A 57671-nucleotide genomic window follows, 5' to 3' on the forward strand; every position below is an offset into this window, starting at 1 on the left:
TCAGATAGCACTCAGTTTTTTCGCTTCTGTGCTTTATTGCGTAAGCATCCCTATTTAAAAACTGTCCGGAGTATTGACATAAATAAACCTCTGCTGTCTTTTAGTTTTATGCTAACAATAGGTAGTCTAGTATTAAATTACCGAGTGATTGTCTAAGTGCAAACACTTAGACAATCGCGAAAGTGCGCTCTTTCAAATTATCGGTATTTATGAAGACTTCTCAAAGCTCGATCGCCTTTGCCATCCCGAATCCCAAAGGGCGATCGGCATTCCTTTAGTGAAAATATAACTTGTCAGATTAGATAATATAAGTTATTAGATTCAGAAAGAACAAGTTATGCCTATTTTTTGAGTGTTTATCTATACGCAACACTTTTGTCTAAAAACTCATCACTTCAAACCCAATAATAAGGCGATTCCGCCGATCGCACCAACTACCCCCAAAACAGCCCGAATGCTCACTTTTTCACGCGCCAGCACCGCTAAAGGCAGTATAAATAGGGGACTGGTAGAACTGAGTGTTTGAGCGATTGCTGCGGGTGCATATTTCAGTGAAGTCTGTTGCAGGGAAATCCCGAGATAGGTTCCTAAAAAAGCGGCCAGAATTATTGCACCTAACATTTTTGAGGATTTTAATTGTTTGAAACTGTCAAGGTTTGTGGGCTTCAAAAAGCACAGCATGACTGCCATGCCGCCGCTCAAACGCAAGGCGGCTGTCCACAGGGGATCGATATCTATTTGAGTGAAGGCGGCGCGGGATAAAATTGCTCCAGCGGCGTGGCTTGTTTGTCCTAATAAACTAATACCTAATCCCTGCCAAAGATGTTTTGATGATAAGGTTGTTTCGGCTGTTCGTTCGGCAATTACCCACGCTACGCCACAGATTGTTAAAAGGATGCCAGTACAAGCAATGGGCGATAACTTTTCTTGCAAAAATATTAAGCCCAATAAAGCTGTTAAAGGGGGAGATAGGGTTTCTAAAAGCAGCGTTCGCCTCGCGCCTAAATATTTTAATACAATAAAGAAAGCGGTGTCTCCGATGCCAATTCCTAGGCCGCCACTAATCAGCAGCATTGCTAAAATATTAGGGTTGATTGCGGCTAAGGGTTTGCCTAAAATTAGTACAGTGGCAAGGAGCATGAAAAGGGCGATCGCGCCTTTGAGCAAGTTGAGCACCACTGCGGGGATTTGCTGTCCTACTCGCTGCCATATTATGGAAGATAAGGCCCAGACAAATGCAGCGCCTAAAGCGGCGATTTCACCCATAAAATCTGTTGACTGTTGACTGTTGACTGTTGACTGTTGTTACCAATTACCCATGCCCGATTCCCCATGCCATATAAATTAGGGTTCCCGGTGGCATACCTGGAACCCTAGATTTATTAAGCTTTTTTAGCAGTGGGCGGTAAACATAAATCAATACCATCATGTCCGAATAGAGGAACGAAGCAATTCGCTTGTGCTTTGGGATTGCTTCGTTCCTTTCTTCGGACACCCAATATATGTCTACCTACTGATTAACGTTGTGGTAATTGCGGAGGTTGAGTAGGTTGAAATTGTGACCGCATATCTGTTCTTACCCAAGAAGAAAAACGATCGGGACGAACGCATTCAGCATTCTCTAATTCGTCTTTGAGTTTAGTGGCGAAAGATTCAAACATATCGACTAACGCCTGACGATCTGTTAAGCAACCTTGGAGAGCAATAAGTTGTTCCAGCGTCCAATTATACAGTTGAGTGTCCCCTTGTTCAATGCGTAAATAGAACTGACTCTCAAACTGTGCAAGATTAGAGTAGAAGTTCTCAACTTCGGACTTTATCAAGTTCATATCCAGGTAGAATTGTTGCTGTTTCAATTCTGCAAAAATCGTATTCTTGAGGTTCTGCGTGAAGTTTTGGTTCAGCTCCTGATTGACGATCGTAGAGACATCATTACGGAAGTTGAGAATCTTGTTATCCAAGCTAGTATTAATGCGATTGTCAAGATCGTTGACAATATTATTAGTCACTAACTGCACGTTGTGATTGCTAGATTGATTAACAACCGTATTGATGCGTTGATCCATGTTAGATTCAATCTGCTGAATGACCAGATTTTTAATGTTTTGGCTTTGGTCAGCAATTTTGAGATTAACTACCGCATTAATCCGCTGATCCATGTCGTGTTGAATTTGCTGAACAATTTGAGTGTTAATATCTTGAGATAGATTAGACACTTTCAGGTTCACGACATTATCGATGCGTTGATCGATGTAAGTTTGCATCTGCTGAATCACCAGATTCTTCACATTCTGGGTTTGATCGGAAATCTTGATGCTCACCACATTCTCAACACGCTGATCAATAGTATGTTGGAGTTGCTGAATTACCTGATTAGTGATTTCTTGAGATTGATTGGCGATTTGGACATTAACGGAGTTACTAATGCGCTCATCAATATCAGCCGACATTTGATTAATTACCTGAGTATTAATCTCTGTAGATTGATTGGCAATTTTGATGTTAACTACATTCTCAATCCGTTGCTCAAGTTCAGTTTGCATTTGCTGAACTACGAGGTTCTTAACTTCTTGAGTCTGATTAGACACTTTGAGATTAACGACGGACTCAACACGCTCATTGAGTTCGGTTTGCATTTGTTGCAGCACTAAGTTTTTAATCTCTTGGGTTTGTTCAGAGATTCTTAAATTCACCTGCTCACTAACAATGCGGGGGATTCGGGAAATAAATAAGTCGTTGAGATTTTTGTTGAAGTACCCCGACCAATTGTGGAAATTCTGATTAAAACTAACTTCCATTTGTTGGGTAAGAGTCTTAAGCATAAACTCCAGCCGTGCTACCTTCATCCCTAAGTCTTTAGCTTGAGTTTGATAGCCTTTAAGCAGCCATTTTTCCAAATTGTCCCAATAAGCTTCTTTTTTATCGTTCGGGTCATCTGTTACTGTGATGGAAGTATTGATTTGGGCTGCCATTTGCTGCCACATTTGTTCCATCTGAGCTTGGTCAAAACTGAAGTTAAATCCACTGCTAATATCGATATTTTCAGTCCCCGAGCTAGTTGTACCACCAGTGGTAACTGGTATACCACCAGAGCTAGTTGTACCACCACCAGACGTAACTGCTGTACTACTAGAGCTAGTTGGGCTACCACTACTCACTACACTAACAGTGCTGCCGCTGCTGCCCATACTAACAGTGCTGCCGCTGCTGCCCGTACTAACAGTGCTGCCGCTGCTGCCCGTACTAACAGTGCTGCCACTGCTGCCCGTACCAGGTTTTTGTTTTGCCTTTTCTTGGTCTACTTCTACATCACTGATGTTGTTGATTTCTAAAACAACTTGCCCTTGGTTATCTTCTATGTAGGTATCAAAAAAGAAGCCGGAGATGGTTGTTTTTTCTTTGACTTCAAAAATAACGTCATCTTTGAAGCCATTTAAGGAACACCAACTTTCGCTAAGTTCAATTCCTGTCAACTTGGAGATAAATTTTCCCCCTTGAATCAAGAGTAACGCCCAAGGTTCTAATTGGAAATTTTTTGCTTCGGCTCCATAAGTGGCATTGCTTTCCCGAATCTTGACGCGATAGTTCCCAGGGGCTAACTCGATTGAATTAGCATTGGCTTTTTTAAGATTTGAGAGAGAATTGCTATCAAGCGGATAGCAGTTTGTCTTGCTATCAACGGTTAAAGTTTGGGGATTCTGTTGATTGCCAGTGATTGAAACAGTGACTTGTCCTTGATTATCAGCACTATAAATATCAAAGAATAAAGCACAGACTACAGCTTTTTCTTTGATATCAAACTGCAATTTGTCGTTATAGCCGTTTAAAGTTGCCCAAGTTCCACCTGTCTCAACACCTGTTTTTGTGTTGATAAAGGTACTGCCATCAAGTCCATAAATCCAGAGAAAAACAAAAGGCTCACCGACGGTATCGGCACTATAACTGTAGCTACCACTGGTAATTTGGATGTCAAAAGTTCCTTTGTCTAATGTCAGAGACTTAGCAACATTTTGTTGCAAGTTATTCATCTGATCGGTATTGATAAGGTAACAGTTTTCTTTTGTATCAATCGTTAACAGTTTCATAGTTGCCTCCCTAGTTGTAGTAGTTGTTTTTGCCGCTTGTGTAGCTTCCGTGTTAACTTTTGGAGTGATGGTTGCGATCGCTTCTGCTGCTGGTTGATAAACCGCTATTCCTGCCCAACGACCGCTAGGCTTGGTTTGAGCCACTAATGTGCCTTTACCTGTCTGGGTATTAATGCGGATTAATTGACCGTCTTTTCCCAAATTAAAAAATCTGCCGGTAACGCCATAAAGGACATTGCCAACAAATTCCATACTGCCAATACCAGGAAATCCGGTATCACCAATAGTTTTAACTTCGCTAGTATCGAGATTGCATCTAGCAAGTAATTTCTTCTTTTCGTAACCAATTAATGTGATATATGCTATGCCATTGCTATCAAAGGCAATTTCGCCACAGTTGTAGTCTTTATTAGCTACTGTAGCTACTGGTGTACCTTTTCCTGTTTTGATATCCAGGGCAATCAGTTGTTTAGCTGTGCTGGCATAAAGGGTTTGACGTTGGGGATTATAAGCCAAGCCGGCTGTAGCAAAGCCCGTATCCCCAATGACAATCGTATCGCCCGTTTTGATGTCAATTTTTACGAGCTGCGTTGTGCCGCCTTCTCGATCGATGCCATAGAGTTGTGAATCAACAAAGGCAATCTCATACAGTTCTGTAACGATCTCACCGATGAATGTTGCTTTACCTGTGGCTAAATCAAGAGTATACAGTTTACTTAACTGATTTGAGACACAATCTTGGATATACACTGTCCCTGGAACCATAGCTAAATCCAAAGAAGATATATTGCTTGCCTGATTACTCATCTTTTTCTGTTTTTATTACATAAAAAAGCAGATGAAAGTAATAGTGCGGTTGGTCATCAGTTATTTCAACTGATTTGGGGAAAATACTCGGCTAGCAACGAGAGCCACCAGCGAGTGCGAGATAAAGTGATTAGAGATGCAGTGGGAACTGCTTGGCTATTTAGCACAGAGTCCTTTATTAAGACATCACTAGCTTTCCTCGCAGTGGGCGGGGAGAGAATCGAACTCTCATACCTTTCGGTGTCAGATTTTGAGTCTGATGCGTCTACCAATTTCGCCACCCGCCCTTTTTGGTTTCATCATAATAACAGACCGATCGATTGGCTCCTAGCAAAGATTCATAATCTTTTAAACTTGCCCAGCGATCGATCTCTCTGGCGCGCAATACTGGTACAGGATGGGACAACTGAGCCGTCTGAGCTTGTTTGAGCATATCTCCGAGTTGAGTGCTGCTGAGGTCGTCGTAGGATCGCGCCTGCGCCAAAAACGCATCTACATTCAGTTTTTGGTAATCACTTAATGTGATATATGCTATTAGACTTGTTTGGCAAAACTGTTAAGAACTCATAATCTAGGTTGCTGGTGACGGTATTTCCGTTAGTGCTGATAAACTCAGCATCTGCTAGAATTGGTGGTCAGTTTGACTGATCCGGAGATGACTATTAATCTATCTAGAAGGGTAGATAATTTTTTTTTTCGTAATCAAACGTAACATCTTTCTCTTCTTTCAGTGGTGCGAAGTCAGTAGTAACGAGCATTGTATCGAACTCGTTCTCGCTCCATACCATAGAGTTGTGAATCAACAAAGGCAATATCATAAACTTCTGTAACGATCTCACCGATGAAGGTTGCTTTACCTGTGGCTAAATCCAGAGTATACATTTTACTTAACTGGTTCCAGACACAATCTTGGATATAAACTGTGCCTGGAACCATAGCTAAATCCACAGAAGGTATATTGCTTGCCTCCTTACTCATCTTTTTCTGTTTTTATTACATAAAAAAGCAGACGAAAGTAATAGTGCGGTTGGTCATGAGTTATTTCAACTGAAGTTCGGAAAATACTCGGCTACCAACCACAGCCACCAGCAAGCGATATCAAGTGATGAGAGATGCACTTGGAGATACTTGGCTACCTAGCACACAGTTCTTTATTAAAAGATCACTAGCTTTTCTAGTAGTGGGCGGGGAGAGAATCGAACTCTCATACCTTTCGGTGTCAGATTTTGAGTCTGATGCGTCTACCAATTTCGCCACCCGCCCTTTTGGGTTTCACCATCATAACACACCGATCGATTTTGCACAAGAGATTCACAATCTTTTGAACTTGCCCAGCGATCGATCTCTCTGGCGCGCAATACTGTTACAGGATGGGACAACTGAGCCGTCTGAGCTTGTTTGAGCATTTCTCCCAGTTGAGGGCTGCTCACAGACTTCTTTATTAATACATCACCATCTTTTCTAGTAATGGGCGGGGAGAGAATCGAACTCTCATACCTTTCGGTGTCAGATTTTGAGTCTGATGCGTCTACCAATTTCGCCACCCGCCCTTTTTGTGGGTTTCAGCATCATAATACACCGATCGATTTTGCACAAGAGATTCATAATCTTTTGAACTTGCCCAGCGATCGATCTCTCTGGCGCGCAATACTGGTACAGGATGAGACAACTGAGCCGTCTGAGCTTGTTTGAGCATTTCTCCCAGTTGAGTGGTGCTGAGGTCGTCGTAGGCCCGCGCCTGCGCCAAAAACGCATCGACATTCAGTTTCGGAGCTAAAGTCGGCGAACCTCCGGCCAGTTTCATCAACAGTGATGCTACCACTCTTGGGTCTTGAGTCGCGAGCAAGGCGGCGCGATCGCACGTAAATTCCGCACACCGCAACCATTCCAACATTTGCGCCTGCAAACCCTGCGCGAGCACGGCTCCCACAGGCGAAATTTGCCCTGCGGCCAACACAATTAAATTAGCCAGAGTCAGGTAAACTCCGTGCTCGCACTTCAAATGCCCCAACTCGTGAGCAATTACTGCCTTAACTTCCTCATCTGTGAGCAAATCAATCAGAGAAGTGTGCATCACCACAAAAGGCTGTTTTCCCCGCATCGCAAAGGTGTAAGCATTCGGCATCGGATGCTGGCGGACATAAAGCTGCGGCGGCTCCAAATCCAGAGTTTGGCAGGCATCCAACAGCAATTGATGCAGGTGGGGCAATTGATTTTCGCCGACTTGGACGCTGGAAGCCAGATTTTCCAGCATAAAAAACTGTTCGCCAAGTTGTCCCAGCAACTGCCGCACGATCAAATCCAGGCCGGGCAGTTGTTTGAGAGTGCTGGTAGCTTCCAAGTCTAGCGGGTGGCGAAACTGGTCTGCTTTTAAACCGATGAGGGGTATGTTCGACATTTTAGTCAGTTGGGAATGGGGAATGGGGAATGGGGAATGGGGAATGGGGAATGGGGAATTGGCCAAACAGGGAAGTCTTTTGCTTCTTCCTTTTTTCCTCTTCCTTCTTCCTTCTTCCTTCTTCCTTCTTCCTTCTGACTACTTTAAACCCGATCGCACGGGATTGACAGGAGCCTCAGCAGTCGCCGGGTCTGTTCCCTCTTTGACGCGCCGCAACTTAGCTCCCAATTTTTGCAGTTTCACTTCTAACTGCTCATAGCCGCGGTCTAAGTGCTGCAAGCTGCTGATGGTTGTGACACCATCGGCTGCAAGTCCCGCTAACACTAACGCCGCCGAAGCCCGCAAATCTGTTGCCACTACCGGCGCACCCGACAGCCGCGACACTCCGCGCACAATCGCTACATTGCCTTTCAGGCGAATGTCGGCGCCCATGCGGTTGAGTTCTGCTACGTGGCGCAAGCGATTCTCAAACACGGTTTCTTTGATCAAGCTGTCGCCTTCGCTCAGCGTCAGCAAAGCCATAAACTGAGCTTGCATATCTGTGGGGAAACCGGGGTAAGGCAGAGTTTCTATGTCTGTGGCCGAGTGAGTTTTGCCGGGAACTATCCGCAAAATGTCGGGGGATTCTGCAATAATTTTCGCCCCAATAGTCTTCAATTTGGCAATGACTGCCGTCAGGTGGTCGGGAATTACCGGCGACAAACTGATTTCGGAGTGAGTGATGGCTCCTGCTACTAAAAATGTTCCGGCTTCAATGCGATCGGGAATAATTGAATAGTCTACCGCGTGCAGCTTGGGAACTCCCGAAATGACGATCGTATTCGTGCCAGCGCCTTGAATTTTAGCTCCCATTGCGCGGCAGAAATTCGCCAAATCAGCGACTTCCGGCTCTTGAGCCGCATTTTCAATCACGGTTTCTCCTTCAGCCAGAGTCGCCGCCATCATCAAAGTTTCAGTTGCGCCGACGCTGGGGTAGTCCAAATAAATTTTGGCTCCTTTCAGGCGGCGGTTGGGCCCCTTGACGTAAGCGTGAACCGTGCCGTGGTCGATGTGGACTTCGGCACCTAGGGCTTGCAGACCGCGAACGTGAAGTTCAACGGGTCGGGCACCGATGGCGCACCCACCGGGCAAGGGCACTTTGGCAAATCCCAAACGCGCTAGCAGTGGGCCGATGATGAAGAAGCTCGCCCGCAGTTGGCTGACTAATTCGTAGGGGGCTTGAGCGTCTATGAGGTTGCTGGCGTTGATGTCTAAAACGTCGCCGTGCTGTTGTAATTTGACTCCTACAGCCGAGAGAATTTGTCCCATGCGGGCGACATCGACTAGACCAGGAACGTTGCGGAGACGGCAATCCTCTGGGCATAGCAGGGCTCCTGCCATGACGACTAAGGCCGAGTTTTTGGCGCCGCTGATTTTGACGTGTCCTTTAAGGGGCTGGCGACCCCAAATTTGCAATACTTGTTGGTCGCTTTCAGGTGAAGCTGGCACGTTAGATGAGTTCTGAGCTGGTGTAATGGGTTTGCCCTCCATAATGCGCTTCGTTACTTTATACATTATTAATTTTGGTTCGATTTTACCGGAAAGTTTTTATATGTCTAGGGGTAACATTAGGAATTGCGGGAATTATATTTGCTGAAATCCTCTCTGGGTATGGCTTTCATCTTTAATCCCACAAATAATGTCGATCGAGTTTCATGGAGTTATCTGTATCAAAATTTACGTTAATTTGTAGCGCTCGCTCGGGTCGGAGGTATTGTACTTTTGTCAACGAGCTTTTGAAGTAAAATGCAACTCGGTTGTTGACAAAGGTGTAAGATATCGGTTCGATCGACAATGGGTGAAAGTTTATAGATTGTCGATCGCCCCATTGCCTGTGCTACCCTGTGACAACAACCTAGAGCCAAAGCTACTCCTAGCATATGGTTCACATTAAACGGATCGAACTGACGAACTTTAAATCTTTTGGCGGCACGACGGCCATTCCCGTGCTGCCCGGTTTTACTGTGGTTTCCGGGCCCAACGGTTCTGGGAAGTCCAACATCCTCGACGCTTTGCTGTTTTGTCTCGGACTTTCGAGTTCCAAGGGAATGCGGGCTGAACGTTTGCCGGATTTGGTGAACAGCGCCCAAAACAAACGCGGTACGATCGAAGCTAGCGTGACTGCGACTTTTGCGCTGGAAGATGTGGGGGAGGAATGGTTCGCCCGGGATGAAGATGAGGAGGAAAATGCAGCAGATGAGTTATCTGTTGAAGCAGAGGAAGTCGAAGGGATAGAAATTGTCGAAACTCAAGACAACAACGGCCCATCACCTGCCAATCGAAAATCGCCTCTATCTGTTGAAGAAGTCGAAGGGATAGAAACTGCCGAAACTCTAGACAACAACGGACAATCATCTGCCAATCGAAAATCCAAAATCCAAAATCCAAAATCCGAAGAGTTATCTGTTGAAGACGTAGAAGAGATTGAAATCGCAGCAACTCAAGACAACAACGGGCAACTACTCGCTACCAATCGAAAATCCAAAATCGAAAATCCAAAATCGGATGAGTGGAGTGTGACGCGCAAACTTCGGGTAACTCGCCAAGGTACTTACACTTCAACTTATTACATTAACGGCCAACCTTGCACGCTGACACAACTTCACGAACAACTCAACCGCTTGCGAATTTATCCCGAAGGCTATAACGTCGTGCTGCAAGGAGACGTTACGAGCATTATTTCGATGAATTCTAAGGAACGCAGAGAAATCATTGACGAATTAGCGGGCGTGGCTCAGTTCGATCGCAAAATCTCTTTAGCTAGGCAGAAGTTGGATGAAGTTAAGGAGGTGGAAGAACGCAGCCGGATTGTAGAAAAAGAGCTGATTTCTCAGCGCGATAGACTTGCTTCCGATCGCACAAAAGCGGAAAAATATCAAAAATTGCGGGCGGAATTTCAAGAAAAGTCGCAATGGGAAATTGTGCTGAAATTCCGGCAATTGCAGCAGCAAGAATGGAAACTGCGAGAACAAATCGAAACGGGCGATCGCACTTCGGCATCTCTCACCGAACAACTGCAAGCAATTAGCACCCAAATTCAAGCAGCAAACGCCGAACTTGATGCGCTGAATGCCCGCGTTAAAGCTTTGGGAGAGTCGGAATTGTTGGCTTTGCAAGCGACGATTGCAACTCAGGAAGCGGAACGGCGGCAACTGCAAAACCGCAAACAGGATTTGGAAAAAACTGCTGGGCAAATGGCTGCTAACATAGCACAAACCGAGGAAGAAGTTCGGCAATTCCGCCAAAGTTTGGAGCAAATTGAGATTGAAATATCTTATGTTAAGTCTCAAATAGGAATTTTGCAGGAACAGCGGGATGCCGCCCAGCAAAGTTTAGATGAAAGTCGGGAAGTTGCAAATGCGATCGCTTCGACGGCAGAAGTTTGGGTACAGCAGCAGACGGAACTGCACCGCCAAATCGAAACAATTCAACAAACTTTGGAACCGCAGCGTACAGAACAAGCTACCATTGGCGAAAGAGCCGATCGCCTGCAAAGTCAAATTCAAGAACAAAACCAATCGCTGCAAGTATTGGAACAGGAAATTGCAGCGAAAAAAGAGCAGCAATCTCGCCTGGTGGAAACCAAAGGCGTGGCATCTTTGCAAGTAGAATCGCTGAATCAGATTTTAGTCGAAGCCGAACAAGAATTGCAACTGCAACAGGAAACTCAAACTCGTTTGTTGGAAGAACAGCGGGAAAGACAGCGCAAATTAGACAAACTAGAAGTGCAGTTTCAAGCACTGCAAGAAGCGACGGGAACGTTTACGGCAAAAATTGTCGCGCAAAGCGGAATTGGCGGAGTTTGCGGCTTGGTGGCTCAACTCGGCAGGGTGGAACCGCGCTATCAGTTGGCGCTGGAAATTGCGGCGGGCGCGCGCATGGGAAATATGGTGGTGGAAGATGACAGCGTTGCTGCTGCTGCGATCGAATTGTTGAAACAAAAACGGGCGGGAAGGATGACGTTTTTGCCTTTGAATAAGATTAGGGGCGGCAGGTATTCGGTGAATGAAAATTTGCGGCGCGCGGCTGGATTTGTGGATGCGGCTGTTAATTTGATTGATTGCGATTCGCGGTATCAAGAAATTTTTGCTTACGTTTTTGGCAGTACGGTTGTGTTTAGCAACCTCAGCGACGCCCGCCGCTATTTGGGACAGTACCGAATTGTCACTTTGGACGGGGAAATTTTGGAAACTAGCGGGGCGATGACTGGGGGAAGTTCAACTAACAGATCTACCTTGCATTTTGGCACGGTTGAGGCTAGTGAGGCTGCTAGTGAAGCGCGGACGATCGCATCTCTGCAAGAAAGGTTGGAGGAAATTGAGCGGATTTTGGAACGGTGCAAAATTGCGATCGATCGCGCTTCTGTTGCAGTCAAAACTCGCAGCCAAGAATTGATGGAAGCGAAACAAAATTTGCGCGAACATCAGTTGCGCTTGGAACAGTTGGATTCTGAAATTAAGAATTTGCAAGCGCAACAGGAACAAGTGCGATCGCAAATTGCGAAAAATACACAGGAATTAACTAATTCGCGATCGAGATTGCAGTTGCTGGAACGAGAATTGCCCGCACAGGAAACTCAATTGCAGCAGTACCGCCAAACTTTGGCGCAGTTGGAAGAGTCGAACAGTCACAGCGAATGGCAGCAAATGCAATCGAGTTTGCGCGCTCTTGAAGCGCAACTGCAAGAGCGAGAATTGGCTCTGAGAAACGTCCAGCAGCGCCTTGTAGACTTGGAAAATCAATTCGGGCGTTTGGAAGACAAAATTAAGGAAGGCAGCGAGAAATTGCAGGAATGGCAAGTGCAGCAAAACGCGGGGGCGGAGGCGATCGATCGCATTGTTTCGCAGCAGTTAGAACTCGATGGACAAATTGCAGCAGCTAAGGCGGCTTTGGGGGAAATTGAGGAAAAATTGGGCGTGCAGAAAGGAGAGCGCGATCGGGCGGAATCTCAATTGCGAGAGAAGCATTTAGCCAAACAGCAGTTACAATGGCAGTTGCAAAAACTGCACGAAACCCAGCAAGAACGCCGGGAACAATTAGCCTCCGTCCGCACTCTATTGGAAGCGCAGCGGGCGGAAATGCCCGACCCCGTGCCGTCGATTCCTGAAAATGTCGAGAAAGCCAATTTGACGGAATTGCAGCAAGAAGTAAAGGCGATCGCCAAACGCATTCAAGCTTTAGAACCAGTCAATATGCTAGCCTTGGAAGAGTACAACCGCACTCAAGAACGCCTTCAAGAATTGAGTCAAAAATTGACGACATTGGAAGGAGAACGCACTGAACTGCTGTTGAGAATCGAAAACTTTACAACCCTCAGGCGGCGCGCTTTTAAGGAAGCTTTCGACGCGGTTAACGAGAACTTTCAGACTATCTTTGCGGAACTTTCCGAAGGCGATGGCTATCTCCAGCTAGATGACCAAGAAGACCCCTTCAGCAGTGGCTTGAATTTGGTGGCTCACCCGAAGGGCAAACCCGTACAGCGGCTGGCTTCCATGTCTGGAGGCGAAAAGTCCTTGACGGCGCTGAGTTTTATTTTTGCGCTGCAACGCTACCGCCCGTCTACGTTTTACGCTTTTGATGAAGTGGATATGTTTCTGGATGGGGCAAATGTGGAGCGATTGGCTAGAATGATAAAACGACAGTCGGAACAAGCCCAGTTTATTGTTGTGAGTTTGCGGCGACCTATGATTCAATCGGCTGAGCGTACAATTGGTGTTACTCAAGCACGGGGAGCTTATACTCAAGTCATAGGACTGAAGTTGTAGTCCCGGAGTTTATGTTAACGCTCGTGTTGAGTGATATATGTACTTAATAAATCAGGATTAAAGTTAGAATGACATCCGAACAAATCTGCCAACGCTCCGACATTCTAGGCACTCAGGTCATCACCCGCGACAGAGGTAAACGCTTGGGGGTGGTTAGTCAATTGTGGGTGGACATCGATCGGCGGGAAGTTGTGGCGATCGGTCTGCGTGATAATATATTTGCGGTCGCTGGAATGCCGAAGTTTATGTTCCTCAGCAATGTCAGCGAAATCGGCGACGTGCTGTTGGTGGAAGATGAGAGCGCGATCGAAGACGATGTTGATGTTGAAGTCTACAGCATTTTGATTAACAGCGAAGTTATTACCGAAACTGGCGAACTTTTAGGTAGGGTGCGGGGCTTTAGGTTCGACCCCGAAGACGGTAAATTAGTTTCTATAATTATCGCTTCTCTGGGAATCCCCCAAATCCCCGACCAAGTTCTCAGCACTTACGAGTTGGGGATTGAAGAAATTGTCAGCAGCGGCCCGAATCGCTTGATTGTGTTTGAAGGTTCCGAGGAAAGGCTCAGGCAGCTTAGTGTGGGTTTGCTGGAGCGCGTTGGTTTGGGCCAAGCACCTTGGGAACGAGAAGAGGACGAGGCAGGTTATTATCCGAAACCCGTGGCTACGGGAAATCAATTGGGCCCGGGCGTGCGGATACCTGCACCGGAAATGCGGAGCCGGGTAGCTGCGCCTGCGGTGGAGGAAGTTCCTTGGGATGAGGATTTAGAGTGGAATCGGCCTGCGGTGCGCCAGCCGATGCGCGCTGTACAGGCACAGCAGCCTGAGCCAATAATCGACGATTACGAGGATTACGAAGAGGATAATTGGGGCGGCGAGGAGGACGATTATGAGGAGGAGTACGAGGAGAAGCCGCAGTACACTCGCTCTGAGAGTTCTCGCCCCAAGCAGCCGGTGGTGCAGTACGAGTACGACGATGATGTGGAGGCTGATGCTTGGGCTGACGATGAGGCGCCGAAGCCTTACCAGGCTCCTCGGGTGAATATCCCTGAGAAGACTAAGACTCCTGAGTACGAGGAGGAGCCTGGTTATTAGAAATTAATCGCTCGGTTGGGCGGGTTTACGAGATTGTTTGTTTTAGACATAGATAGTTGTGAAATCCGCCCCTACAATGGCCTGTAGGGGCGGGTTTCACCAACCATATCGGCGTAAAACCAACTATATAATAAACCCGCCCCCGCCCAACGAATAATCGGAATCTACATTTTTTTGGAGTATCTCGAACATCAGGTTAATCTAGATTATCGGCTGTGTGGGGGCGGGTTTATCTAAATTGTTGGTGAACCTCAAATATTGTTTGTAAAACCCGCCCCTACGCTAAATTATGAAAAAAACTTTTATTAAAACCTTTATTTTCAGATTAATAACATATCTAATTTTTCCAATCTTTTTATCCACAACCACCGCTGAAATTGTCTTGCGAGTTGCGGGATACAAACCCTGGCAAATAGAAAATGTTGATGTCGCCGTCGAACCAAAAGGTAACTTTTTCACTAAAGACTCGGAACTCGGCTACAAACATTTGCCGGGGAAATTCAAGGTGACACTTAACGGCAATTACTCATTTAATGCAACCCACCTCGATAATAGTCTCAGAATAACACATCCCCTCAATACTTACAATTCCTCCTCAAAAAAGCCAGAAATTTGGATATTTGGCTGTTCTTTTACCTACGGTTGGTCATTGAATGATAGCGAAACTTATGCTTGGTTGCTGCAAGAGAAATTACCCAAATATGAAATAGTTAATTTTGGCGTTAACGGCTACGGCACGCTGCACTCGTTGATTCAATTCAAAGAAGCACTCAAACAAGGAAATAAACCCAAAATTGCGGTGATTGCTTATGCGGGTTTTCACGACCGCCGCAATACTTTGTTAAGGGCGAGAAGAAAGCAAATGGCTGCTTGGAATAAACTCGGTATTCTGTTGCAGCCTGATGCTAGGCTGAATGGAAAAAATAATTTTACCTACAAGATGGCAAAACTTGAATATCACGAGTTCCCGCTGATGCGGGTTTCTGCATTAAGCCATTTTTTGGAGGTTAATTACAATCAATTTGAAGAGGGATTGTACAAAAGTCACGAGGTTTCTAAGGCAATTATTGAAGAGTTTAACCGTGTGGCTGAGGCTAATGGTGTTAAGTTAGTTGTGGTGGGAATTAATAGCGGTTCTGCTAAGATGTTGCAGGAGTTAAGTCAGGAGGGAATTGCTACGGCGGATATTTCGGTTGATTTGAAAATACCTGCCAATAATAATTTACCTCATGACCTTCATCCAAGTGCGATCGCCAATCGGCAATATGCAGAAAAGTTGGAAGGTTTTTTGCAACGTACTGTTTTAAAGTAAGTTAACGAACCGCGAAGGCGCAAAGGGCGCGAAGGAATAGAGAAAGAGGAAGTTTAGAAGTTATTTAGGGCTGCGAGAGTGATGGGATTATTGAATTTTGTTTTTTTTAAATGGCCTAGAAAATTTATAATTGATGGTTTTTTCCTGTTTCTACTTGTTCTTATAACAGTTGCAGTAACATCAATCTATGTATCCAGCGAACATACTTTCTATTGGTGGGATTACGCGGGCTACAACACCGCTACAGTCAACACGGCAAATTTATTTCGAGACTCGCCCGATAAAGCATGGCGCGGAGTTATAGAATCGCTATCTAAGGAAAAAAACCTGTTAATTTCTCTGCCGTTAGTGCCGTTTATTCTCTTATTTGGCGAGTCTCGGCTGAGTTACATTCTGAGCGTATCCCTGATTTATGTGCTGCCGTTTCGCCTGTTGCTGGGGGCAATTTCTGCAAAGCTAATTCCAGTTTATCCCCGCCGGGTGTTTTGGTCAACTGTGCTGCTGAGTTTATTAATTCCGATGAGTTGGATACCGACTCTGCGGGGATATCTGGATACTGGCGGCTGTGTGTTTGTAGCCTTGGCAATTTGGGTTTATTTGCAGGATGTTAAGCTGAAATCTTGGTGGAAAATCCCGTTAATTGGGTTTTTGCTGGCGGCGTCGATTCTGTTGCGGCGTCATTTTGCTTATAGTGCGATCGCATTTTTTGGTGCAGCGACTTTACAGGCTTTCATCGAGTTTATTGTACTAATATACCGTAAAAAAACTTCGTTGTCGTCTCCAAAAGACAAGGACGCAACAGGGCCGTTTGCCTACAGAAGCTTGTTTGAATCCGCTGTTAAATTGGGATTGATAGCTGCCACTAGCTTGACTATTTTAATGTTGGTAGCGGGAGATTTTACTCGCAGTGCTCTGACGGTTGACTACCGCAATTTGTATGTCGCTTGGAGTTTGCCTGTAAATGATATTTTAACTCGTTATGCGGATTTTTACGGTTTGGGAACTTGGCTGCTGGTACTGATTGGTTTTTCTGCAGGAATTCTCACTCGAATGCTGGTTCCGGCGGCGGCTATTTTTGTTTCATTGTTTGGGGTTTTGTCGCTGATTGAATGGCTGTTAGTGTTGCGTTACGGCTACTTGCACTATACAATTCATATTACACCGATCGCACTTTTGGGATTGTCAACATTTTTCTGGACAACTTGGCTGACACTCAAGGGAAAAGTCCGGTATTTGATGCTGGGCGCGGCGGGTTTGTACCTGGTTTTGAATGCCGCAGTCGGGTTAATTCCTCTCAAAATTGATTTGCCAAGACTGTTTGTGGGTAATTTTCCGCCGTTAGTGCGATCGGACTACGACGAAGTTGTAAAATTAGTGGAGTTTCTGCGAAAATTAGCACCCAACGAAGAACCGATTTATATTGTCGGTGCTTCTAACAATTTCAATGCTAACATTCTCAGACAAGCTAACCGAAAATTAAACCCGCCGGAGGGTTGGTGGAAATTAAATACCATTGGGAGGCCGCAAATTGACTCGCGCGATACTTACCCGCTACCGGAGTTGTTGCAGGCCCAATATGCGGTGGTTGCTGTACCTTTTCAGCAGGTGTTACCGACTGACGAACAAGTTTTGCGATCGCACGAACAAGATGTTGTTAAAGTTGTGTACGATGCCTTTACTCAAAACTGGGAAATTGCCCGCGATTTCCAATTGCTACCGGAACAGTTTAAGCTAGAAAACGGCGTGACTGTCAGCGTTTACCGGAGGATGCGGCCGACTGATACAGCAACGGCAGTTAGGACTCTGGAGGCGATGCAGCGGCAAATAGTCGATCGACCGGGCACGCAGTTAGATTGGATTAGTTTGCATCAATCAATCTACACAAGTGCCAATTATTCAGTCAGTCAAGAATCGGATAACCTGTATAATATTGTAACTCATCCAATTAAAAACAGCAAGAAACTCGATACATCTTTCCTGTATTTAGGTTCCATCTCAGACAAAGCGAAAGTTATCGGCCAACTCAATTTACCTAACAAACAATGCCCGGGAATTGCCCTGCGCTTGACTTTGTGGGACAAGCAAGGTAAATTAGTAGACTCAGCAGAGATGGCTTACAGTCAAAAAAGTGCGATCGGCTTAAATCTATTAGTTGAGGGCAAAAATCCCATTTATCTGCTGCTTGAGGTATTGAGTAGCAGCAAACAGGATTTAACAAACCAATGCCAACTGGAGATTAACAATTTGGCTGTCAGTAGGTAAGTTGAACCGTCAATGCAAAAACATCAAAAATCCCACTGGTATTTTAATCTATCTCTGTATACTTTTGTCATCATCGGTTCCCTGATGGCAACTGGCTATATTTTTCCGATTGGAGGCAACTTTCCCGAAGTGCCGCCAATTCAATTTATGTTAAATCCTGAACTATACAAAAATGACTATTACGTTCAGGAAATGGTTAAGTTTAATCCGAGATATTACTATTATTATATTATCTATTTGCTCGCCAACTTAGGAACAAGCATTCCCCTAGCGCACTTTATTTATCAATTCCTAGCCTTCGGTTCATTTATCCTAGCTTGCTACGCAATTCTCAATATCTATACTAATTCCAAACTGCCCGCCGCAGCGATGGCTTTTTTATGTATAGCCGCTTCATTTACAGATGTTGGTAACACCCTGATATTTTCCACAAAATCAGTACCCAGTACCTTCGCAATGGGTTTCGCCATCTGGGGAATTTACTTTAGTTTGCGCCAGAAATGGCTGACCGGATATTTCTTTTTTGGACTGGGTTGTCTGCTGCAATTTTTAGTTGGTTTATTGCCGGGATTGATGATGGTTCCCGTTTTATTTATTGAATCTGTAAGACAGCGGAAGTTTAAAACACTGATTTTGGCGATCGCACTTTTAGCAGCAATGGCAAGTATCGTTTACGTACCGATGTTATTAACAGGTACTACCAGCACTCACACTATCGACAACGCCGAGTTTGTCTACATTCATGCGAAAGTCCGCAACCCCCACCACATCCTCCCGTCAAATTGGGATGTCGGGAATTGGTTCAACTTTATATGTTTCATAATGGGTGGGTTGCTGTGCATCAAAAATTCCGATTTATTGCCAAAAGAAGACAAGATTAATTTTTATGTAATTGTTGGCACATCAATTTTTGCACTCTTTCTAAATTACGTCTTTGTCGAAGTTTACCCTTTGGCTTTTATCGCCAAACTACAGTTAGCTAGAACCGTACCTTTTGCTCAATTAATTATATTTATTGCTGTGGCTTTGACGGTAGATAGACTTTACAGAGACAAACAAATAGCTGTTAGCTTGTTGCTGTTAGCTGTACTAACTTTGCCTTTTCGGGGTATAATTTTCCTAGTATTATCAGTGTGGCAAACAAAAAATTACTTATTTCCCAAACGATATAATATATTGTTGTGGATTTTAGCAGCAGCAACGGTAATTTTTAGCTTGATATATCCGGTGACTGACTCGTGGGAAATAATTGGCGATCGAATAATTAGCATCCCAGTGCTTTTCTCAATCCTCGCCTTCCCATTCATTTTAGAAGAAACATCCCTAGCTACATCTATAAAACAGACTCTAACTCACACATTAGCCTTAATAACTACTACCACCTTAGTTTTTGGAATAGCAGGAATTCTGCCCAAACCAATATTAAATGTATTTCAAACAAGAGTTAATATCAATGCCGTTCCCAGGGACGACTTAAGCAGATTAGCTGTGCGTTTTTCGCAAATTAGCAGCCGCGATGTACTCGTATTAGTTCCACCCTCAGTTACCAGTTTCCAGTTTTTCTCCGACAGAGCGATTGTCGTCAACTTCAAGAACTTTCCCTTTACCGAAAAAGGCATTAAAGAATGGCAAAATCGCATGGAAGCTGTTTTAGGGGTTCCCTTAAACCCGCAAATGATTTGGGGAGGAAATGACTTTTTTATCCGACGCAGCAGTGCGGATTTAGTCAAAGTAGCCAGAAAATATCATGCCGATTATATCCTGACTCGTACTGATTGGCACCCAAATATTGACGGAGAAATAGTAGAGCAAGAAGGCAAATGGATACTGTTTAAAATTAGATAATACTATTCTTGAAAACATGAGAGATTTATTCAGTCTGGCGAAGGCCGATTTTGTTTGTATAGAAGCGGTTTCAACCGCCGAATCCGATCTGCGGTTAAATATCAAAACCCGAATCATCAATAATTTCGCTAATTTGCTTGTCCACATAATCAGCATCCACATTCCGCGCCATCAACTCAGCTAAAATCCCCAAAGAAATCAACTGCACCGACAGAATTGTACACAAAATCCCAAAAAATAACAAAGGTCGATTCCCGATCGGCCCAAAATTCATCCCCGCCAAATTCAGAAACCAAATAACTATCAAATAACTCAGCGAAACAGTTCCAACCAAGCCAAAACACAATCCCAAACCCCCAAACAAATGACCCGGTTTGTGCAAATACTGCGTCGTGGCTAACACCGTCAACAAATCAATAAATCCCCGCGCATAACGTTCCCAGCCGTAATTTGATTTTCCGTGCTTTCGCGGATGATGTTCCACCACTACTTCCCCAATTTTAAACCCTAAATTGTTTGCTAAAGCCGGAATGTAGCGGTGCAATTCCCCGTACAATTTAATAGACTGCAAAACTTCCCTACGGTAAGCTTTAAAACCGCAATTCATATCGTGCATTTGCACCCCCGTCAGCAAACACGCAACGGCATTAAACAGCTTGGAAGGTAAAGTTTTAGAAAGGGGGTCGTTCCGCTGTTTTCGCCAACCGGAAACTAAATCAAATCCCGATTCTAAATGATGTAAAAATTTGGGAATTTCAGCGGGGTCATCCTGCAGGTCAGCATCGAGAGTAAAGATAATTATCCCTGCTGCATTGCGAAATCCTGCTGAAAGTGCGGCGGATTTGCCAAAGTTGCGGCGGAGTTTAATCGCTTTAATGAGTTTGGGATGTTGGCTGGCTAAATCTGCGATTTCTTGCCACGAATAATCGCGGCTACCGTCATCTATGAAAATGACTTCGTAATTGTCAATTCCGGTTTGGGACATGACAATTTGGATTTTTTCAAACAGTAATTTGAGGGTGGCTTCTTCGTTGTGAACGGGGATTACGAAGCTGAGATGTTTTGGCATAGGGCTATTCTATTTCATTTGTGTTGTAAATGAGATTTTTTTATTAACCGCAGAGGGCGCTGAGGGCGCAGAGAAGGAGAAAGAGAGGTTTTTTAGTTTTTATTGATAACTTGGGAGTTTCGCAATGCTACCCAACCTTTGCGGTTTTTAAAGGAGGCATAGGCTGTCAATAATTTATCTGTTGGTGATGTTTGAATGTATCCTCTCCAAGCTGCGAATTCGTAGGAAGGGCCAAACAAGTTAACTAAATCTGGGCGCGGAAATCCTGACATGGCAAAACCTCGAACGACATTTTCTTGGTTGAGAATGGCAATACATTTTACATTGTTTTCGGGGTCTCCTACCCAGCCAATTACTCTCGCTGCTGTTGGTGCAAGTGGGGTGGCTGTATCAAAATATCCGGGTACTCCGTCTTTGGGTGCTGACAGTAAATTTGGGTCTATTTTTGTGTCTAATGCTGCACAGAAATTGTGTTTTTTGATGTCTCGGTTAAATGGCACTAATTTGTTAGTTTTTAAGGCGTCGATTAACCCGACAAAAGCGGCGGGTTTGTTGCCTACGCGGTCTTTAATTAGCGTTACGTCGGTGATGCCTAATTGCAGTGATAATGCTACTAACGGTTGATAAGTTGCTCTGCGGGCGATCGCCATTGCAGTTTCGCCTCCCACCCCGTACATTAAAATAATCCCGACTGTGGCGGCTGCAAACAGCGGTGTCAGCCAACGCCCTTGAATTCTTGGTGTTGGCTGCAACTCGCGCACCCACAATACTGTCAGCACAATTGTGCTCATCCAAAACAAAGCTGGGAGTGTGGCGTAGCGGGAAGCGGTCGCCTGTTCGACGCCAAATCCCGATCGACTGACAGCGGCCATTAACGCCGTTTGCAGCGTGTAAAGTTGGATTGATAGCCAAGGCAGCCAATCCGGGCGATCTACCTTTTTTACAAATAGCCAATAACCCACAAAACCAGTCGGCGCCATCAAACCAATTATACCAATAATTGAGGCAAAAATAATATTTTCGCTAAAAATTCCGCCGAGATAAGTGGGAATATATTCGAGAGTTTTGAGCGGGTTAATTTTAGTTAAAGAAGGGTGATGAGATGGAGTTTTATAAGTTAAAAAATAAATGCCAATCACGGCAATCGAAGCAATGAAATACAAATAAGTTATTCGCCGAGGAAACCGCAGCACAACAGCAGCAGCACACAATATCGGCCACAAAGCTAAAGGAGTGCTGTAACTAATACAGCCTAAAACGCCAAAAACAATGCTGCCAATTACCCACTTATTTTGTTTCCAGCCTTCGTTACCAGGCTCTGCCTGCGAATGAATATCTAGAGGTTCCGCCTCCCTCTTTCTTAGCAAAAGCGTCACATAGGATTGCAAACAAAATATCGAACAAATCACAAATAAATTAGCAATTATCCAGTGAACGCCGCTGAATCCCCGCATCCAATTGTGAGCCGCCGCCGGAGTAAAATTAAAAATAGAAATGCAAAGCAGTAGCGAGATAAATTGCAGCGGAAAACGCCTCAAATTTAATGGAAGCAGAGCAATTAATACGTGGCACTGAATCCAAGCCAAGAACCATGCCACTAAACACAAACCAATATTTGAACCTTGGGTGACAACTATATTCAAGCCATAAATAATTGCCGGAATCAAGACAAAATGCTCGTTCGCCCGAAATATCCAATCAAAAGGGTTTGTAGAGAAACCATCTACTGAATAAAAATTCCAGGTCATCCACCAATAATCAAAATTAGACAAGTCTCCCGCTTGGGATATCAAGTACAAAATATATGACGCTGGTATTAGAATGCCGAAAACTGATGCGGCAATTAAAATATATTGTTGCTTGACTTTCATGGATTCAGACATGGGGAGATTTTTAATGGGGAGCGGCGAGTTTAGGTGAGAAACTTTGCATATAACAGGTAACTCATGAACCAAACCCGCCCTCGCGTTTTGAGTTTTCCTCGATTTTTTATTTCAGTTCTCTAGCCAGCATTTGTCTGAGCCCTTGCCGCCAGTGGGGAGGATACGTGCCTAGAAGTGCTGATATTTTTACCGTAGAGAGGACAGAAAAAGCGGGACGTTTTGCGGGTGTCGGATATTCCGCGGTGGTTATAGGAATTACGCGCTGAACTTTTAGGGGAAAGCCGAGTTGTGCTGCTTCCTCAAAAATGGCGATCGCAAAATCGTACCAACTACAAACACCGCTATTAGTGTACTGGTAAGTCCCAAAAGTTTCTTGCCCAAGCAGAGGAATAATTTGCGAAATTGCCTCCGCTAAATCCCCCGTCCAAGTAGGACTTCCGATCTGATCTGTTACTACTCGAATTTCTTCTCTTTCCTTTCCCAACCTCAGCATAGTTTTGACAAAGTTGCCTTTGCCTCCGTTGCCGTAAACCCACGCGGTTCTAATAATAATATGTCGGTTTCCCGCTTTCCGAATTGCTTCCTCGCCTGCTAATTTAGATTTACCGTAAGTTCCCAGCGGGTTCGTAGAATCTGTTTCCAGATAAGCAGAACCGTGGGTGCCGTCAAATACATAATCAGTAGAAAAGTGAATCAAACTTGCTCCCAGTTTTTCGCATTCTTCTGCGAGAATTCCCGGTGCAATGCCGTTGACTGCATTTGCTAATTCCGGTTCGCTTTCTGCTTTGTCTACCGCAGTGTAAGCACCCGCATTGACGACTAAATCCGGTTGAATTTCAGCCATTGCTTGAGGGATGCTTTCGGGTAGGGATAAGTCGAGGCGAGTGCGATCGACCGCAATTACCTCTCCCGAAGATAATAAAATCGGCTGCAATTCTTGAGCTAGCTGTCCGCTGCCGCCTGCGAGTAAAATTTTCATGATCAAAACACTTGAGCTCTTTTCAACGTTTGTCCAGCTTGGTCTTTAGCTGATAAGATTGGTTGGTCACCATCTAGCGGCCAGTCGATCGCCAAATCTGGGTCATTCCACAGGATACACCGCTCGTGTGCTGGTGCGTAATAATCTGTCGTTTTGTACAAAACTTCAGCCGTCTCCGAAACCACTAAAAAACCATGAGCAAATCCCGCCGGAACCCAAAATTGCCGTTTATTTTCTGCACTCACCACACAGCCAACCCACTGCCCAAAAGTCGGCGAACTTTTTCTAATATCCACCGCTACATCAAAGATTTCGCCAGCAACTACCCGCAGCAATTTGCCTTGAGGCTGCTGCATTTGGTAGTGCAAACCGCGCAACACATTTTTAGAGGATTTGGAATGATTGTCTTGAACAAATTCTGCCGTCACACCTGTTTTTTCGACAAAAACTTTGTGATTGAAACTCTCAAAAAAGAAACCGCGATCGTCTCCGAAAATTTTTGGCTCAACGATCAGAACTTCCGGTATTTCAGTAGATATAACATTCATAGTTGGCTGTATCGCGTGATAAACTCCTACTCAGTCTAGGCTATTTTACTATGAAAACTGACACATATCTCAAAAAATTGTATGCCAACCGCTTTGATTCCCGACAAATGCAAGCGAAGGTGGCACTCTGGAAAGTTTTAATTGAAGATTTTTTACAAAATTATATTCCTCCCGAATCAGCAATTTTAGATATTGGCGGCGGTTACTGCGAGTTTATAAATCAAATTAGGGCGGAAAAAAAATGTTTGATTGACCTCAATCCAGATTCAAAGTTATTTGCAAATCCTGATGTGAAGGTGCTTAATATTGATGTGTTGAATTTTGGCTATCAACCTGCTTTTAGCGAAGAATTTGACCGAATATTTATATCTAACTTTTTTGAACATCTCCGCAATAAAGAAGAACTCATCGAAATTATCTCATTTTGCTTTGAGGCGCTTAAACCAGGGGGTTGCCTTTTAGTTGTCCAACCAAATTTTAAATATTCTTTCAAAGAGTATTACGATTTTATCGACCATCAATTACCGATTACCCACTTATCGCTGCAAGAACTTTTACAAACCGTCGGCTTTGAAATCGACCTAATTATACCCAGATTTTTGCCATTTTCGACCAAAGGCAGACCGGCCTCGCCCTGGCTTTTAAAAGTTTACTTAAAATTGCCTTTTTTGTGGCTGTTTTTGGGAGGCCAAATGTTTGTTAAAGCATCAAAAACAAACAATAGAGGCAGAGCCTCATGACCGGCATTCCCAGTCGTATCCAGGCAGAGAGATACATCTGCGCTGAGCCGCGTTGATCCCCCTGCATCGGCGGTTAAAAAATCCCTACAAAATGGAACTTAAAACTACCTCATTAGCAGCAATCCAATCATAAACATCCTGCAAAGCTGCTTCCGGCCCAATAAGAGGCTGCCATCCAGTTTTCTCCATCACCCTAGAAGAATCAGTAATAAAAATCGGAATATCCCCCGCGCGTTCCTCCAAAACAGGATGAATCGGAATCGATTTATTCGTAATCTTTTGGCACAAATCAGTTGTCTCAACCAAAGAAAGACTGTTGCTCAAACCGCCGCCAACATTAAAAACTTCGCCGTCAAATTCAGCAAAATGTTCTAACTGATAATTAACTAACCTCAACAAATCTTCAACGTGCAGTAAGTCCCTAACCTGCTTGCCGCTGCCGCCAAAACCGATATAATTCAGCGACTTTTGAAAATAGTGAGCCGCCACCCACAAACCGCAAACTCCCTGATCGACTTTACCCATTTGCCAAGCACCAGTAATTAGCCCGCAGCGGTTAATAATTGTGGGTACATTGTATGCTTCTCTGTATTCCTCAATCAGCAATTCTGAAGCTAATTTAGTTGCTCCGTAAAGCGAACGGTGTCCTTTTAAAGGGAACTCTTCTGATATCCCCAACTCGGATATACCGGGTAAAGTTTGCTCGGGGGCGATCGCAAATCTATTCGGCAACTCTAACAGTTTAACAGACTTGACACTGGCGATCGGATAAACCCGACTGGTAGACAAAAACAGCAAACTCGCACCCGTTTGTCTCGCCAACTCCAAAACATTCACAGTGCCCAGTAAATTCGTCTGCAAAACGTACTGAGGTGAACTAAAACCAGCCAGCACAGAAGGCTCCGCAGCACAATCTATAATGCAGTCAGCATTCAGTGCAACTGGATCTAAATCCGCCGCTGTACGAATGTCCCCGTAAACAAACTGAATCCCGCAACTTTTAAGCCGAGGCAGATTCAATTCTGAACCCCGGCGACGCAGGTTATCCAAACAAATTATTTGCCATTCCGGGTGCAGTTTCTTCAGGCCAATTGCCAAACAACTGCCGATAAAACCCGCACCGCCCACAATTAGAATTCTCTCAGGCATTCACTTTTAATTTTGCTATCTTTCTAGTCCGGTGGTAGTCGCCGCGAGAGAGATGTTTTTCCAGCCAGACATACAAGACAATAAACAAATATCGACTGCCCATCTCTTTGATTTTAAGCTTAGAAATACCCGCCGTCCGATTGTACCACCTCAAAGGAATCACCGTATAGGAAAAACCCCGGACAATTGCTTTTAATGGCAGTTCCACTGTCAAATTAAAATGGTGGCTCAAAATCGGTTGTACGCCTTCAATTACTTCTCTGCGGTAAATTTTAAAAGCATTGGTGACATCGCTGTACCGCAAGCCGAAAATACTTTTGACAAACCAGTTTGCTAAGCGGTTAATTGCTAACTTGTGAATGGGATAATCAACCACAAAGCCGCCTTTAATAAAGCGGGAACCGAAAACGCAATCATATCCTTCTTGCAACTTGCGGTATCCTGCTACCAAATCCATCGGATCGTCAGAAGCATCCGCCATCACAATTGCTGCTGCATCTCCGTCAAATTCTGCCAATCCCCGTCGAACCGCAAATCCGAACCCGTTGGGAGGTTGATTGTTGATATATCTAACTGTGGAAAAAGTCTCAGACAACTCCTGGCAAATATCAATAGTTCGATCGACACTATTGTCATTCACAATCAAAATTTCGTGCGGAATGCCTTCTAAATCGAGGGTCTGGGCGATCGCCCGCACAGTACCGTACAAACAGCCCTCCTCATTGTGAGCTGGTATAATCACAGAAATTTTCACTCCTCATCCTCCGCGCAACTGGACAAACTGGTTGTCAACAGGATTATACACCCAAGCTTTAATTTCCGTTTGGGCGATCGGCAAATTATTATCCGACAAATCAACAGCCCACCTTGCATTGTTGTATAACTCAGATTTTAAACTCTGAGCAATGTCGGGACTGTCCAAATTTACATAAGCGTTAGCAACAAAAGATTGTTTATCGCCGACAGATAGCAGTACAATATTTGGTTGTTGCAAATTTTCTGGCCAAACCGCCCAACCGGCAGCCTTGACAGCAGCATTTTGCTTAACAGTCAAGGATTTATCGCTGGTTTGAGGTTTGTCTAAATAGCCGTAAACTTTCTCGGTATTAGAAATAAACTCTACATTTTTCGCGAACTTTCTCCAACCTATTTTGTCGATAATGGCAGCGCCTTCTCTCACCAGCCAAGTTTTTTTGCTCAGCACCCTCAAACAGCTTTCCGGCGAATTATCAAAAAAATCAGACGGTTCCAGATAGTTAATTAACTGCAAACAATCTTGAGCGCCTTGTTTGTAAAGAAGTGCAGATCTAGTTTGGGCGATCGCCTGTTGAGAGTTAACAATAATTGTAGCAATTAACAGCCCTGCGACTACCCTATAAATAAATTTATAGTTACTCTTTAACGTTACTGGTATTTCTGGGTAATTACCTCGAACAAACAATTGCCCTAGCTGAACCAAAGCAATTAATAGCAAAATCGAATTAGTCGTATATCTCGACGATTCGAGTGCGTGAATTGCCCCAAAGTCTGCCCTTCCAGCGGTAATAAACAGAGCCGATAAAACCGAAAAAACACCTAGTGACACCCAAGGTAAAGCCTCACCATGCTCGCTAATCTTTCTCCCAAAGTGGAATCCCAAAAATAAGAAAGTTGCAAATGTTAGCAATCCAATCAATTCTGAAATTCCCGGCGATCGCACAATTGGCGAACCCAACAGACTTAAAAAGTAATCAATTACCACTAGAGGCTTATTCAACAATGAAATAATACTTGTTTTCCGACTGGGATGATAATCAATTGAGTAAACAGCACAAGTTGCAGCAAAGAGCAATATCCATATAATCAATCTTTTTCTTTTTTCTACCGCCTTTCCTTCTAAAGCCGCCACAGCCGGAATTGCAGCTAACCAAGACAGCAAGCCTTGCGCGAGGGAAAAACTAGCAATAAAGCAGAATACAGCAGCAATAGAGATTCTAATATTAGGCAAAAATTGGCGATTTGAACTCAGGGCATAAACCGCAGCTACAAAACACACATTGACTAAAAACCAAGCTAATTGAAATCCCCAAAGCCAGTTTTCGTGCTGAACTAGCGAGAAAAGCAAAATACAAGTTAAAATATTAGCTAAATGCCACAAATCATCCCCGACATTCTTAACCTGCATCAAGGATAACTTGTACATAGCGATAAAAGTTATCCCAACAAAACCTATGCTGAGACACAACTGAGAATTAATATTCCATTGAGAAGCACAAGCCAAAATAGCAATAATTATTTTGGGAAAAAGTATCCGGTGGTTGCTGTGCAAATCCCAAAAATCGTTAAAAGTTACATTTCCCGCAGCTATTTTTTCAAAAAGACTCGCTAACCTCCACTCGTCATCAAGGGGAACGTTAACGCTAAAATTCGCTACAAATCCGATTAACAGGACAACAGGAATTAGGTAGACAGTAAATAAGATGATTTTTTTCATGAAAGTGCGATCGCACCATTGACCTAACCATTTTATATCAAACCCGGTTAAATAATTTTTATCAAGTTTGTAGTGAAGACTTTACTCCTCATAGTTTGGTCATAGTTTGGGCACAGCACGACTTGCATTCCTTACTACAAACAAGTTGAAAAACATAAAACTTAGAAACCCGGTTTATTGAAGAAACCGGGTTTCCGAACAGCCTAAAAGCCTCGAGTTCAATTCAGTTAACCGAATTACTTAATAGTCTTGAACGTATCCATTTTTCCAGTAAAGCGGTTGATAAACATCTGCAAAACACTCCGCTTGCCGATATTGATGTTAGAACTCACGGACATTCCCGACTGCAAGTTAACCTCAACTTGATTGGCCTTGCCCTTGTTCAAAACAAATTTCTGATTCTTGAGCTTAATTTTGGTTTTGAAAGCGTAGTATTTCCGCAGTTCAGTAGGAGGCTCAGCATCGCTGCTAATCTCTTTTACTTCACCCTCAGCAGTACCAAACTCCAGAGCCGGAAAAGCTTCTACATTCACTTCCACAGGAACGCATTGGTATTTAGTCAAGCCCAGTTTCTCTCTGTTAACTTCCTTCTCTGGACAAACGCAACTTTTACCTTTTTCGCAGTCAATCTTTTCTCCGTCCAATTGTTTGCCGTGATACGGTTCCAATTTTTCCCGCTTCTGTCTCAAAGCATCCAATACCAGAGCCACATTGCTGTTTTCCAGGTAAACAACTGCTTCCAAACCGTTGTCGTCATCCAAAACCTTGAGCAGCTTTTCAGTTTGCTGCGCTTCGTAATAAGCTTCTTCGCAGCGCAGCGGGCGCGGTTCGCCCGGTTTCAGCACCGTATTAATAATGGATTGGCATATCGGGTCTTTCGCCATATCCAACTTAGCTTTCTCCTTCGTAGAAGGTTTCAAATCGAAGATTACCCCCGATACCGGAGCCTTCATCACTTGAGTGTCGCGGTTTTGTTGGGCCTTTTCTAGCTGAGCGTTTACCTCGGACAACTTTTTCAAGTTTTCCACTTTGAAGCGGCTTAGCTGAGAATCGCTGCTGGCAATTTGTTTCTCGTTTTCAGCAATTTTGGTATAAAGTTCTCTCGCCCAGGAATCCTTGGTATTTTTTAACTGTTCTTGGGCGCGGCTGATGGACTCCTGAATGCGTGCTTGCTCTCCTTGCTGGCGCTGTATTTCAGCACTAATTTTTTGGATGTCACCTTGACGCGCGTTAATTTCACCGCGGCGCGTATTGATCTCACCTCGGCGCGTGTTAATTTCGCCTTTGCGGGCGTTGATTTCACCTTCGCGCTGCTTGATTTGATCTTGCTGTTTGAGAACGTCGCTTTGACCTTTGAAAACATCTTGTTCTTGACGTTCTTTTTGCAGTTCAGCGATGGCTCCTTCCTCCACCAGGGGGCCTAGTCTCCCCAAAATGCCTTGATTCGACTTCAATACTTGTTGGGATTTCGTCAACTGTTCTTCGGCCAAATCTTTCTGAGCCAAGGCTGATTTTACTTGCTCTTGCGAAGAACTTAACTGCTGCTGAGCATAATTTAATTGGTTCTGGGCAAAACCCAATTGTTGCTGTGCCACTATCATTTGATCGCCCGCGGCTTTCTCAGCATCCTGAGCTTGCTTCAGTTGTTTTTCCAACTCCTGAACTTGGCCTTGAGCTGCGGCTACGCGAGACAGAAACTCCGATCGATAATTAACATAAAGTCCTTGCTGGGCTGCATCAAAATTTCCGCTGGCTCCCCGATTGAGGTACAGTTCGTCAATCAAAGCTTGCAGCACTTGATTTTGTGCCATGAGGCTCTGTCTATCCTTGATTGTTGATTCTAGGTTAGAAGGAACAGCGCCTTGAATTTTGCCGTTGACAACATCTTCGTAAAATTTATTTTCCTTTTCCAGAGCTTCTTTAGTTTTCTGTATCGATGTTAAATCAGCACTGGGTGCAAGGGGGTTGAAAGTGAGCAGAGGCTGGTTTTTTTCCACACGATCGCCATTTTCAACGTGAAGTCTCACCACAGCGCCCGTAGCAGGTGCTTGGATGTCTCTAGCACCATCTTTGAGTTCTAATTGCCCGACAGCGGGGACAGCTTGCTCTACGCTAGCAAAATAAGCCCAAACTACAGCAGAAGTGGTCATCAGCATGATCATCCACAAAAACAAGTGCGACCAAATCGCTGGTTTTTCGAGAATGACTGGTTGCTCAGAAAGTATTAACGATTTCATTGCCATTTGTTAGTTCTCAGTTGTTAAGCGTTAGTGATCAGTTGTGAGTTGTTAGATATCAGGTATTCGATGACTCTTGTTGTTGGAAGAGGCAGTAGTAACGCCCTTTAAGAGCCATTAATTCTTTATGAGTTCCCCGCTCGACTACAGAACCTTGATCCATCATAATAATTACATCAGCGTTTTGGATTGTAGTCAGGCGGTGAGTAATGAAAAACACCGTGCGCCCGGCGAAAGCTTCTGCTAAATTATTGCAAACTTGGCGTTCGGAATGGTAGTCGAGAGCGCTTGTAGCTTCGTCCAAAATCAGCAGTTTCGGGTTTTGCAAAATCGTGCGGGCGATCGCCAAACGCTGCCTTTGACCCCCAGAAAGCGACGAACCCCGCTCTCCGACTATCGTATTGTAGCCAGCAGGCAAGCCCATAATAAAATCGTGAGCCACCGCTAATTTTGCTGCTCGCACAATCTCATCCGTACTCGCATCGGGATTGCTCAGAGCAATATTTTCCTGAACAGTACAGTTAAACAGCAAAGTATCTTGCAGCACCACCCCAAGCTGGCTGCGAAGCGAGTACAGTTCCACCTTAGAAATGTCATAGCCGTCAATAAAAATCCGGCCCGACAGCGGCGGATAAAGACGCTGCAACAACTTCATCGCGGTACTTTTACCGGAACCGCTTCCCCCCACAATTCCCACAAAACTGCCAGCGGGAAATTCCAAATTCACATTCGCCAATTGCAGTGGGCCGCTCTCCAAGAATCGGAAGGAAACCTCCTCATAGGTAACCTGCCCTTGAATTGCGGGCAGCGGGATATTGCTGCGGTCTTCCTCGCTGGTTTCCGTCGGCGTATCGACCACATCCTTGAGCATATCGATCGACATCGATACTTCTTGGAAACTCTGCCACACGCTCACAAAACGCAGCAGCGAACCAGTCACGTTCCCGGAAATAATTCGGAAAGCAATTAACTGACCCAAAGTAATCTCATTTCCCAGTACCAAATAAGCTCCTACCCACAACTGAGCTAAGTTACCAACCTGGTTTAAAAAGCCGCTAACCGTACCGGCCGTAGTCCCCGTGATAATTGTTTTAAAACTGGCTGTAATGTATTTTGCATAACGGCTCGACCACTCCCATCGGGATTTCAATTCAATATTTTGAGCCTTAACAGTTTGAATCCCGCTGACTACTTCCACTAGATAAGATTGAGAGTCAGAAAAACGGTTGTTTCTTTGTTTTATCAGGCGCAGCACTAGGGGATTGATTAGAATAATCATCAGCCCTAATATCGGTACCACTGCCAAAGATACAAACGTTAGCTGCACGCTGTAGGAGAGCATAACGGCGACGTAAACCACCGAAAATACTGCATCGAGAACCACTGTCAGAGCTGTGCTCGTCATGAATTCCCGAATCTGACCCATCATGCTGAATTTGTAAACCAGATCTCCCACGCGCCGATTGTCAAAGTAATTTTGGGGCAGCCTCAGCAAGTGGTCGATGACTTCTGCACTCAATTTGACATCGATGCGGTTTGAGGTATCTATAAACAAAAAGGTACGCAATCCGTTGAGCAGTCCTTCAAACAGAGCAACACCTAACAGAAACGCCCCCAAAATATCCAAGGTGTCAATGCTGCGCTGACCTAAGACTTTATCAATAATTATTTGGCTGATTAATGGGTTGGCAAGACCAAATAACTGTACAAAAAACGAAGCGAGCAACACCTCAAAAAACACTGTCTTGTGTTCCATCAGCGCCGGCACAAACCACCAGAAGCTGAACTGCTCTTTTTGTTCGACTTGCGGAGCTTGCAGCAGCAGGACTTCTCCTGATTCTCCCCAGATTTCTTTAAACTGAGGTATCCGCTTCCGCATCAGCCCCTGTTCGGGCGTGGCGAGCACCAATTCTTGCTCGGTGATGCTGTAAATAATGGCAAAGCTATCTTGCCATTTAATCATTACGGGGGCTTTGATGCGGTTGATGGCTTCTGCTGGCACTTGCGCCAATTGGGGCGTGAGACCGATGCTTTGGGCGATCGCCCCGCAGGCTTGCAGACTGATAGAACCAGCCGTTTTTAACTGATTTTCTAGAACTTTCCGGATGATATCTCGACGAAATTTAAGGCCGAAATACTTGCTCAACATCTGGAAGCAAGCTAGCGGACCGTCAATCTGCCCTTTAGCGCGGAAAACTGGGTATTTCGCCGCCGCATCCTTTGGTTGGCCGCTTGCGGGTTCTGGGGGACGCTCTGGGCCGGGTATAACCTCGATGAATGCTCCACCGGGCGGCTTCTGCCCCAAACCTACTGTATCTGGCGTGCCATTTAATGAGTCTGTTTCGGGTTGGGGTTCTGGGGGTTCCCGGAAGCCGACCAAACGGGCGCCGAGGCGGCCTTCTACTTTTAAGGATTTGGCTGCGTTTTCCACAGAGAAGCGGCTGCCGGTGGGAAAGTCGCCCAAGACACCGCTGCTGACGAGCCAAACTCGATCGGCATCTAGCTCTTTGGCGATGTCTTGAGTTTTTTTGTTGCCGTTTGGTACGTTGACAACTGCCGCATCTTGCCAAGCTTGCAGGGTGAGTTCCTTGAGATTGGAAGTGCCGTCGGCTTGGCGCTGCAATTCCAGGCTCAACAGTTCAAATACTTCGCTTAAGGAACAGTGTTCGCGAAAGGCTTCTCCAAATGTCGGCTGTTTTTCCAGTACGCTCAGGAAATCTTCGGCAGGTAGGACGATGGCGATCACATCTGTAGAAGCGATCGCCGTTTCGCAGGGAACTCCCCTGAGCAAGCCAGCCCAGCCCAGGATTTCCTTCGACTGCACCAAGCGTAAACTTACGTGGCGCTGCGAGCGCTGGTCAAAGCCCAGCAGCCGGGCCTGGCCTTGATAGATAATTGCCACCTGAGTCGGCATTTTTTCCCGTTCAAACAGGGGTTGCCCCGTCCGGTAGCCAAGGAGTTGGCATTTAGCCACCAAGGCTGTCAGAGCCGTCTCTGACAGTCGGTCAAAGGGAGGTGTTTGAGCTAGGAAATCCTGAATTTGGGAGAGGGAAACAGCGGAAGAAGTCATCCAATTTTAGATTTTAGATTTTAGATTTTAGATTGAATCCACAGATGAATCCAGGGGGTTTTTGTCAGGATGCTACGCTTTTTCAAGTCTCCACGGATAAATCCGGGGGCCCCTGACCAAAATGCTTGACTGTCATGATATTGAAGACACGGAGGAGAGGGGCTGTAGCGGGCCTATTTGCGATATCTGTTCGGCGAGCCAGCTTTCAAAGAGTTCGTTAATCAAGTGCAGCCGCATCGATTCATCGAGCTGGGCCGGCATGAACTTTTCTAGTCGAATAATTACCATCCATTCTGCCAGAGGACGCGGCGTCCAGAGTTGATTTGGCTGGCTGACGGACAAAAGTTTGCTGATTGCCGGGTGGGGCTGGCTGAGGGGTACTGGGCCCAACAAGCCACCTGACTTGGACTCGGGCCCTTCGGAATAGTCGCGGGCCACTTCAGCAAAGGTTTGTTCCCCTTCGAGGATGCGAAAGTAAAGTTCGTTTGCCAGTGCTGGATTTTTGGTGCGTACCAGGGAATAGACTACGTGGTCTAGGCTGGCTTTGCGGGTTAAAAAATAATTATCTACTTTAGGTCTCCAAGTGGCTTGCTTAAATTTTTCGATCAGCAAGGGCCTGACGGCCATCTCTTGAAGTTCTTCTTCCGTCATGTTTTGGCCGCGCAGCCAAGCTTCTTTGGCTTCGGGGGCTGTCAGTTGGTGTTGTGCCAGAAAGTTCTCGATGGCGGATTTGCGTTCTTCGTCGCTGCAACTAAAGGATGCGATCGCTTGGTCTACTATTACACCGCGCAAGAATTGCGGCATTAACTGATACCGCTTCAGGAGCGATGGCATATCCTGAGCTTGCAGTAATTTATCGCCTATTTGAAAAAGTCCTGTCATTTTTTTATCTCCAACTGACTTGCGCTTCCCCTTTTAATTTAGCTGTGGCAGGAAAAGAGCGACAACCACTAACCCCTCAATTCCCCGATGATAGCAGACCGTCAGTGGGCTAGCGCTATTGCTGTCTATTTCTTGACGCTCTGCCTAGCGGGGGGTTCCCCGCGGGTCTCATAATGGTAACGGGATGCGAGAGTGGGAGAGTGGGAAAATCTTTACTTGAGCCATCTTCCTTCTTCCCTCAACATCGATCCGTTAAATCCCGTACACTGCTTAGTTGCTGAACTTCCTTCTTCCTTCACCCTCGGAATAGTCTTTCAAAGAGTGTTCCGAGTTGGGTCGAGCAAGCGCGACTGTCGAGATATTTCGGGTTTGCCGCCATTTTTTGCTGGATTCGATCGCGGTAGTGCTGGCGCAGTTCTGGGTTGCTTCCCAGTGCTGTGCTCAACTCTAAATAAGAGTTCTCGCTGTTTGCTACCAGTTCCGGAATTAGCAGTTCTTCGAGCACGGCGGCTGATTGTCGCGATCGAGTTGTTTGGCCTTTTCTTACCGCTACAGGCAACCCCACCAACAGCGCTTCTGCCACATAGCAGGCACTGCTGTATGGATAGGAGTCTAAATATATATCAGCCAATTCCAGACATTTTATGTAATCTGCGCGAGATGGCAGCGCTTTAATCACAACTAAACGCTTTTTCTCAATCCCAAATTCGGCAAAGAGCGATCGAATTTGGTTGTAAAAAGGCACTGTCGGATAGTTTTCTGAGCGGGAACTAAAGGGATACAAAACTAAAATAGAATTTGGTACCGCCGCAATAATTTTTGCCCAAGTTTCTCTCAATTCTGGGATAATTGTCCAAGCTTGAGCGCCGGACATGAACACTACAGATTCGTCTGTAGCTCCCCAACTGCTGCGAGTCGGTTCTACTCTGGCAGGTGCTGATTCTAAAGTATAGCTTAAACAAACTCCTGAGCCTTTTAAAGTAATTAATTTTTCGCGATACTCTGGTGCTGCACCTGCGGGCAATGTCAAATCTCCGGCAATCAAATAATCGATATTTCGGGCGCCCGTGGTGGCGGGGGTTGATGCACCGCTAGCTATTTGCACCCGTGCTAGTCGGTGCAGGCACAGCAGCGCGCTTGGTTGACAAGTGTCGGTGGTATTAGTGCAAATTAGCAGAATATCTAAATCGTGCGATCGCATTTCTCGGACTTGCTGGGGCAAATCTTCTGACAGTTGCACCAGTTTGTCGGCGCAACTTTCGCAATATTTCCCCAGTCGTTCGTCTTGTACCTGGAAATAGTACACGATAATTTCAAATTTGGTTCTGTCTAAATATTCAAAACTCGGAATTGCAGCACGAGTCTCGGATTCATCACTAATTTTGTCAAGCAAAAAGCCAACTCGAATTTTAGTTATTTCTGGTTCTCTTTGAGGAAAATCCCATTTTATTTGACAGCAGATATTTTTCAAATAAAATTCCAGAATATCATTTCGTTGACTCAATATATTGAACAGATTTTCCTCGCTCAAATACAAAGCTTGGAAGCTAACATTTTTCGCCATAAATGCCGCCAAATAACGCCACACTTCTGAATCGGGAAAACGGGCGATATTTCCAGCGACGTACTTGATTAACTGCTGGAAATATTTAGAGTAACTTTCTATTTCCGAGTTGTGTTTAAAATAACCGGGAGACTGAAACATAAATTTCAAAAAGTCGTCAAAGAACCACTGGGGAATTGCTGCATTTTTATACTCAAATGGCAACTGATAAGCGTCGCGGTACAGCATCGCTGAGAGGAGATATTGAATCTTATCGGCAATTTCCCCTCCTTCAGCAAGTTTGGAGGATAAGTGCTGGACAAAACTTTGTTCTTCCTCAGTTAAAGTTTCATTTTTGAGGGCGCTACCTAGGAGCAATTTATGAGCTTTCCCCGTGTCTTTCAAATAAGCACTTTCTATTTTTTTAGTTGGCAAATTCAGCCAATATTCAGCTAGCTGTTGGCGGTATTGGCGCAGCACGAGAAGAGGCTGTTTTGAGGGGAATTTATTGTATTGATCGAGCATTGCTGACAATTCCGATAAACTCGGCTGGGTTCTCAATGCCAACTTTTGCCGGATTGTCTGTTTGATTTGTCGATCCAGGAAACTGTAATCAGGACTATTTAGTAGTTTTTTGTAAAATCTTACTACATCCTTATGATTTTCCCCAGCAGCGAAGTTTTTCCAAGTTTGTTGTTCGGGATGAATCCGCAGTGAGGACAGTTTTTCGTCTACAAATCCGATGTGATAGTTCCCCATGATTCGCCACCACATATCTAAGTCTACATACTGAGATAATCCCGAATCAAATAATCCTATTTCTTCAAAGACTCGCGCAGCAATTAAGACGGTAGTCGGTTCGCCAATTTTGTTTATGGGGTTGTTCAAGCAGCTAGTATCGGCCAGTAATTCTTTTCCGGGCTGAATAGATTTTAAATTAGACCAACTTTTATGCAAATCTTTAATTGATTGGGAAGCTTTCCGCAAAATCGGGTTAGATTCTTTTTCAGCTATGGTGATGCCTCGCGGGGAGAAAACCATACCTATTTCTGGGTTTTGTTGGGCGACGGCGACCATTTTTTCAATACATTCTGGTGCGAGCAAGTCGTCTTGAAACAAAAACTTAATGTATTGACCTTTTGTTTGAGATATGCAAAAGTTCCAGTTTTGTGATAAGCCGTAGTTGCGGTGGAGGATAATGCGGAAATCGACTGAGGTTTCGGATTGGAAGGATTGGGCGATCGCAACTGTTTCGTCTGTGGAACCGTCGTCGGATATAATCAGCTCTATGTTAGGGTAAGTTTGGGCCAAAGCACTTTGAATCGCTTCGCCAATAAATGCCGCGCCGTTGTATGTCGGAATACAAATACTAACTAAAGGTCGTGCATTTTTTGCTGTCGCCCCCTGAAAAGATTGTTTCCGTATCCCGCCCTCCAAACTTTTGAAATTATCTGTAATTCCGGCAATATATTCGAGACGGTTTAGAATTTTTCTCCCGACAGTTGGCGGATTCAGTAAAGTTTTAATTTCATCAGCAGCTATTCTTCCAACTTGCTGAGCTTCCTGGTAATTGTTGAAGACATGACGCATTAAATCTGCCGCGTGTTCGACATCCGGTTCGGCCCAAACATTGCCTTGTTTGTAAGGTCCGAAATCTTTCTCAATTTGGATTAACTTATACTTGACTAAATAGCTGTTGCCGACATTCATAAATTCTGTATTTGATGAATAGTCGGTGGCAATTACGGGTTTGCCGTAAAACATAGCCTCAGCCATGGTTAATCCGAATCCTTCGCAGCGGTGCAAGGATACATAACAGTCGCAATTGTATAGCAAGCCGTTAAGTTTGTTTTTGGACAAATACCCGTCTAGATGTTGGATATTTAAATTATTTGCTATGGCTGAGTTTAAGGATGCTTGCGCTGCTGAAAATTTATTGGAATTAGAAGATTTGATGACCAATAATACGCTGTTATCTTCCCCAAAAGCTTGTTTAAATGCTTTAATCGTCGCCAAAGTATTTTTGCGCTCGATGCGGCTAGAAAAGTCGAAGACAAACAAGAAAATAAATTTATTTTTCGGTAAATTCAGTGCTTCTCTCTTCAGGGAAGGTGCGGGGAGAGCAATACTAGGCATGATTTTGATAACCGGAATTGGCGCTACTGCGGCAATTGCTTCGGCGCAATAGTTGCTGTAAGTCCATATTTCGTGAAAGTGATTAAATGCTGGCTGCCATTCTGGGGGAAAGGCGGGAAGTTCCCACGCCCAAAAGCCGATATTGTATTTTTTGTGAAAGTAACTGGAACTTGTATGTTTGATAAAGGTTGCAACTTCATCTGCGTTGACTTGAATTAAGTTTACGGGATAGGGATTATCTTGGCTAAAATTTTGATAGGTGGTGTCTTTCTTGCGGTGGGGACTGCGGGTAAAATTGTTTAGGGCGAACGGAATACCGGCGGCTTCTGCAGCTCTGATATTTGCTCGGACACCTTCTCCTATGCCAAATTCGCCGTTGATGTAGCCGGCGATGTTCATTCCTCGAATAGGGTTCATAGTTTCTAATGTATTTAGCACAGTGTAGTGTGGTTTTTTTGAGAAAAAGCAGAATTAATCAGCTCACTTGTGCTCAAAAAGGTAGGCTAGAGAAAAGATTATAATTTTGCCGAATATTTGCTAACATATAGCAATCCTGGAGGATTTGTGAATAAGATTTAAAGGAAAGGCTCTTAACGTAGACCAAGAGAAGAGAAAATAAAAAAAGTTCGCAACTGGGATTTTAGTGCTTGACAAAGATAGCGATCGCCATTGTATACTGGCATCGCAATGCTAACCTTCGGCTGGTTGTCTGTCGGCATGGGTTGCTCTGTTTTATTTTACGATAAACTAATCAGGAATTTTAGACAAAGTGATCGATCGCGCCAACCACGACTTCTTGAAGCTGCTACCGCCGGATGCTAAAGTCATTGTCGAAATTGGCTGCGGTACGGGTTCGACGGGCGAACAGTACAAACTGATCAATCCCCATTGTCAGTATATTGGCATTGAATGCGATCGAGAAAAAGCTAAAATTGCAGTCGATCGGCTAAACTGGGTGACGGTAGCCGATATTGAAGAAATTGCTCTCGAAAGTCTCGAAATCGCTCCAGGAACCGTCGATTGTTTGGTTTTTGGCGACTTGCTACCCTATCTGAAAAATCCCTGGGAAGTCCTCAAGCAGTACAGTGCTTTGCTGAATCCAGAGGGGCAAATTCTCGCTAGAATCCCTAATGTTCAATACTGGCGGCGAATTGTCAATCTGCTGCGGGGACAGTGGGAGAATCCCGACAGCAAGATGCAGCACTGGTTTACCCTAGAAAGTATTAAATCACTATTTGCTCAAGCCGGATTGCAGGTTTACGAATTTCAAGGGAAAGGACACAAAACCGAAAATTTTGTCCACTTTCAGGAATTACTGCATCCAATGGTAAAGGCTTTAGAACTCACATCGAGCAGCTTTGCTACGGAAACAGGTGCTGAACATTATATCGTGCGATCAACCAAATCGACCGTACCTGCACGCAGACTGCTGATTCAGACTATCATTATGGCTCCTACAGGGTGCGATCGCGTGCGAGTTTTGGAACCGGACAAATTTAGCGCCACAATTCCCGGTGTCCGCACCGTATCCGACGTGAAAACAGCAGGATTAATTCCTCCCCTGCCGGAAGAAGAAAAAGTCTTCATTTGGCAGCGGACAATTATGCAATATCCCGCCTACATTCCCCAACTCAAAGAACTGTTGCAACAAGGCTATTTAATAGTAGCTGAAATTGACGACAATCCCATCCGTCGCCGCGAATATGCAGATAATAATTACCTCAGCTATCGCGGCTGTCACTGCGTGCAAACTTCTACAGAACCCCTGGCCAAAATTTTGCGCCAATACAATCCAAATGTGGCTGTATTTCCCAATCACTTAGCTTATCTACCTCCGCCGCGAATTTATCCGGCAGAAGATACAGTCACAATTTTTTTTGGTGCACTCAACCGCGAAAAAGATTGGCAGCCGATTATGGCAGCACTCAATCGAGTTTTAGTCGCACACAAGCACAGGATTCGAGTTAAAGTAATCCACGACAGAAAATTTTTTGAATCCTTGAAAATACAGCAAAAAGAATTTGAACCGTTTTGCAGTTACGAACGGTATCAAGAAATCATGTATAGTTGCGATATAGCTTTGCTACCGCTTGTTTCCAACCCGGTTAACGAAACAAAATCCGACTTAAAATTTATTGAATGTGCAGCGCGGGGAGTAGCGGTGCTGGCAAGTCCCACTGTGTACGAACATTCGATTGTCGAAGGTGAAACAGGATTGATTTATAGATATGAAAAAGAGTTTGAAACCAAACTAAATTCGCTGATTTCTGACACTTCTCGGCGCCGGGAAATAGCCGCGAATGCTTACGAATGGGTGCGCGACAACCGCTTGCTGTGCGGGCACTACCGGCAGCGCCGAGATTGGTACTTACAGATGCGGGACGAGTTGCCACGTTTAAATGCTGAGTTGCGCGATCGCCTGCCGGAGTTATTTGGTGACTAAATGCGGTAAAATTTAGAGGCTATTGTGCGATCTTACTGTTTTATTGTTTAATTTCTAATTGTTACTCCACACCAATGCGAATTCTATTCACTATTGCTCACTTTTACAATCCCACTGGCGAGGGGAAACACGCTTCTCAGCGAAATGATCCGCAACCGCGACTAAATGCTTTAACAGCTTGCGTCACAGCGCTGCAAGCTTTGTACGGCAAATCTCAGTCCATGATTGACATTAGCGAATGTGCAACTATCCCAGCAAATCAATCTCAACAGCACGAAATTGACATTGTTATTTGCACTACTCAAGGTTATCATCTGTTGCCTCAACTGCCAGTGCAACCTAGATGTTTTATGCACCACGCTACCAAATGCGAACCGCTGCTTTTGGGGTTTGAGTGTCAAGCTGTTTTGCGAGCGTGTCTTAACAAATACGATTATTTCTGTTATTTGGAAGATGATTTAGTTCTGCACGATCCGTGGTTTTTTAGTAAATTAAAGTGGTTTACGCATCACGGGGGAAATGGAAATTTGCTGCAACCTAATCGCTATGAAATAGCGCCTAAAGGCGCGGTTTTTAAAGCATATGTTGATGGTGATTTAGCTGACTCAGCGACTTCTCCGTTTCAAAATGTAGAGGAGCAGCGGCAGTTAATGGGAAAAATCATGGAACAAACAGTAGCTTTTGAGCGGGCGTTAAATCCTCATTCCGGCTGCTATTTTTTGAATGCGGAACAGATGGCACACTGGGCTCAGCAGTCTCATTTTTTGGACAGAGATACTAGCTTTATCGGCCCCCTGGAAAGTGCCGCGACTTTAGGAATTATGCGGACTTTTAGAGTTTACAAGTCAACTCCTGCTTATGCTAATTTTTTGGAGGTTCAACATTTTGGAACGAGTTTTCTGAACTTGATTGGTAATAAGGTGAGGGTGCCGGAAGCAGGATGAGTTAATATATTTAGGAAGCTGCAATACTTGAGAGGTAGCATGACCCCGGCAACCGAAAAGATTGTCCTTCCCTCTCCCTTCCCCGACCACACTAAACTGCCAGAGGAAGATGGCACTTTCGTCAAGAATTTTCAGGAGCATCCCCAGAGCATTTTTTTAACTGATACTATCGGGTCGGTATTGCAAGAGCTTCATCCCGATGGGCAATATGCTATACGGCAAGACTGCGGCATCTACTGGCGAGAAACTGACCCCCTTGAAAAGGGAGCAGAAGCTCCAGACTGGTTCTACGTGCCGAATGTGCCACCAAAACTAGGAAATCAGATCCGTCGCTCTTACGTGCTGTGGGGGGAATTCATGGCTCCGATGATTGCTTTGGAGTTCGCATCAGGAGATGGTTCAGAAGAGCGGGACACAACCCCACTATCGTACTCGGAAGTTGGAGCGGCGCAAAGACCTGGGAAGTTTTGGGTATATGAGCGGATCATGCGGATTCCGTTTTATGGCATCTATGAGATCAATAGTGGCAGGCTGGAGGTTTACAACCTCAACAACGGGTTTTACTAGCAGTTGCTTCCGAACGATCGCGGTCATTATCCGATCGCGCCAATGGGCGTAGAATTAGGATTGTGGCAAGGCAGTTATCAAAACCAGACAATGCTGTGGCTGTGGTGGTGGGATAGCGAGGGCAATTTGCTGCTGACAGGTACAGAACGAGCTTCCTTAGCAGAGCAGGCTTTGAGTGCAGAAGCCCAAGCGCGGCGGGATGCCATCCCTCGGTTGTTGGCAATGGGATTGAATACACAGCAAGTGGCAGAAGCACTCGGTTTATCAGTAGAGGAAGTTAGCCAGCATTCACAATCTTAATGTTGCTTTTTATTAAGAAGTCAAAACATCGCCGATTTTAACTGTGCCGCTGTTAATAATTTTGGCTAAAACTCCAGTTTGTGCGTGACCGAATTCCTGTTGCAGTAAACTAAGTAGGGAAATATCCCGATCGCCTGTTTCGGGATTCACTTCTATATTGACACAGCGACCGATTCGTGCTGTAACTTCTATGCGCGCCGTGCCTAATTGAAACTGTTTTCCGATCAACTCAAATTCAGACCAAGCTGCCATACCTTCTAGCACAATGTTCGGGCGAAATCGGCCCACGTCAATGTTTTGAAGAGCGATTTCTGTTAATTGGTCTAATGTGGCTTGGCTGAGTAAAGAAATGTGTACGGGTTCTCGATCGGGATAACGAGTTTCGCCACTGGTGTCACCGACTAAATGCAAAGGTGCAAACTGCGGGTGTCTCGCTTCTTTTGTGGGTTCAATTGTCGCCAAATATTCTGTGAAAAAGCTGCCGATGCGATCGCGCCCCGCTGCTGTGTTCGTTTCTGCGGATAACACTTCAACTCCTTGACGCTTGACTGTTAAAACCGTCGTTTCCGGTTGATAATCACATTCCAAAGCTGCTAACATCGGCCAATCATTTTGGACGGCAAAATGTTTTTTGCTCATCCAAGGGACATTTTGGGCGGGCATCTTTGCAGCTTCAATATTATCTGCAAACATGAGGGCAAAAGCTCGATCGCCCTTAATTCCGTGTCCTGCTGTTAAAGCAAACTCCGACATTTCTTGCGGTGTCAGCCCTTTAATTGGATAAGTGAATAACTGTTTTATGGTTGCTAATGTCATAAAGTTTTCCGAAGTTACTACAATTTTAACTCTGGCTCTTGTCCCCCCCTTACTAAGGCGGGCTAGGGGGGTCAAAGCTAATTCAAAAACCTTAATAAAATTGCTCTACAAACCGGATTAAGCTAGCAATTCATAGCGGCGGATATCTGGAGGTCCAACGGCCAAACCGTCTAATTTCTGCACGGCGTCTTGAATGTGATTTGAACCGAGATGTAGTTCGAGCAAATCTGCACTTTCCCACTCTTCAACGAAGGTAAAATCTGTGGGATCGGCTTGATTTTGCAGGAGTTCGTATTTGATGCAGCCTTTTTCTTTGCGAGTGGGTTCCATAATGCTCAGCAGCAGAGATTTAAGTTCTGCTACTTTGTCAGGAAAGGCAGCGAGGCGGGCAACTACTCGCAAGGTTGGTTTGGACATAGGACAAAAAAGTCACAGATAGGACGATCAAATTTACCGATTTTTACTTAGCAAACTCAGCAAAACACGGTTTCACTTAAAATAACCTAAAGAGGTCGATCGGTCAACGGCAGTAAAATCAGTCCTGGACGCGCTCAAGTCTCAGAAACCAGGTTTCTTCCCAAATTCTTCGCTACCAACCGCAGAGCGTTGTATAAACCCGGTTTATTGATATATTTTCGTCAATATCGGAGAAACTCAATCTTTGGGATAAAATCGCTTGTTTTCTGTAGAATATTCCCAGGCGATAGCCTCCGGGTCTTTTTCGCGGCTCCACTGAGCAAACTCCGGCTTAAGTTTCCACTTGCCGATCGTAGTTGCGTGAACTTTGAATCTGCGGGAGAGTTCGGTTTGGGTAAAAGAGATTTTGGGCTTTTGAGGAGTCTTGGTTTGAGTAATGGGGAATAAATTTGGTTTTTTATCTTGTGCTTTTTCCAGATTTATGGGAGGCTCTTGAACAGCTATTGCCGCATTAAGTGTTTCGCTTGGAGTCACAGGTGGAGCTATTTGAAAATAATACAAAATTCCGCCTTGTTCCGTCACTTCAAAATCTGCGGCAAACTCAGAAGCTCGTTCGTCAAGATACTCTTGAACCTTTTCTCCGGGGAGTTTCGCATTCATCGCCAAATCCAAAGCCGTAACTCGCCCTTGATTTTCCTTGATTAACTTGTAGAAAACCGAGTCTAAATGAGCGAGTTTGTGTTTTTGTTGCTGCTGGTAGAGCCTCCAAGCCCAAGCAATGCCCGCTGTGGTGGCGATCGCCCAAAACATCGTTCCCGACTCGAAACTGGCAACCGCCGTCAAGGAAATAGGCAAAAGCAGGGTAAGATATCCCCAAATGCTTCCCTTCTTTAGGTTATTGCTGTTTTTGACCATAGTTCCCAAACAGGTACGTAGTTTAGCTTAGTAGAGCGTGTCCGAATGCCGCGAAAGTTTTTCGACAGTCGATATATCGGCTAATCGCTGACGCACTCTACGACAAAATCCCAGAATCTACTTTTTTTGCAACCGAGGGTTCATGTACTTTTTTCGCAAACAGATTACCATCCTGCTGATAGTTGTTGCTTGCTGTATGCTGACGATTAGTTGCAGCAATAGTCGAGCTGTCCAGTGTACTAAATTTACTGAAATTGTCAACAAAGGCAACGCTCTCCTTGATGTTAATAAAGACAGCAACGATGCTGCAACGACCGACAATTTAGCTAAAAATTTGAACCTGATAGCGAATGAACTTGAGGCTCTGCGAATAACAGATAAAACCCTCAAAGAAATTCAGGAGCCATCGGTTAAATCTTTCCATGAAATTAGTCAAGCACTCGGCGACATAAGCAAAAGCCTTCAGGCTGGAAATCTCGCTTCTACAAGTATAGAAGGTCGAGAGCAAATCCAAACAGCTCAAGCAGATATTATTAGAGCAGGGCAACAGGCAAATCAAGCAGCCGCAAATCAAGACGCTTTGACTAGCAAACTGATTAATTATTGTAAGAGCGATCGTTAAAGGCTAAGAGTTTTGAGTTTTGAGATGGCCGCGCGAACCGTAAAAACCCACGGGGGGTGAATGAATTTGAGGAATGCGTCGCCTTCACCTACTCTCTACCCCTTTGCAATTAACCAATTTTTAGTGATGAATTTCTAGATTCAAAATATAGCGACCGAGTTGTACTTTCTCCGACCACAACTCGTATTCTAACTGCAAGTGTCCGGGTTCCGGCTTTCCTGTCAGCGTCAAGTTGCGGGTGAAGTTGCGGAGTCGCAACTGTTCCGGAGTAGCCAGCGATTCGCCCTGAAGCCAATAACGGCTCAGGCCGTACATTCCCCGTTCCCAGCAGTGGCGGTAACTGTATTTGCCGTTTCCTTGCATGGTCATAATGACTCGATAGGGCGAAACTTCTAGCCAGAGCAACCGGGGTTTTGTAGTTGGGGGCAAGATTGTAACTTGCTCGGCAGATTCGTCCGAGGTGTCGGAAAATTGGCGATCGATTATTGCTGGTTCGTGTAACAACAAGTGAAAGCGATCGCGGTCTTTTTGATAAAGCGTACCAGCGGTTTCAACAACTGACCACAATGGTAAATCTGTGGATACCAGCGATAAACTTACAGGCTTGCGGTGATGCGTCAGCATAAACAAAAGTGTAGGAGTTGTTGTGGATCGGGGGGGTTTGAGATTTGAGATTTTAAGCTTGAGATTTTAGATTTTAGATTAGCTGGGTTCCAAATTCCGGAGCTTTTGCTTAAAAAAATGAAAAATCTATAACTCGCAATCGAAAATCTAAAATTGTTTAGTCACAATTGAATCATCTGGTCGATAACTGAGAGCTAGACATGAAATCTAAGCATATACACAGATAATAGGGGTGAAATTAAAGTGAAATCCGTACTGCTGCGTCCGCACTCCTGTGTCCTCGATAACTGACAGCGGAGTCTCCGGGCGAGTTTAATCAGCTTTTAAGTTAACCGGACACATTGGGAAAAAACCCGCAGGCCGTACAAACGACGACTGACTTAGGACTGGGAAAAAGGTAGGATAGCTAACGCCATCCAATCCTAGTTTATCTCAATGCAAGCTGACATTATAACTACTACGCTTCTTGACAAAAGCCAAACTTTAAGCATTCAAAAACCGGCCTCGGGCTTGTCGCTGGTGGGGAGGATTCGAGTTCCGGGCGATAAGTCGATTTCTCACCGAGCTTTGATGTTGGGTGCGATCGCCCGAGGTGAAACGACAATTGAAGGACTACTCCTAGGGGAAGACCCGCGCAGCACGGCTAAATGTTTCTCGCTCCTGGGAGCCAAAGTTTCTGAACTCAACGCGGAACGGGTGACAGTCCGGGGCGTCGGAATTGGTCAGTTAGAGGAGCCTGTGGATGTCTTGGATGCAGGTAATTCCGGCACAACGATGCGGCTGATGTTGGGAATTTTAGCGTCTCATCCGGGGCGTTTTTATGCAGTAACGGGTGACAGTTCTTTGCGATCGCGCCCCATGTCGCGCGTCATTAAACCGCTGCAACAAATGGGAGCGCAAATTTGGGGTAGAAAAAGCAATTCTTTAGCTCCTTTAGGGATACTCGGACAGCAGTTAAAACCGATTCACTACCATTCTCCGATCGCCTCGGCTCAAGTTAAATCTTGCATTTTGCTCGCCGGTTTGATGGCCAGCGGAGAAACTACAGTCACAGAACCCGCTCTGTCGCGGGATCACAGCGAGCGGATGCTGCGAGCGTTTGGAGCCAAATTGAGCGTCGATCCAGAAACTTGTAGCGTGACAGTTACTGGACCGACACAACTGCAAGGGCAGAATGTGATTGTACCGGGGGATATTAGTTCGGCGGCATTTTGGCTAGTTGCTGGGGCGATCGTCCCGGGTTCGGAACTCGTAGTCGAAAATGTCGGCGTCAACCCAACTCGTACAGGCATTTTGGAAGCTTTGGAGATGATGGGGGCCGATATTGAACTGCAAAATCAGCGAGAGGCGGCTGGGGAACCGGTAGCGGATATTTTGGTTCGCAGTTCCAGCCAATTGCGGGGATGCACCATTGCGGGCGACTTAATTCCCCGACTGATTGACGAAATCCCAATTTTGGCCGTAGCGGCAATCTTTGCGTCGGGTGCTACAATAATTCGAGATGCGGCCGAGTTGCGAGTCAAAGAGAGCGATCGACTGGCCGTGACTGCTGCCGAACTCAACCGCATGGGAGCCCAAATTTCCGAGTTACCCGACGGTTTAGAAATTACCGGGGGAACTCCTTTGATCGGTGCGGATGTTGACAGCTACACCGACCACAGAATAGCGATGAGTTTGGCGATCGCAGCGCTCAACGCCACAGGTATTACTAACATTCACCGGGCCGAAGCTGCTGCCATTTCCTACCCCGACTTTACCGCCACTTTGCAACAAGTTTGCCATCCAAATTGAGAGCGGGAGAGTGGGAGAGGGGGAGAGGGAGGAGTCCGAGATGTGGAGAGGGGAGAGCGGGAAAAATCCTCTTTCTTCCTTCTTCCTTCTTCCCTCTTCCTTCAACATCCGTTTAAGAATCCTTACCTACAACTTGTTCTTTTAAAGAATCAATTTCCGTTAACAACTCTTGGCGATCGGAAGCCTTGAGCAGATAGCGATAAACAAACCAACCCGTATATCCCATGCCAATCAACTCAAAAATTGGAGCTACCAAAGGGACATCATTAAGAGCACCTAAAACTCCCAGCATTACCTTAATACTAATACCGCCTGCTAGAATTAAACCAACAGTTATGAGGGGCTTTTGGTAGTCAGCAAAAAAATTAGAGAGATAGGCTGGAAGTTCCGACAAAATTGTAATAACTTGGTCTTTAATATCTTGGAACTGGTTGGCCGTTGTTTCCGTGGTTGTCACTGTAGTCATGACCCCCGGTTTGTCCTCCACCAGATCTACTGTCACAACTTCAGTGATTGTTTGTGTCTCGTCCGAAAAGTTAGCTTGTGTCATTGAATACTTCCTCCGTTGTCAGGTAAAATTGCAGGCTGTGAATTGCTGCCAGTATAATTCTCCGGCAATTAGCACAGCATCCGCGCTGCAGGGACTAATTGATGAGACTAAGGCAGAGTTTCACAAATTGCAAGCAAAAATAACGATATGACTTGATTTTAAACAATTGCCTCCGCTGCCAAATCGGTCTTTTGACTCATTTTTTCACTTGAGCGAGGTCGATTTGATTCGGGCAAGGGCGTCCTTGTTCAAAGTCGGTGATATTGCCGATCGTGGTTTCGGCGATATTTTTCAAAGCTTCCTCGGTGAAAAAAGCTTGGTGTCCGGTAATCAGAACGTTGGGGAAAGTCAGCAAACGCTGAAAAACGTCGTCTTGGATGACGTGATTTGACAAGTCTTCAAAAAACAGATCCGTCTCTTGTTCGTAAACATCTAAACCGAGGTAGCCAATTATACCAGACTTTAGTGCTTTGGTAACAGCTTCAGTGTCAATTAACTGACCGCGGCTGGTATTGATCAGCATCATCCCCGGTTTCATTTGCTCGATCGCCTCTGCACCGATCAAATGGTAAGTTTCCGGTATCAGCGGACAATGGAGACTGACAATATCAGAGGCTGCGAATAGTTCCGGGAGTGCGACGTATTCCATGCCTATGGCGAGGCAATCTGGGTTTTGGTAAACATCGTATCCCAGCAGGCGACACCCGAATCCGTGCAGAATTTGGGCAGTAATTGCGCCAATTCTCCCTGTTCCAACGATTCCCACCGTTTTGCCGTGGAGGTCAAAACCCAACAGGCCATCTAGGGCGAAATTGCCTTCGCGGACGCGGTTGTAAGCCCGATGGATTCTGCGGTTGAGGGACAAAATCAGAGCGACTGCGTGTTCGGCCACTGCGTAGGGAGAATAAGCCGGAACTCGGAGGAGAGTTAGATCTAAATCCTTCGCTGCTGCTAAATCGACGTGATTGAATCCCGCCGATCTCAGGGCCAGCAAGCGGACGCCTTTTTCGGCAATGCTGAGCAGCGTTTTCGCGTCCAAAGAGTCATTCACGAACGCGCAGACTGCAGGAAATCCAGCAGCCAAAACGCTGGTTTCCAGGTTCAGACGCGGTTCAAAAAAAACTAAATCGTGTTTGCCGCCGACATTCGCTGCTTCCAGAAATGTGCGATCGTAGGATTTGGTGCTGAATACGGCTACCTTCATGATTTTTGCCTGCAAACCCAGTAATAGTTGGAAATTCTTTCCAGATTAACTCTAAATTTTACTAGAATGCCGCTTCCCCAAACACCATACTTCCGAGAAATATTGAATTTCGCAACAAGACGCTCTCTGAAGAAACCATTTTTTTAGCTTGAGGGCAACTCCTGCTTAATTTTTTTAATTTAATTGCTTATACTGTAATCTAAGGCGGTCGTTAATTGCTACTTTTTTAGGACAAACTCAGATGCGTAAAAAAATTAAAAGTATAATTTATGAAATCTTAGAAACTTCAGAATCAAGCAATTTATACAGTTTAATAGATGATGTTTTTATAACTTGTTTAATCCTGATAGATGTTGCAGCTTTTATTGCTTCTACTTTGCCCACACTGTCGCCAGAATACACATCGCTTTTAGCAAACATAGAATTTTTTTCCTCTTTAGTATTTACAATAGAATATATTTTGAGGCTTTGGGTGTCTACAGTCGATCGCAGATACAGCCACCCGCTTTGGGGAAGATTGAGATATGCTCTTACACCTCTAAGTTTGATAGATTTAATTTCAATCTTACCTTTTTGTTTGTTTCTGTTATTTCCTAGCCTAAATTTCGTTAATTTAATTCGTGTTCTGCGCTTGTTACGCTTGCTAAAAATGAGCCGTTATTCCGAGTCATTCCGAACCCTAGGAGCAGTATTGTACGCTAAAAAAGAGGAATTAATTGCCACTGCCTTTGCAGTTTTTATTTTGTTAATATTTGCCTCTAGCGTCATGTATTTTGTTGAAAACGAGGCGCATCCAGAGACTTTTGGGAGTATCCCCGATGCAATGTGGTGGGGAGTTGTGACATTAACTACTGTCGGTTACGGCGATATTTATCCAATCACTGGTTTAGGGAAATTGTTAGGAGCAATGTTAGCATTTTTGGGTATCGGAATTTTTGCGTTACCGGCAGGGATAATTGCTGCAGGTTTTTCTGAGGAACTACAAAAGAAAAAGCAGGAAAAAAGAGCTGAAAATTTAGAGGAAATTGCGAATGGTCAATCGGTCAAAATGCTGACAGAAATCGCGCCCTGTTTTGAAGAAAAGCAAACGGCGATCGTACTTCACGTGGAAAGTTCATCAGAATTGATGAAAATGTGTGTTCAAATGGTAAACCAGAAGTTAGGAAGTGAGTTTCAAAATGAACAAATTCTGCGCGATTTAGCTATTCATCTGTACAACGAGACAGTTCGCAAATTCCAGCTTTAATTACAGGCATAGCAGAAGGAAGAAGGAAGAAGGCTATAAAGGAGGGGCGCATCATCGAATCGTATCCACACGCTCATCGACTGCCCGATAATGCGGGGAGTAACTTAGTCGTCGATTGCCTCAATACCAAGTTGCCTAAGTCGCTCAATGTGGTCTTTCATGGCCTTGAGCGCTTCGGGGGAGTGCCCCTGCCAATCCGTGACCTCGCCCGTGACGCGCAGCGGCTCCCGGGATCGGTATGACTTCGTGAAATTACCCGGGTATTTCTTGTCCGTCAGATTGGGGTCATCCATAATCGGGCCGGTCGGTTCCACCATGTAGATTCTGCCGGGTCCTTCGCCGAGGGCCAGCTCGGCCCCCCAAGTAGCCGCATCCAAGGTGGCAGTCAGATAGACGTAGACTGCCTTATTACCTCTTACCGTAGTTAGAAGTGTAGCCGGGCACGATTAGGTCTCCCGGCTTCTGATCGGCCCGTGTGCCATGATAGAACTGCTGCGGAATCATATCGTCAGTGGCTGTCACCGGCTCGCTCCTGATACTGTTTGTCCTCCCCTGGCAAATCTCGCGCCGGTCTCGACAGGGAGTAGGTTGACCTGAGACAAGGGCGAGGGCGAACGCATCTAAATTTCATGTTAACAGAATATGGTATCTTGCAATACGGTTGACTTAAGAACAATCTGACTTTCAAGAAATGCCTGTATTGCCTATAAAATCCTGAGATTACATTCGTCAAAAAGCGTTAAATTAACCGTTTCGCGAGCTAAGTAACGACTAATTACCAATCTGGTGGCAAATTATAATATTCGAGGGTTGATTGGTCTGCCAGCAAATCTTGGGTTTTTCTGTCAATTTTAATCTCTCCATCCGCTAAAACTAAAGCCCTTTGAGTCGTTTTACCGATCCAATTCAAGTTGTGAGAAGCGATCAAAATTACCTCGATCGGCAATTGGGACAAAACTGACGCCAAGTGACGCCGCCACGAGGGATCTAGTCCATTAGTTGGCTCATCTAAAATTAAAATTGCCGGCTCTAATGCTAAAATTGCTGCCAAGGCTGCTAACCTTCTTTGACCTCCAGAAAGTTCGTGGGCAGAACGGTTGGCAAATTCTACTAAACCGAATTCGTCTAATAGCGCTAAAGCTCGATCGCGCGCTACTCCCGGCGGCACTCCGTAATTGCGTGGCCCGAACATGACATCCTCTAAAATAGTCGGCATAAATAGCTGGTCGTTAGCGTCTTGAAAGCAAAATCCTATCTGCCTGCGCGCCTGCGATAAGGTCGTCGGTTCCAACTTTTTTCCCTGCACTCTAATCTCACCGGATTGAGGCATTTTTAAGCCGATCAAGTTTTCGAGCAAAGTGCTTTTCCCAGCACCTGTCAGGCCGAGTAAAGCAACTCTTTCTCCCGGTTGCAATGTAAAAGAAATTCCCCGCAATACTGGCTTTTGATCGGGATAGCCAAATACTAAGTCTTGCACTTCGATTGTTGGGACGGATTTGACTCTAGTCAATTTTTATTTTCCTCGATTTTAGGATTAAGAGTATTTAACCGCAGAGAGCGCAGAGGGCGCAGAGAGGGGAAGGGAGAAGGCAAAAGGTAGAGGAATGAATTAATTAATTAAGTAGGTCGAGCTCAATAAACACTATGATGTCATTGCGAGGAACGAAGCAATCGTAAGGCTTTGGGATTGCTTCGTTCCTCTCTTCGGACACGCAATATAGATGTCCAGCTACTTACCAATTGCCCATTCCCAATTACCATAAGAAGCTATTGTTAATCCGGCTGCCATTAAAATTGCTAATGTCAGCCAAAGTCGCTCTTTTGGTGTCGATTTTGAGTCAGGAGGTAAAGTTCCTTGATAGCCGCGAATTAGCATGGCTGCGTGTACTCTTTCTGCCCGATCGAGGCTTCGCAAATAGAGGGCTCCGATCATGGAAGCACTGGCGTAGCGCAGCCATCCTCCCGTACCAGATAAGCCTCGCAGTTGCGCCGATCTTTTCATGCGGTTGACTTCGGCTAGCAAGATTTCTAAGTATTGTCCCGTTAAAAGTACAATGTCTTGCAAACCTGCTGGTAGGGGTAATCCTTTGAGAGCGATTCCGAAACTGTGGGGCGGCAAAGTTAGCAGAAAACTGTTCATAATTAGCAGGCAAATTAGGGAACGCAGCAACAGAAAACTGGCACGTTCCCAACCTTGGGGCAGCACTAATAAGGAGAGAAAAAGCAATTCTGCTCCCAACAGTTGCGCTAGGGTTCGCACCGGCGCCCTCAGCCAAAATGACCAAAAAAGTGCGATCGCCCCATAGATTCCCAGCCACAGCCAAGCGCCAGTCTTCATAAAACCTATGCCGATGACAATAATCAGAGACACTCGCAATCGAAAAGGTATCGCAAGTTTAGACATCTTTAGGTTTTACCAACTGAGCAATGCCAAAGGCCGCCCCGAAGCTGAAAGCAGACCCTAAAAGTCCAGCAATGCTAGTACCAATAGGCTGTTCTTCTAATCCTTTAACTGTGTAATCTGCTAAAGGAGTAGGATTTTCGATCGCCACAGCTTCTTTATCTTTAAAGCCGTGTTTTTCGGCTACCGCTTCTAACCCGTCAGGCCAACTTGAAGCAAACAGCGAAAGCACCCCCGAAATTAATAAAACTCCGATTACAGGCACTACCCATTTCTGCAATTGTGGCTGTTGTCCCGGCAGTAAATCCGGCCGCACTTTGACGAGATAAGTTAAAACGCCGCCTGTAATTACCCCTTCGCCAATCCCAATTAAAATATGTACCCCTACCATTGCTGGCAATGCGATATTGAGCGCTACTGTACCAGAAATTGCCAATTGGATCGCCACGCAAATCGAAGCAGCCACAACGCTAAGGGCGGCGGCAATCCCTGCTGCTAGCGGCAAACGATTTCGGGAACCTCCCAACAGTTGCTGCAACGGCTGCAACAGCCACCAGCCCGCCCAAATTCCAACTAGCCCCATGTTAAAAATATTGGCTCCCAAGGCGGTGATGCCCCCGTCGGCAAACAAGACGCTCTGAATTATAAAAACTGTGCTCATCGCTAAAGTTGCCGCCCAAGGGCTCCCCAAAACGACGGATGCGAGCGCCCCTCCCAACAAGTGGCCGCTGGTGCCGCCGGCTACGGGAAAGTTGATCATCTGGGCTGCAAACACGAAAGCTGTAGTTAAGCCCATGATTGGGGCTTGTCGAAGTCCAAGACTGGCGCGGGTTCGATTCAGGGCAACAGCAATTACTGCTGCACTTGCTATGCCGGTGGCAACGGCTACTGGCGGTGAAAGGAAACCATCAGGTATGTGCATCGATCTATCCCAAACGAGAGAAGTTCCAACTCTTTAGTCAACTATTTTTTACAAAAATTTAAAACCCCCTCTGGGGGCATTAATGCGATCGAGCGATCGGGGGATTAGTGGCGGGCGATCGCTTATTTGATATAGATTACCGCCTCAAACGCAGAATTTTGAGGATGAGAAATTTTACATTAAATAATCCTGAAGAATTATTCGGATATTTTACCGACCACCCCCACATTGAAGCTTTTTGATAAGAATTATCAATATTTCTTTACAGATTCAACTGCAAAATTGTATTCACCGTCAAGATCGAACAAAAATATTAAAAAAATATAAAGAATAAACATAAAATCTCTCATTGGATTTATTCTCAACTCTTGAGAATAAATAGCATTAATTTTTTAACGACCGCAGTAGTGAAATTAGCACATAGCTAGTCACAGCAAAAGTATTGCGTGTTCGAGAAACTACAAAGTCCGAATTATTGCTAGTCAATATAATTACCAGTAAGTTTGCGGTTGTCGATCGCGCCAATGTGCGATCGGCTTTGCCCGCACGAGCTGCATTATCAAGAAACTCAAAATACTAATGCGCTGATTCTCAAGTAATTTTCCGCACAACCTACAGGATGTTTGCCAGTGGTGCAGCACTCAACCCAAGACTCAACTACTGATTTAGTTCCATCTGAATTTCCCAAACAGTTAGATATCGCTCAAGTTTCTGTCTACGGACTTAGCTTTTTATCCGCTGGTTTATTTCTGTTTTTACCTTTAGTTAACCTACTGCATCCGAGTCCTTGGCAGCGGTGGATGGGAACCATTCACGGCATGGGTGCAATGTTGGCATTAGTAGTAATGGTTTATACAGGACATCTAGCATTTCCATTGTTGCGGGGTGTCCCTAAAATCTTGCCGCAAATGCGTACATTAGCCTTTTGGTCAACTCTTTTGAGTTTTTTGGCCATTGCTACTGGCAATTGGGCTTATATGCGGTATCGAGCAGGCATAGATTTCGGCGGAGCTAGAGCAGCGCTGAAAGAAAACTCTCCTCTAGCGCAGTACGTTTTGATGGAATATCACGAATTTAGCGTGCTGTTTACATTGCCTTTAACAGTAGCTTGTGCGTGGATTTTGTGGAACTACGGCAACTCGATTTTAGAAAAGCAAAATCGCCCAGTTTTAACAGCTACCTGCGTGGCTTTGATGGCAATCATGTTTTTCGCAATGGGCGGCATGGTGAGCGGGCTTGGTGTGGCTAAAATCCACGCTTTGTAATTAACAGTTAGTTGACTTTAGCATTAGCAAGGGCTAATTACCAATTACCAAAATTAGGATATTTTTACAATGACTAGACAATTATCCCGCCACAATGAGCCGGACAATGAACCTTTATACGGGAAATTTTGGAGGCAATTAAAACACTTCCCCAGCGGTTTAGCCGAAGGAGCAGAAACAGCACCTAGTGTTTCCGGACCGGCCGCTGCGGCAGTAATTAGTGCAGCAATTGGTTGTTTTACAATGATGGTGACTCACCACTTGTCAGACACATCGAAAGCCACAGAAAAAATTGTTTGGAATCTCGGTACTTGGATTCCAGGAAGCAAGACTGATAGCGAATTGTGGGGAAATATCGGCAGTTACACAGGCAAAGAAACTATGTTGCTTGTGGGTTGGCTGATCAGTTGGCCAATTCTCCATGCTTTCTGGAAAAATAAGAATGTTAAAAGCCGCACCATATTTTTCTGGATGTTTGCTTTGTTGGTTGCTGCCACAGCTATGTGCTGGCATCCTCTATTTCCCTATTTGCCGTTAACTTAAGTAATGTGAGGTTTGATGATGGAAATAAAAAATAAGCCGCTCCCAGCCAGGGAGATGCACAAAATAGTTTGGGTTAGCGTCGGAGTTTTAACTCTTTTCTTTATGACTTTCCCCATCGCGATGTGGCGCGTTAGCCAAAAAGAAAAGTTTCGCGGTTTTCACGTCAAGTCTTTGACAATTGAGGGGCAAAATCCAGCTAATGCTGTGGCTAAGGGGCGGACCCAACCAGCTATTGCTAGTAGCAGTGTGCTTTCGGCTGCTCATAATTCCTATTTAGCTATTGACACCAAAAAAAAGCTGCCTGACAAGTCTCCAGAGGTTGTACCTTTCACTAATACGTCTACTGAAACGGCTATTGCGAGTAGCCGTACAGATAAGACTGTCCAAGCTGTACCTGTATCAGCAGGCCTGCAGGAAGTTCAGGCGGTGGATGGAACAAATCAGACAGCAGAAATTACGGATCGCGTAAAAATAGATGAGTTAGCTCTAAAACTCTACGATCGCATCGATCGAAGTTGGCAAACTAGCCCTACGTTCAATCAAAATCTAGTGTATCGAGTCACTACAAGTCAAGATGGGGCGATCGGCAATTTCGAGCCTCTCAATCAACCAGCTAAGGATTACACCCAAGAAACTCCTTTACCAAATCTGCTGAAATCTTCCGAAACTAGCAGCAGTAACAGTGCAACACCAGTCGCTAAGTTTACTGTAGTGTTTGCTCCTGCTGGAACCTTAGAAGTTAACCCGTAACTCACATATAACATCTCTCCGGTAAGGTGCGCCATCAGCACCTTACTTTTCATTTTCAACTTAAATGTGGTATTATAAACAGCGCCCTCTCGGGCCTGCTACTTCTAAAACAACAAATGAAAGAACTTGACGAGAAAAAAACCCAGGAACTGCTATGCACCATCATGGAATGGGAACTTGCAGGGGTCGTGCGCTATACCCACTATTCACTAATGGTGACAGGACCAAACCGGATTCCCATCGTGCAGTTTTTTAAAGCACAAGCAACGGAATCCCTACTCCACGCCCAACAAGCAGGAGAAATTCTCACCGGTTTAGAGGGGCATCCCAGTCAGAAAATTGCTCCCATCGAAGAAACCTACAAACACTCGGTGAAAGACTTATTGGAAGAAAGTTTAAATCACGAGAAAAAAGCGCTTAAAAAGTATAAATCTTTACTTGAAGTTGTGACGGACTCCAGCGTTTATTTGGAAGAATATGCCCGCAATCTAATTGGACAGGAAGAATTGCACCAAGTAGAATTGAAAAAAATGCTGCGCGATTATAGTTGATTTAATCATTGGTTATTGGTTATTGGTCAGTTGTTATTTCCAATGACCAATAACCAAGGCTCCATGCTCATGCCCTCTCCCCCATGCCCCATGATTATAAAAAATGAATTTTAGTGAAGCGCTACCGACTTTTGTAATTACCCTGCGCGAAGGCGTAGAAGCCGCCTTAGTCGTCGGAATTGTACTAGCTTGCCTCAAAAAAGCCGAGCAAAGTTACCTCAATTCTTGGGTTTATGCAGGTGTCGGAGCCGGCATTGCTGCTAGCGGTTTTGTCGGTGTTCTATTCAATGGATTGCTGGCAGTATTATCAACATCCGAGCAGCCTTACGCACCAGTAATTAAACAGCTATTAGAGGGCGTGTTGGGAATTGTGGCGATCGCAATGCTAAGCTGGATGCTAATATGGATGACTCAGCAAGCGCGCTTTCTCAAAGCAGAAGTTGAAGGATCCGTTACAGCAGCTTTGACAGAAAATACTAATGCC

Annotated in this window: 45 protein-coding genes, 3 tRNA genes and 2 pseudogenes (1 of these 50 running past the window's edge); 18 read left to right on the top strand and 32 right to left on the bottom strand. The window is 45.0% G+C overall.

Features of this window, described 5'->3' with window-relative positions; all coding sequences use genetic code 11:
- Nucleotides 1-148: 148 nt before the first annotated feature.
- Nucleotides 149-289 carry a hypothetical protein gene (locus QUA27_RS22080; protein WP_333070521.1) on the top strand — a complete coding sequence of 47 codons (141 nt, stop codon included), beginning with the start codon at nucleotides 149-151 and terminating at the stop codon, nucleotides 287-289.
- Nucleotides 290-390: 101 nt separating this feature from the next.
- On the opposite strand, the gene QUA27_RS22085 is transcribed toward QUA27_RS22080, so the two are convergent.
- The 10 genes from QUA27_RS22085 to murA all read right to left on the bottom strand — a co-directional run bounded on the left by QUA27_RS22085 (nucleotide 391) and on the right by murA (nucleotide 8844).
- Nucleotides 391-1266, bottom strand: a complete 876-nt coding sequence (locus QUA27_RS22085; protein WP_333070523.1) for a DMT family transporter — start codon at nucleotides 1264-1266, stop codon at nucleotides 391-393.
- Nucleotides 1267-1517: 251 nt separating this feature from the next.
- Nucleotides 1518-4892, bottom strand: coding sequence for a hypothetical protein (locus QUA27_RS22090; RefSeq protein ID WP_333070525.1), 3375 nt, complete (start codon nucleotides 4890-4892; stop codon nucleotides 1518-1520).
- Nucleotides 4893-5097: 205 nt separating this feature from the next.
- A tRNA-Leu gene (locus QUA27_RS22095) sits at nucleotides 5098-5179 on the bottom strand.
- Nucleotides 5158-5376 carry a M48 family metalloprotease gene (locus tag QUA27_RS22100; protein ID WP_333070528.1) on the bottom strand — a complete coding sequence of 73 codons (219 nt, stop codon included), beginning with the start codon at nucleotides 5374-5376 and terminating at the stop codon, nucleotides 5158-5160. The genes QUA27_RS22095 and QUA27_RS22100 overlap by 22 nt, the downstream gene beginning before the upstream one ends.
- A 257-nt stretch (nucleotides 5377-5633) precedes the next feature.
- Nucleotides 5634-5870: a hypothetical protein gene (locus tag QUA27_RS22105; protein ID WP_333070530.1), complete on the bottom strand. Its 237-nt coding sequence runs from the start codon at nucleotides 5868-5870 to the stop codon at nucleotides 5634-5636.
- Nucleotides 5871-6073: 203 nt separating this feature from the next.
- Nucleotides 6074-6155, bottom strand: a tRNA-Leu gene (locus QUA27_RS22110).
- A complete protein-coding gene (locus QUA27_RS22115; protein WP_333070532.1) occupies nucleotides 6134-6322 on the bottom strand; it encodes a hypothetical protein in 189 nt (62 codons plus the stop codon). The genes QUA27_RS22110 and QUA27_RS22115 overlap by 22 nt, the downstream gene beginning before the upstream one ends.
- A gap of 38 nt (nucleotides 6323-6360) precedes the next feature.
- A tRNA-Leu gene (locus tag QUA27_RS22120) sits at nucleotides 6361-6442 on the bottom strand.
- Nucleotides 6421-7290 carry a M48 family metallopeptidase gene (locus tag QUA27_RS22125; RefSeq protein WP_333070533.1) on the bottom strand — a complete coding sequence of 290 codons (870 nt, stop codon included), beginning with the start codon at nucleotides 7288-7290 and terminating at the stop codon, nucleotides 6421-6423. The genes QUA27_RS22120 and QUA27_RS22125 overlap by 22 nt, the downstream gene beginning before the upstream one ends.
- A 138-nt stretch (nucleotides 7291-7428) precedes the next feature.
- A complete protein-coding gene (gene murA, locus QUA27_RS22130) occupies nucleotides 7429-8844 on the bottom strand; it encodes a UDP-N-acetylglucosamine 1-carboxyvinyltransferase (RefSeq protein WP_333070534.1) in 1416 nt (471 codons plus the stop codon).
- A gap of 365 nt (nucleotides 8845-9209) precedes the next feature.
- Between murA and smc the strand changes: the two genes are divergently transcribed.
- The 5 genes from smc (at nucleotide 9210) to QUA27_RS22155 (ending at nucleotide 19607) form a co-directional block, all read left to right on the top strand.
- The gene (smc, locus tag QUA27_RS22135) at nucleotides 9210-13094 is read left to right on the top strand and encodes a chromosome segregation protein SMC (RefSeq protein ID WP_333070535.1); all 3885 of its coding nucleotides are present in this window, start codon (nucleotides 9210-9212) and stop codon (nucleotides 13092-13094) included.
- Between the two features lie 68 nt (nucleotides 13095-13162).
- On the top strand, nucleotides 13163-14188 hold the full coding sequence (locus QUA27_RS22140) for a PRC-barrel domain-containing protein (RefSeq protein ID WP_333070536.1): 1026 nt from the start codon (nucleotides 13163-13165) through the stop codon (nucleotides 14186-14188).
- Between the two features lie 289 nt (nucleotides 14189-14477).
- Nucleotides 14478-15500, top strand: coding sequence for an SGNH/GDSL hydrolase family protein (locus tag QUA27_RS22145; protein ID WP_333070537.1), 1023 nt, complete (start codon nucleotides 14478-14480; stop codon nucleotides 15498-15500).
- Nucleotides 15501-15581: 81 nt separating this feature from the next.
- Nucleotides 15582-17762, top strand: a complete 2181-nt coding sequence (locus QUA27_RS22150; RefSeq protein ID WP_333070539.1) for a hypothetical protein — start codon at nucleotides 15582-15584, stop codon at nucleotides 17760-17762.
- Nucleotides 17763-17774: 12 nt separating this feature from the next.
- Complete coding sequence (locus tag QUA27_RS22155) at nucleotides 17775-19607, top strand: DUF6798 domain-containing protein (protein ID WP_333070540.1); 1833 nt, start codon at nucleotides 17775-17777, stop codon at nucleotides 19605-19607.
- 94 nt (nucleotides 19608-19701) lie between these two features.
- On the opposite strand, the gene QUA27_RS22160 is transcribed toward QUA27_RS22155, so the two are convergent.
- From QUA27_RS22160 to rfbC, 4 genes are all read right to left on the bottom strand, one after another.
- Nucleotides 19702-20676, bottom strand: coding sequence for a glycosyltransferase family 2 protein (locus QUA27_RS22160; protein ID WP_333070542.1), 975 nt, complete (start codon nucleotides 20674-20676; stop codon nucleotides 19702-19704).
- 92 nt (nucleotides 20677-20768) lie between these two features.
- Nucleotides 20769-22559, bottom strand: coding sequence for a hypothetical protein (locus QUA27_RS22165; RefSeq protein ID WP_333070544.1), 1791 nt, complete (start codon nucleotides 22557-22559; stop codon nucleotides 20769-20771).
- Nucleotides 22560-22665: 106 nt separating this feature from the next.
- The gene (gene rfbD, locus QUA27_RS22170; RefSeq protein ID WP_333070547.1) at nucleotides 22666-23538 is read right to left on the bottom strand and encodes a dTDP-4-dehydrorhamnose reductase; all 873 of its coding nucleotides are present in this window, start codon (nucleotides 23536-23538) and stop codon (nucleotides 22666-22668) included.
- Between the two features lie 2 nt (nucleotides 23539-23540).
- Nucleotides 23541-24086 carry a dTDP-4-dehydrorhamnose 3,5-epimerase gene (gene rfbC, locus QUA27_RS22175; RefSeq protein ID WP_333070549.1) on the bottom strand — a complete coding sequence of 182 codons (546 nt, stop codon included), beginning with the start codon at nucleotides 24084-24086 and terminating at the stop codon, nucleotides 23541-23543.
- Nucleotides 24087-24136: 50 nt separating this feature from the next.
- On the opposite strand from rfbC, the gene QUA27_RS22180 reads away from it, so the two are divergent.
- Nucleotides 24137-24826, top strand: coding sequence for a class I SAM-dependent methyltransferase (locus QUA27_RS22180; protein WP_333070551.1), 690 nt, complete (start codon nucleotides 24137-24139; stop codon nucleotides 24824-24826).
- 84 nt (nucleotides 24827-24910) lie between these two features.
- Here QUA27_RS22180 and QUA27_RS22185 read toward each other — a convergent pair whose 3' ends face one another.
- From QUA27_RS22185 to QUA27_RS22215, 7 genes are all read right to left on the bottom strand, one after another.
- Nucleotides 24911-25975, bottom strand: a complete 1065-nt coding sequence (locus QUA27_RS22185; RefSeq protein WP_333070552.1) for an NAD-dependent epimerase/dehydratase family protein — start codon at nucleotides 25973-25975, stop codon at nucleotides 24911-24913.
- A complete protein-coding gene (locus tag QUA27_RS22190) occupies nucleotides 25968-26729 on the bottom strand; it encodes a glycosyltransferase family 2 protein (protein WP_333070553.1) in 762 nt (253 codons plus the stop codon). Before QUA27_RS22190 ends, QUA27_RS22185 begins: the two co-directional genes overlap by 8 nt.
- Nucleotides 26730-26732: 3 nt before the next feature.
- On the bottom strand, nucleotides 26733-28448 hold the full coding sequence (locus tag QUA27_RS22195; RefSeq protein ID WP_333070556.1) for a hypothetical protein: 1716 nt from the start codon (nucleotides 28446-28448) through the stop codon (nucleotides 26733-26735).
- 236 nt (nucleotides 28449-28684) lie between these two features.
- Complete coding sequence (locus tag QUA27_RS22200) at nucleotides 28685-30691, bottom strand: HlyD family secretion protein (protein ID WP_333070557.1); 2007 nt, start codon at nucleotides 30689-30691, stop codon at nucleotides 28685-28687.
- Between the two features lie 52 nt (nucleotides 30692-30743).
- Nucleotides 30744-33755, bottom strand: a complete 3012-nt coding sequence (locus tag QUA27_RS22205; RefSeq protein ID WP_333070559.1) for a peptidase domain-containing ABC transporter — start codon at nucleotides 33753-33755, stop codon at nucleotides 30744-30746.
- Nucleotides 33756-33887: 132 nt separating this feature from the next.
- Complete coding sequence (locus tag QUA27_RS22210) at nucleotides 33888-34637, bottom strand: peptidylprolyl isomerase (protein WP_333070560.1); 750 nt, start codon at nucleotides 34635-34637, stop codon at nucleotides 33888-33890.
- Nucleotides 34638-34932: 295 nt separating this feature from the next.
- The gene (locus QUA27_RS22215) at nucleotides 34933-38733 is read right to left on the bottom strand and encodes a glycosyltransferase (protein ID WP_333070561.1); all 3801 of its coding nucleotides are present in this window, start codon (nucleotides 38731-38733) and stop codon (nucleotides 34933-34935) included.
- 352 nt (nucleotides 38734-39085) lie between these two features.
- Between QUA27_RS22215 and QUA27_RS22220 the strand changes: the two genes are divergently transcribed.
- The 3 genes and pseudogenes from QUA27_RS22220 (at nucleotide 39086) to QUA27_RS22230 (ending at nucleotide 42570) form a co-directional block, all read left to right on the top strand.
- Nucleotides 39086-40759 (top strand): methyltransferase domain-containing protein, encoded by a 1674-nt coding sequence (locus QUA27_RS22220; protein ID WP_333070563.1) that lies wholly within the window; start codon nucleotides 39086-39088, stop codon nucleotides 40757-40759.
- Nucleotides 40760-40833: 74 nt separating this feature from the next.
- A complete protein-coding gene (locus QUA27_RS22225) occupies nucleotides 40834-41703 on the top strand; it encodes a calcium-binding protein (protein WP_333070564.1) in 870 nt (289 codons plus the stop codon).
- A 39-nt stretch (nucleotides 41704-41742) separates the two neighbouring features.
- A pseudogene (locus QUA27_RS22230) lies at nucleotides 41743-42570 on the top strand (Uma2 family endonuclease).
- A gap of 12 nt (nucleotides 42571-42582) precedes the next feature.
- On the opposite strand, the gene QUA27_RS22235 reads toward QUA27_RS22230, so the two are convergent.
- From QUA27_RS22235 to QUA27_RS22245, 3 genes are all read right to left on the bottom strand, one after another.
- Entirely contained in the window at nucleotides 42583-43386 is an 804-nt protein-coding gene (locus QUA27_RS22235) for an MOSC domain-containing protein (RefSeq protein WP_333070565.1), read from the bottom strand.
- A gap of 117 nt (nucleotides 43387-43503) precedes the next feature.
- Nucleotides 43504-43803 carry a putative quinol monooxygenase gene (locus tag QUA27_RS22240; protein WP_333070566.1) on the bottom strand — a complete coding sequence of 100 codons (300 nt, stop codon included), beginning with the start codon at nucleotides 43801-43803 and terminating at the stop codon, nucleotides 43504-43506.
- Between the two features lie 237 nt (nucleotides 43804-44040).
- Nucleotides 44041-44718, bottom strand: a complete 678-nt coding sequence (locus QUA27_RS22245; RefSeq protein WP_333070568.1) for a hypothetical protein — start codon at nucleotides 44716-44718, stop codon at nucleotides 44041-44043.
- 142 nt (nucleotides 44719-44860) lie between these two features.
- Between QUA27_RS22245 and QUA27_RS22250 the strand changes: the two genes are divergently transcribed.
- The gene (locus QUA27_RS22250) at nucleotides 44861-45340 is read left to right on the top strand and encodes a hypothetical protein (RefSeq protein ID WP_333070570.1); all 480 of its coding nucleotides are present in this window, start codon (nucleotides 44861-44863) and stop codon (nucleotides 45338-45340) included.
- 120 nt (nucleotides 45341-45460) lie between these two features.
- On the opposite strand, the gene QUA27_RS22255 is transcribed toward QUA27_RS22250, so the two are convergent.
- Nucleotides 45461-45964, bottom strand: coding sequence for a hypothetical protein (locus tag QUA27_RS22255; RefSeq protein ID WP_333070573.1), 504 nt, complete (start codon nucleotides 45962-45964; stop codon nucleotides 45461-45463).
- A 435-nt stretch (nucleotides 45965-46399) separates the two neighbouring features.
- Here QUA27_RS22255 and aroA point away from each other — a divergent pair, with 435 nt between their 5' ends.
- Nucleotides 46400-47755 (top strand): 3-phosphoshikimate 1-carboxyvinyltransferase, encoded by a 1356-nt coding sequence (gene aroA / locus QUA27_RS22260; RefSeq protein WP_333070576.1) that lies wholly within the window; start codon nucleotides 46400-46402, stop codon nucleotides 47753-47755.
- A 112-nt stretch (nucleotides 47756-47867) separates the two neighbouring features.
- Here the strand turns inward: aroA and QUA27_RS22265 are convergent, their stop codons facing one another.
- The 3 genes from QUA27_RS22265 to QUA27_RS22275 all read right to left on the bottom strand — a co-directional run bounded on the left by QUA27_RS22265 (nucleotide 47868) and on the right by QUA27_RS22275 (nucleotide 49929).
- The gene (locus tag QUA27_RS22265) at nucleotides 47868-48305 is read right to left on the bottom strand and encodes a CAAD domain-containing protein (protein WP_333070578.1); all 438 of its coding nucleotides are present in this window, start codon (nucleotides 48303-48305) and stop codon (nucleotides 47868-47870) included.
- A 196-nt stretch (nucleotides 48306-48501) separates the two neighbouring features.
- Nucleotides 48502-49509, bottom strand: coding sequence for a 2-hydroxyacid dehydrogenase (locus QUA27_RS22270; RefSeq protein WP_333070581.1), 1008 nt, complete (start codon nucleotides 49507-49509; stop codon nucleotides 48502-48504).
- 267 nt (nucleotides 49510-49776) lie between these two features.
- Nucleotides 49777-49929: a hypothetical protein gene (locus QUA27_RS22275; RefSeq protein ID WP_333070597.1), complete on the bottom strand. Its 153-nt coding sequence runs from the start codon at nucleotides 49927-49929 to the stop codon at nucleotides 49777-49779.
- Between QUA27_RS22275 and QUA27_RS22280 the strand changes: the two genes are divergently transcribed.
- The gene (locus QUA27_RS22280; RefSeq protein WP_333070596.1) at nucleotides 49886-50755 is read left to right on the top strand and encodes an ion transporter; all 870 of its coding nucleotides are present in this window, start codon (nucleotides 49886-49888) and stop codon (nucleotides 50753-50755) included. The genes QUA27_RS22275 and QUA27_RS22280 overlap by 44 nt on opposite strands.
- Nucleotides 50756-50859: 104 nt before the next feature.
- On the opposite strand, the pseudogene arr reads toward QUA27_RS22280, so the two are convergent.
- The 4 genes and pseudogenes from arr to QUA27_RS22300 all read right to left on the bottom strand — a co-directional run bounded on the left by arr (nucleotide 50860) and on the right by QUA27_RS22300 (nucleotide 54078).
- Nucleotides 50860-51259, bottom strand: a pseudogene (arr, locus tag QUA27_RS22285) (NAD(+)--rifampin ADP-ribosyltransferase).
- Nucleotides 51260-51530: 271 nt separating this feature from the next.
- On the bottom strand, nucleotides 51531-52265 hold the full coding sequence (locus tag QUA27_RS22290; RefSeq protein WP_333070582.1) for an energy-coupling factor ABC transporter ATP-binding protein: 735 nt from the start codon (nucleotides 52263-52265) through the stop codon (nucleotides 51531-51533).
- Between the two features lie 219 nt (nucleotides 52266-52484).
- Nucleotides 52485-53159 (bottom strand): energy-coupling factor transporter transmembrane component T family protein, encoded by a 675-nt coding sequence (locus tag QUA27_RS22295; protein WP_333070585.1) that lies wholly within the window; start codon nucleotides 53157-53159, stop codon nucleotides 52485-52487.
- Nucleotides 53152-54078 carry an energy-coupling factor ABC transporter permease gene (locus QUA27_RS22300; protein WP_333070588.1) on the bottom strand — a complete coding sequence of 309 codons (927 nt, stop codon included), beginning with the start codon at nucleotides 54076-54078 and terminating at the stop codon, nucleotides 53152-53154. Before QUA27_RS22300 ends, QUA27_RS22295 begins: the two co-directional genes overlap by 8 nt.
- A 629-nt stretch (nucleotides 54079-54707) precedes the next feature.
- On the opposite strand from QUA27_RS22300, the gene QUA27_RS22305 reads away from it, so the two are divergent.
- From QUA27_RS22305 to QUA27_RS22325, 5 genes are all read left to right on the top strand, one after another.
- Nucleotides 54708-55343, top strand: a complete 636-nt coding sequence (locus tag QUA27_RS22305) for a hypothetical protein (RefSeq protein WP_333070590.1) — start codon at nucleotides 54708-54710, stop codon at nucleotides 55341-55343.
- Between the two features lie 69 nt (nucleotides 55344-55412).
- The gene (locus tag QUA27_RS22310; RefSeq protein WP_333070592.1) at nucleotides 55413-55886 is read left to right on the top strand and encodes a hypothetical protein; all 474 of its coding nucleotides are present in this window, start codon (nucleotides 55413-55415) and stop codon (nucleotides 55884-55886) included.
- A gap of 102 nt (nucleotides 55887-55988) precedes the next feature.
- Complete coding sequence (locus QUA27_RS22315; RefSeq protein ID WP_333070593.1) at nucleotides 55989-56636, top strand: hypothetical protein; 648 nt, start codon at nucleotides 55989-55991, stop codon at nucleotides 56634-56636.
- A 116-nt stretch (nucleotides 56637-56752) separates the two neighbouring features.
- Nucleotides 56753-57187: a ferritin-like domain-containing protein gene (locus tag QUA27_RS22320; protein ID WP_332954961.1), complete on the top strand. Its 435-nt coding sequence runs from the start codon at nucleotides 56753-56755 to the stop codon at nucleotides 57185-57187.
- Nucleotides 57188-57290: 103 nt separating this feature from the next.
- Nucleotides 57291-57671: the 5' portion of an FTR1 family iron permease gene (locus QUA27_RS22325; protein ID WP_333070595.1), read on the top strand. Its footprint extends 582 nt past the window's final position; the window shows 381 of its 963 coding nt (coding positions 1-381); its start codon is at nucleotides 57291-57293; its stop codon lies beyond the right edge, outside the window.

Origin of the sequence: Microcoleus harperi Pol14_C6, from assembly GCF_036701295.1 — a bacterium.
Classification (GTDB): Bacteria; Cyanobacteriota; Cyanobacteriia; order Cyanobacteriales; family Microcoleaceae; genus Microcoleus.

Coding starts and splice junctions, on each gene's coding strand:
- QUA27_RS22295 (WP_333070585.1), bottom strand. CDS start 53,159: ATGTCTAAACTTGCGATACCTTTTCGATTGCGAGTGTCTCTGATTATT.
- rfbD (WP_333070547.1), bottom strand. CDS start 23,538: ATGAAAATTTTACTCGCAGGCGGCAGCGGACAGCTAGCTCAAGAATTG.
- QUA27_RS22140 (WP_333070536.1), top strand. CDS start 13,163: ATGACATCCGAACAAATCTGCCAACGCTCCGACATTCTAGGCACTCAG.
- QUA27_RS22150 (WP_333070539.1), top strand. CDS start 15,582: ATGGGATTATTGAATTTTGTTTTTTTTAAATGGCCTAGAAAATTTATA.
- QUA27_RS22165 (WP_333070544.1), bottom strand. CDS start 22,559: ATGTCTGAATCCATGAAAGTCAAGCAACAATATATTTTAATTGCCGCA.
- QUA27_RS22215 (WP_333070561.1), bottom strand. CDS start 38,733: ATGAACCCTATTCGAGGAATGAACATCGCCGGCTACATCAACGGCGAA.
- QUA27_RS22245 (WP_333070568.1), bottom strand. CDS start 44,718: ATGGTCAAAAACAGCAATAACCTAAAGAAGGGAAGCATTTGGGGATAT.
- QUA27_RS22235 (WP_333070565.1), bottom strand. CDS start 43,386: ATGACATTAGCAACCATAAAACAGTTATTCACTTATCCAATTAAAGGG.
- QUA27_RS22210 (WP_333070560.1), bottom strand. CDS start 34,637: ATGACAGGACTTTTTCAAATAGGCGATAAATTACTGCAAGCTCAGGAT.
- QUA27_RS22145 (WP_333070537.1), top strand. CDS start 14,478: ATGAAAAAAACTTTTATTAAAACCTTTATTTTCAGATTAATAACATAT.
- QUA27_RS22185 (WP_333070552.1), bottom strand. CDS start 25,975: ATGCCTGAGAGAATTCTAATTGTGGGCGGTGCGGGTTTTATCGGCAGT.
- QUA27_RS22105 (WP_333070530.1), bottom strand. CDS start 5,870: ATGAGTAAGGAGGCAAGCAATATACCTTCTGTGGATTTAGCTATGGTT.
- QUA27_RS22275 (WP_333070597.1), bottom strand. CDS start 49,929: ATGTTTGCTAAAAGCGATGTGTATTCTGGCGACAGTGTGGGCAAAGTA.
- QUA27_RS22255 (WP_333070573.1), bottom strand. CDS start 45,964: ATGCTGACGCATCACCGCAAGCCTGTAAGTTTATCGCTGGTATCCACA.
- QUA27_RS22160 (WP_333070542.1), bottom strand. CDS start 20,676: ATGCCAAAACATCTCAGCTTCGTAATCCCCGTTCACAACGAAGAAGCC.
- QUA27_RS22310 (WP_333070592.1), top strand. CDS start 55,413: ATGACTAGACAATTATCCCGCCACAATGAGCCGGACAATGAACCTTTA.
- QUA27_RS22155 (WP_333070540.1), top strand. CDS start 17,775: ATGCAAAAACATCAAAAATCCCACTGGTATTTTAATCTATCTCTGTAT.
- rfbC (WP_333070549.1), bottom strand. CDS start 24,086: ATGAATGTTATATCTACTGAAATACCGGAAGTTCTGATCGTTGAGCCA.
- QUA27_RS22315 (WP_333070593.1), top strand. CDS start 55,989: ATGACTTTCCCCATCGCGATGTGGCGCGTTAGCCAAAAAGAAAAGTTT.
- QUA27_RS22300 (WP_333070588.1), bottom strand. CDS start 54,078: ATGCACATACCTGATGGTTTCCTTTCACCGCCAGTAGCCGTTGCCACC.
- aroA (WP_333070576.1), top strand. CDS start 46,400: ATGCAAGCTGACATTATAACTACTACGCTTCTTGACAAAAGCCAAACT.
- QUA27_RS22085 (WP_333070523.1), bottom strand. CDS start 1,266: ATGGGTGAAATCGCCGCTTTAGGCGCTGCATTTGTCTGGGCCTTATCT.
- QUA27_RS22125 (WP_333070533.1), bottom strand. CDS start 7,290: ATGTCGAACATACCCCTCATCGGTTTAAAAGCAGACCAGTTTCGCCAC.
- QUA27_RS22200 (WP_333070557.1), bottom strand. CDS start 30,691: ATGGCAATGAAATCGTTAATACTTTCTGAGCAACCAGTCATTCTCGAA.
- QUA27_RS22250 (WP_333070570.1), top strand. CDS start 44,861: ATGTACTTTTTTCGCAAACAGATTACCATCCTGCTGATAGTTGTTGCT.
- QUA27_RS22265 (WP_333070578.1), bottom strand. CDS start 48,305: ATGACACAAGCTAACTTTTCGGACGAGACACAAACAATCACTGAAGTT.
- smc (WP_333070535.1), top strand. CDS start 9,210: ATGGTTCACATTAAACGGATCGAACTGACGAACTTTAAATCTTTTGGC.
- QUA27_RS22270 (WP_333070581.1), bottom strand. CDS start 49,509: ATGAAGGTAGCCGTATTCAGCACCAAATCCTACGATCGCACATTTCTG.
- QUA27_RS22180 (WP_333070551.1), top strand. CDS start 24,137: ATGAAAACTGACACATATCTCAAAAAATTGTATGCCAACCGCTTTGAT.
- QUA27_RS22320 (WP_332954961.1), top strand. CDS start 56,753: ATGAAAGAACTTGACGAGAAAAAAACCCAGGAACTGCTATGCACCATC.
- QUA27_RS22225 (WP_333070564.1), top strand. CDS start 40,834: ATGCGAATTCTATTCACTATTGCTCACTTTTACAATCCCACTGGCGAG.
- QUA27_RS22240 (WP_333070566.1), bottom strand. CDS start 43,803: ATGTCCAAACCAACCTTGCGAGTAGTTGCCCGCCTCGCTGCCTTTCCT.
- murA (WP_333070534.1), bottom strand. CDS start 8,844: ATGTATAAAGTAACGAAGCGCATTATGGAGGGCAAACCCATTACACCA.
- QUA27_RS22205 (WP_333070559.1), bottom strand. CDS start 33,755: ATGACTTCTTCCGCTGTTTCCCTCTCCCAAATTCAGGATTTCCTAGCT.
- QUA27_RS22195 (WP_333070556.1), bottom strand. CDS start 28,448: ATGAAAAAAATCATCTTATTTACTGTCTACCTAATTCCTGTTGTCCTG.
- QUA27_RS22090 (WP_333070525.1), bottom strand. CDS start 4,892: ATGAGTAATCAGGCAAGCAATATATCTTCTTTGGATTTAGCTATGGTT.